This is a genomic window from Actinoplanes teichomyceticus ATCC 31121 (assembly GCF_003711105.1).
GTDB classification, from domain to species: domain Bacteria; phylum Actinomycetota; class Actinomycetes; order Mycobacteriales; family Micromonosporaceae; genus Actinoplanes; species Actinoplanes teichomyceticus.
In genome coordinates, this window is sequence record NZ_CP023865.1 from 1,555,831 (window position 1) to 1,613,501 (window position 57,671).

General features: G+C 74.6%; 47 protein-coding genes (2 of these 47 only partly in view). 27 read left to right on the forward strand and 20 right to left on the reverse strand.

Annotated features, from left to right (window positions below):
* Window positions 1-609, forward strand: partial view of a sulfite exporter TauE/SafE family protein gene (locus tag ACTEI_RS07150; protein ID WP_122976913.1) — the 3' portion only. The gene continues 156 nt to the left of window position 1, outside the view; the window shows 609 of its 765 coding nt (coding positions 157-765); its start codon lies beyond the left edge, outside the window; the stop codon is at window positions 607-609.
* Window positions 610-723: 114 nt separating this feature from the next.
* Here ACTEI_RS07150 and ACTEI_RS07155 read toward each other — a convergent pair whose 3' ends face one another.
* A complete protein-coding gene (locus ACTEI_RS07155) occupies window positions 724-1,101 on the reverse strand; it encodes a toll/interleukin-1 receptor domain-containing protein (RefSeq protein WP_164465871.1) in 378 nt (125 codons plus the stop codon).
* Window positions 1,102-1,304: 203 nt separating this feature from the next.
* Between ACTEI_RS07155 and ACTEI_RS07160 the strand changes: the two genes are divergently transcribed.
* The 3 genes from ACTEI_RS07160 to ACTEI_RS07170 are packed head-to-tail and all read left to right on the forward strand — an operon-like array spanning window position 1,305 to window position 3,970.
* Entirely contained in the window at window positions 1,305-2,363 is a 1,059-nt protein-coding gene (locus ACTEI_RS07160; protein ID WP_122976915.1) for a type I glyceraldehyde-3-phosphate dehydrogenase, read from the forward strand.
* A 32-nt stretch (window positions 2,364-2,395) separates the two neighbouring features.
* Window positions 2,396-3,292 carry a threonine/serine dehydratase gene (locus ACTEI_RS07165; RefSeq protein ID WP_122976916.1) on the forward strand — a complete coding sequence of 299 codons (897 nt, stop codon included), beginning with the start codon at window positions 2,396-2,398 and terminating at the stop codon, window positions 3,290-3,292.
* 51 nt (window positions 3,293-3,343) lie between these two features.
* On the forward strand, window positions 3,344-3,970 hold the full coding sequence (locus ACTEI_RS07170; RefSeq protein ID WP_122976917.1) for a M15 family metallopeptidase: 627 nt from the start codon (window positions 3,344-3,346) through the stop codon (window positions 3,968-3,970).
* A gap of 427 nt (window positions 3,971-4,397) precedes the next feature.
* Here ACTEI_RS07170 and ACTEI_RS07175 read toward each other — a convergent pair whose 3' ends face one another.
* On the reverse strand, window positions 4,398-5,189 hold the full coding sequence (locus ACTEI_RS07175) for a class I SAM-dependent methyltransferase (protein WP_122976918.1): 792 nt from the start codon (window positions 5,187-5,189) through the stop codon (window positions 4,398-4,400).
* 102 nt (window positions 5,190-5,291) lie between these two features.
* Here ACTEI_RS07175 and ACTEI_RS07180 point away from each other — a divergent pair, with 102 nt between their 5' ends.
* Entirely contained in the window at window positions 5,292-6,317 is a 1,026-nt protein-coding gene (locus ACTEI_RS07180) for an aspartate-semialdehyde dehydrogenase (RefSeq protein WP_122976919.1), read from the forward strand.
* A 544-nt stretch (window positions 6,318-6,861) separates the two neighbouring features.
* Window positions 6,862-7,068 (forward strand): hypothetical protein, encoded by a 207-nt coding sequence (locus ACTEI_RS07185; protein WP_122976920.1) that lies wholly within the window; start codon window positions 6,862-6,864, stop codon window positions 7,066-7,068.
* On the opposite strand, the gene ACTEI_RS07190 is transcribed toward ACTEI_RS07185, so the two are convergent.
* Window positions 7,065-7,916: a hypothetical protein gene (locus ACTEI_RS07190; RefSeq protein ID WP_122976921.1), complete on the reverse strand. Its 852-nt coding sequence runs from the start codon at window positions 7,914-7,916 to the stop codon at window positions 7,065-7,067. The genes ACTEI_RS07185 and ACTEI_RS07190 overlap by 4 nt on opposite strands.
* A gap of 175 nt (window positions 7,917-8,091) precedes the next feature.
* On the opposite strand from ACTEI_RS07190, the gene ACTEI_RS07195 reads away from it, so the two are divergent.
* The gene (locus tag ACTEI_RS07195) at window positions 8,092-11,301 is read left to right on the forward strand and encodes a hypothetical protein (RefSeq protein ID WP_145830819.1); all 3,210 of its coding nucleotides are present in this window, start codon (window positions 8,092-8,094) and stop codon (window positions 11,299-11,301) included.
* Window positions 11,302-11,396: 95 nt separating this feature from the next.
* Window positions 11,397-12,821 carry an RNB domain-containing ribonuclease gene (locus tag ACTEI_RS07200; RefSeq protein ID WP_122976923.1) on the forward strand — a complete coding sequence of 475 codons (1,425 nt, stop codon included), beginning with the start codon at window positions 11,397-11,399 and terminating at the stop codon, window positions 12,819-12,821.
* A gap of 151 nt (window positions 12,822-12,972) precedes the next feature.
* Here ACTEI_RS07200 and panB read toward each other — a convergent pair whose 3' ends face one another.
* On the reverse strand, window positions 12,973-13,803 hold the full coding sequence (panB, locus tag ACTEI_RS07205) for a 3-methyl-2-oxobutanoate hydroxymethyltransferase (RefSeq protein WP_122976924.1): 831 nt from the start codon (window positions 13,801-13,803) through the stop codon (window positions 12,973-12,975).
* Window positions 13,804-13,901: 98 nt separating this feature from the next.
* Window positions 13,902-15,695 (reverse strand): NAD+ synthase, encoded by a 1,794-nt coding sequence (locus tag ACTEI_RS07210; RefSeq protein WP_122976925.1) that lies wholly within the window; start codon window positions 15,693-15,695, stop codon window positions 13,902-13,904.
* Window positions 15,696-15,809: 114 nt separating this feature from the next.
* Here ACTEI_RS07210 and glnA (ACTEI_RS07215) point away from each other — a divergent pair, with 114 nt between their 5' ends.
* From glnA (ACTEI_RS07215) to ACTEI_RS07225, 3 genes are all read left to right on the forward strand, one after another.
* Window positions 15,810-17,162 carry a type I glutamate--ammonia ligase gene (gene glnA, locus ACTEI_RS07215; protein WP_122976926.1) on the forward strand — a complete coding sequence of 451 codons (1,353 nt, stop codon included), beginning with the start codon at window positions 15,810-15,812 and terminating at the stop codon, window positions 17,160-17,162.
* A gap of 109 nt (window positions 17,163-17,271) precedes the next feature.
* On the forward strand, window positions 17,272-17,697 hold the full coding sequence (locus tag ACTEI_RS07220) for a DUF350 domain-containing protein (RefSeq protein ID WP_122976927.1): 426 nt from the start codon (window positions 17,272-17,274) through the stop codon (window positions 17,695-17,697).
* 101 nt (window positions 17,698-17,798) lie between these two features.
* On the forward strand, window positions 17,799-18,506 hold the full coding sequence (locus tag ACTEI_RS07225; protein ID WP_203723567.1) for a helix-turn-helix transcriptional regulator: 708 nt from the start codon (window positions 17,799-17,801) through the stop codon (window positions 18,504-18,506).
* A gap of 207 nt (window positions 18,507-18,713) precedes the next feature.
* Here ACTEI_RS07225 and ACTEI_RS07230 read toward each other — a convergent pair whose 3' ends face one another.
* Entirely contained in the window at window positions 18,714-19,094 is a 381-nt protein-coding gene (locus ACTEI_RS07230) for a VOC family protein (protein ID WP_122976929.1), read from the reverse strand.
* A gap of 104 nt (window positions 19,095-19,198) precedes the next feature.
* Between ACTEI_RS07230 and ACTEI_RS07235 the strand changes: the two genes are divergently transcribed.
* On the forward strand, window positions 19,199-19,969 hold the full coding sequence (locus ACTEI_RS07235; protein ID WP_122976930.1) for a type 1 glutamine amidotransferase: 771 nt from the start codon (window positions 19,199-19,201) through the stop codon (window positions 19,967-19,969).
* Between the two features lies 1 nt (window position 19,970).
* Window positions 19,971-22,973 (forward strand): bifunctional [glutamine synthetase] adenylyltransferase/[glutamine synthetase]-adenylyl-L-tyrosine phosphorylase, encoded by a 3,003-nt coding sequence (locus tag ACTEI_RS07240; protein WP_122976931.1) that lies wholly within the window; start codon window positions 19,971-19,973, stop codon window positions 22,971-22,973.
* 111 nt (window positions 22,974-23,084) lie between these two features.
* Here ACTEI_RS07240 and ACTEI_RS07245 read toward each other — a convergent pair whose 3' ends face one another.
* The gene (locus tag ACTEI_RS07245; protein ID WP_122976932.1) at window positions 23,085-23,513 is read right to left on the reverse strand and encodes a MarR family winged helix-turn-helix transcriptional regulator; all 429 of its coding nucleotides are present in this window, start codon (window positions 23,511-23,513) and stop codon (window positions 23,085-23,087) included.
* A gap of 118 nt (window positions 23,514-23,631) precedes the next feature.
* Here ACTEI_RS07245 and ACTEI_RS07250 point away from each other — a divergent pair, with 118 nt between their 5' ends.
* Window positions 23,632-23,850 carry a hypothetical protein gene (locus ACTEI_RS07250; RefSeq protein WP_122976933.1) on the forward strand — a complete coding sequence of 73 codons (219 nt, stop codon included), beginning with the start codon at window positions 23,632-23,634 and terminating at the stop codon, window positions 23,848-23,850.
* A 108-nt stretch (window positions 23,851-23,958) separates the two neighbouring features.
* Here the strand turns inward: ACTEI_RS07250 and ACTEI_RS07255 are convergent, their stop codons facing one another.
* Complete coding sequence (locus ACTEI_RS07255; RefSeq protein WP_122976934.1) at window positions 23,959-25,650, reverse strand: hypothetical protein; 1,692 nt, start codon at window positions 25,648-25,650, stop codon at window positions 23,959-23,961.
* A 58-nt stretch (window positions 25,651-25,708) separates the two neighbouring features.
* Here ACTEI_RS07255 and mptB point away from each other — a divergent pair, with 58 nt between their 5' ends.
* From mptB to ACTEI_RS07270, 3 genes are all read left to right on the forward strand, one after another.
* Window positions 25,709-27,103 carry a polyprenol phosphomannose-dependent alpha 1,6 mannosyltransferase MptB gene (gene mptB, locus ACTEI_RS07260; RefSeq protein ID WP_122976935.1) on the forward strand — a complete coding sequence of 465 codons (1,395 nt, stop codon included), beginning with the start codon at window positions 25,709-25,711 and terminating at the stop codon, window positions 27,101-27,103.
* Complete coding sequence (locus ACTEI_RS07265; RefSeq protein WP_122976936.1) at window positions 27,030-28,184, forward strand: glycosyltransferase 87 family protein; 1,155 nt, start codon at window positions 27,030-27,032, stop codon at window positions 28,182-28,184. The genes mptB and ACTEI_RS07265 overlap by 74 nt, the downstream gene beginning before the upstream one ends.
* A 101-nt stretch (window positions 28,185-28,285) precedes the next feature.
* Complete coding sequence (locus tag ACTEI_RS07270) at window positions 28,286-28,948, forward strand: YdcF family protein (RefSeq protein WP_164465872.1); 663 nt, start codon at window positions 28,286-28,288, stop codon at window positions 28,946-28,948.
* Here the strand turns inward: ACTEI_RS07270 and ACTEI_RS07275 are convergent.
* Together ACTEI_RS07275 and glnA (ACTEI_RS07280) are read right to left on the reverse strand one after the other, a co-directional pair.
* Window positions 28,939-29,256 carry a putative quinol monooxygenase gene (locus ACTEI_RS07275; protein WP_122981970.1) on the reverse strand — a complete coding sequence of 106 codons (318 nt, stop codon included), beginning with the start codon at window positions 29,254-29,256 and terminating at the stop codon, window positions 28,939-28,941. The genes ACTEI_RS07270 and ACTEI_RS07275 overlap by 10 nt on opposite strands.
* A gap of 448 nt (window positions 29,257-29,704) precedes the next feature.
* Window positions 29,705-31,129 (reverse strand): type I glutamate--ammonia ligase, encoded by a 1,425-nt coding sequence (glnA, locus tag ACTEI_RS07280; protein WP_122976938.1) that lies wholly within the window; start codon window positions 31,127-31,129, stop codon window positions 29,705-29,707.
* Window positions 31,130-31,321: 192 nt separating this feature from the next.
* On the opposite strand from glnA (ACTEI_RS07280), the gene ACTEI_RS07285 reads away from it, so the two are divergent.
* A complete protein-coding gene (locus ACTEI_RS07285) occupies window positions 31,322-31,717 on the forward strand; it encodes an RDD family protein (protein WP_122976939.1) in 396 nt (131 codons plus the stop codon).
* Window positions 31,718-31,723: 6 nt separating this feature from the next.
* Here the strand turns inward: ACTEI_RS07285 and ACTEI_RS07290 are convergent, their stop codons facing one another.
* Together ACTEI_RS07290 and ACTEI_RS07295 are read right to left on the reverse strand one after the other, a co-directional pair.
* Complete coding sequence (locus ACTEI_RS07290; RefSeq protein WP_122976940.1) at window positions 31,724-33,853, reverse strand: hypothetical protein; 2,130 nt, start codon at window positions 33,851-33,853, stop codon at window positions 31,724-31,726.
* Window positions 33,854-33,857: 4 nt separating this feature from the next.
* Entirely contained in the window at window positions 33,858-34,454 is a 597-nt protein-coding gene (locus ACTEI_RS07295) for a hypothetical protein (RefSeq protein ID WP_122976941.1), read from the reverse strand.
* A gap of 251 nt (window positions 34,455-34,705) precedes the next feature.
* On the opposite strand from ACTEI_RS07295, the gene ACTEI_RS07300 reads away from it, so the two are divergent.
* The 4 genes from ACTEI_RS07300 (at window position 34,706) to ACTEI_RS07315 (ending at window position 36,679) form a co-directional block, all read left to right on the forward strand.
* Complete coding sequence (locus ACTEI_RS07300; protein ID WP_122976942.1) at window positions 34,706-35,041, forward strand: WXG100 family type VII secretion target; 336 nt, start codon at window positions 34,706-34,708, stop codon at window positions 35,039-35,041.
* Between the two features lie 30 nt (window positions 35,042-35,071).
* Window positions 35,072-35,356, forward strand: a complete 285-nt coding sequence (locus tag ACTEI_RS07305; protein ID WP_122976943.1) for a WXG100 family type VII secretion target — start codon at window positions 35,072-35,074, stop codon at window positions 35,354-35,356.
* 79 nt (window positions 35,357-35,435) lie between these two features.
* Complete coding sequence (locus ACTEI_RS07310) at window positions 35,436-35,765, forward strand: S8/S53 family peptidase (RefSeq protein ID WP_122976944.1); 330 nt, start codon at window positions 35,436-35,438, stop codon at window positions 35,763-35,765.
* Window positions 35,762-36,679 carry a S8 family serine peptidase gene (locus ACTEI_RS07315; protein WP_164465873.1) on the forward strand — a complete coding sequence of 306 codons (918 nt, stop codon included), beginning with the start codon at window positions 35,762-35,764 and terminating at the stop codon, window positions 36,677-36,679. Before ACTEI_RS07310 ends, ACTEI_RS07315 begins: the two co-directional genes overlap by 4 nt.
* Window positions 36,680-36,857: 178 nt before the next feature.
* Here the strand turns inward: ACTEI_RS07315 and eccB are convergent, their stop codons facing one another.
* The gene (gene eccB, locus ACTEI_RS07320; protein WP_122976946.1) at window positions 36,858-38,225 is read right to left on the reverse strand and encodes a type VII secretion protein EccB; all 1,368 of its coding nucleotides are present in this window, start codon (window positions 38,223-38,225) and stop codon (window positions 36,858-36,860) included.
* 6 nt (window positions 38,226-38,231) lie between these two features.
* Entirely contained in the window at window positions 38,232-39,635 is a 1,404-nt protein-coding gene (gene eccD, locus ACTEI_RS07325) for a type VII secretion integral membrane protein EccD (protein ID WP_122976947.1), read from the reverse strand.
* 161 nt (window positions 39,636-39,796) lie between these two features.
* Between eccD and eccCa the strand changes: the two genes are divergently transcribed.
* Together eccCa and ACTEI_RS07335 are read left to right on the forward strand one after the other, a co-directional pair.
* Window positions 39,797-43,753 (forward strand): type VII secretion protein EccCa, encoded by a 3,957-nt coding sequence (gene eccCa, locus ACTEI_RS07330; RefSeq protein ID WP_122976948.1) that lies wholly within the window; start codon window positions 39,797-39,799, stop codon window positions 43,751-43,753.
* Window positions 43,754-43,966: 213 nt separating this feature from the next.
* Entirely contained in the window at window positions 43,967-47,029 is a 3,063-nt protein-coding gene (locus tag ACTEI_RS07335; RefSeq protein ID WP_122976949.1) for a M4 family metallopeptidase, read from the forward strand.
* Between the two features lie 293 nt (window positions 47,030-47,322).
* On the opposite strand, the gene ACTEI_RS07340 is transcribed toward ACTEI_RS07335, so the two are convergent.
* From ACTEI_RS07340 to ACTEI_RS07355, 4 genes are all read right to left on the reverse strand, one after another.
* Complete coding sequence (locus tag ACTEI_RS07340; protein ID WP_187645898.1) at window positions 47,323-48,255, reverse strand: hypothetical protein; 933 nt, start codon at window positions 48,253-48,255, stop codon at window positions 47,323-47,325.
* Window positions 48,252-49,505 carry a type VII secretion protein EccE gene (locus ACTEI_RS07345; RefSeq protein WP_239082228.1) on the reverse strand — a complete coding sequence of 418 codons (1,254 nt, stop codon included), beginning with the start codon at window positions 49,503-49,505 and terminating at the stop codon, window positions 48,252-48,254. The genes ACTEI_RS07340 and ACTEI_RS07345 overlap by 4 nt, the downstream gene beginning before the upstream one ends.
* Before the next feature lie 102 nt (window positions 49,506-49,607).
* Window positions 49,608-51,266: a right-handed parallel beta-helix repeat-containing protein gene (locus ACTEI_RS07350; protein ID WP_122976950.1), complete on the reverse strand. Its 1,659-nt coding sequence runs from the start codon at window positions 51,264-51,266 to the stop codon at window positions 49,608-49,610.
* Window positions 51,267-51,773: 507 nt separating this feature from the next.
* Window positions 51,774-52,463 carry a DUF4191 domain-containing protein gene (locus ACTEI_RS07355; RefSeq protein ID WP_122976951.1) on the reverse strand — a complete coding sequence of 230 codons (690 nt, stop codon included), beginning with the start codon at window positions 52,461-52,463 and terminating at the stop codon, window positions 51,774-51,776.
* A gap of 417 nt (window positions 52,464-52,880) precedes the next feature.
* On the opposite strand from ACTEI_RS07355, the gene ACTEI_RS07360 reads away from it, so the two are divergent.
* Window positions 52,881-53,129, forward strand: a complete 249-nt coding sequence (locus ACTEI_RS07360; protein WP_122976952.1) for a hypothetical protein — start codon at window positions 52,881-52,883, stop codon at window positions 53,127-53,129.
* 461 nt (window positions 53,130-53,590) lie between these two features.
* On the opposite strand, the gene lipA is transcribed toward ACTEI_RS07360, so the two are convergent.
* On the reverse strand, window positions 53,591-54,553 hold the full coding sequence (gene lipA / locus ACTEI_RS07365) for a lipoyl synthase (RefSeq protein WP_372443224.1): 963 nt from the start codon (window positions 54,551-54,553) through the stop codon (window positions 53,591-53,593).
* 333 nt (window positions 54,554-54,886) lie between these two features.
* On the opposite strand from lipA, the gene aspS reads away from it, so the two are divergent.
* Both aspS and ACTEI_RS07375 read left to right on the forward strand, forming a co-directional pair.
* Window positions 54,887-56,143 carry an aspartate--tRNA(Asn) ligase gene (aspS, locus tag ACTEI_RS07370; protein WP_122976954.1) on the forward strand — a complete coding sequence of 419 codons (1,257 nt, stop codon included), beginning with the start codon at window positions 54,887-54,889 and terminating at the stop codon, window positions 56,141-56,143.
* 38 nt (window positions 56,144-56,181) lie between these two features.
* Entirely contained in the window at window positions 56,182-57,372 is a 1,191-nt protein-coding gene (locus tag ACTEI_RS07375) for an outer membrane protein assembly factor BamB family protein (protein ID WP_164465874.1), read from the forward strand.
* Here the strand turns inward: ACTEI_RS07375 and lipB are convergent.
* Window positions 57,356-57,671 carry the 3' portion of a lipoyl(octanoyl) transferase LipB gene (gene lipB, locus ACTEI_RS07380; protein WP_122976956.1) on the reverse strand. It continues 314 nt past the right edge of the window, so only the last 316 of its 630 coding nucleotides appear in the window; the start codon falls outside the window, past its right edge; the stop codon is at window positions 57,356-57,358. The genes ACTEI_RS07375 and lipB overlap by 17 nt on opposite strands.

Sequence of the window (57,671 nt, forward strand, 5' to 3'; positions counted from 1 at the left end):
TTCCCGGGATACGTCTCCAGCGTCGCCGGCAGCCGCACCGACCTGGCCGGGCAGGGCGCCCGCGTACGGGCGGTGCTGCCGGCCGGGGTGGCCGGATCGGTGGCCGGGTGCGCGCTGCTGCTGGCCACGCCGGGGCGGGTGTTCGAGCTGGTCGTGCCGTTCCTGGTGCTGGCGGCCGCGGCGACGCTGGCCTTCCAGGAGCGGCTGCGCGGGCTGGTCGGGCATCCCCGGTCGATGCCGCCGCGCCGGGCCGCGGTCACGCTGCAGGTCGTGGTGTTCGCCGGGTCGGTGTACGGCGGTTACTTCGGTGCGGCGCTCGGCGTGATGTACGTCGCCGCCCTCGCGCTCATCCTGGACGAGCCGCTCAAGCGGATCAACGCGTTGAAGAACGTGCTGTCGGCGACGGTGGGCCTGGTCACCGTGCTGGTCTTCGCGCTCTTCGCGGACGTGCGCTGGGGCGCGGTGGCGACGCTCGCGCCGGCCACGGTCGCCGGTGGCTACGCCGGGGCGCGGGTGGCCCGGCGGCTGCCGGCGCGGGTGCTGAAGTACCTGATCGTCACGTTCGGCACGGGGATCGGCCTGGTCCTGCTCTACCGCGCGGTCGCGTGACACCGGGCGGGCCGGGGGTACGGCGGGAAAGGCCCCGGACGGGGCGAGGGCGCGCCCGGGACAGCCGCCGGGCGGGTCCCCGGCCCGCGGGCTGGGCGGTCGGAACGGCACGTCTCACGGCGTACGCGAAGACGGGTTCTGCGGACCGCCGACCGCGGCCATCAGGACCTCCAGGGCCTCCTCCTCGTCCAGGTCGTGCAGGCTCCGGCAGGTCGCGGCGCGCAGTGCCGCGGGCGGCCGGGCGCGGTCCAGGCTGAACACCAGCAGGTCCGGTCCGGCGGGGACCCGGGCCCAGTCCGACGCGGACGCGGGGTGCTCCGCGGAGAGCAGGACGATCACCCGGTCCGGGCCGGATAGCGCGGCGGCTATCCGATGAGCGAAGTCGGCACGGGCGGCAAGCATTTCCACCGGATGACCCGCGGCCTGCAGGGACTCGCTGATCCACTGTGCCCAGCGGGCGTCGGCCGGCGCGTAGCAGAGCAGTATGGGCACATGTCCAGCATGCCGTAACCGGCTCCATAGTGGGCATGGGGCTTCGATGGCCGTCACTCGGATGGTGTGACATTGTCATCCGTTGACGTGCAAGTTGCACAACTCATAGTGTCGATGCAGTGACGCCGGGTGGACCCTGATGCAACACCGGGGTGTCCTGGCGGCGGGCAGCGCACAACAGCAACGGAGTCGAGGAGCGCCCGATGACTGTCGCGATCGGGATCAACGGACTGGGACGGATCGGTCGCAGCCTGACCCGTCTCGTGGCGTCCCTGCCGAACCCGGGCGTCTCGATCGCCGCGGTGAACGACATCGCGACCACCGAGAAACTGGCGTACGGGCTGCGCCGGGACAGCATCCGGGGCTCGTTCCCCGGCACGGTGACCGCCCGCGGCGACCACCTGGTGGTCAACGACCACACCATCCGCGCCTACCACCACGAGCGGCCGGAGCGGATCCCGTGGGCCGACCAGGGGGTGGACGTGGTGATCGAGGCGACCGGGCGGTTCCGGGCCGGCACCACGGCGCGCACCCACATCACCCACGGCGGCGCCCGCAAGGTGGTGATCAGCGCCTCGGCCGACGATCCCGACGCGTTCCTGATCTTCGGCGCCAACCATCTCAGCTACAACCCGGCCGTGCACGACGTGGTCTCGCCGGCCTCGTGCGGGGTCAACGCGCTGACCGTGATGGCCAAGGTGCTGCTGGACCGGTTCGGGCTGCACGCGGTGAACACCTCGGTGATGCTGGCCGCCCAGGGGTGGCAGCGGGTGCAGGACTCGCTGATCGGCACGTCCCGCGACGATCCGCGGCTGGGCCGGGCCACCGGGGAGAGCATCGTCCCGCACAACCACGTGGTCGGCGACCTGGTCCGGGTGGCGCTGCCGGAGATCGGCGAGATGCGCTACAGCTACTACTGCGTGCCCACCCCGGTCGGCTCGCTCGCCGAGCTCTCCGGTCAGACCGGGCGCCCGGTGTCGGTCGAGGAGGTGAACCGGGCGATGGCCGAGGCGGCCGCCGGGCCGCTGCGCGGCATCCTCGCGTACGACCCGGACCCCACCGTCTCGATCGACGTCAAGAACAACCCGGCGTCCTGCCTCTTCGACCCGTCCGGCACCCAGACCACCGCGGACGGCGGGGTGAAGGTGCGCGGCTGGTTCGACAACGAGTGGGGCTTCTCCAACCGATTACTCGATCTGGCCCGGCTGATCGGCGAGCGTTTACCCGTTCCGTCCGGCCGGGCGAGCTGGAGCGTGGCGTAGGGGCCGGGAGCGGCGGCGCTAGGTTGGATCACATGATCAACCTCGCGGATGTGGAAGCCGCCGCCCGGCGCATCGACGGCCGGATCCGGCACACCCCGACGGTCGCCGCCGGGCCGGACCGGTGGTTCAAGCTGGAGTACCTGCAGCACGCGGGCTCCTTCAAGACCCGCGGCATGATGCACAAGATCCTGTCCGGGCCGGTTCCCGCGGCCGGCGTCATCGCCGCGTCCGGGGGCAACGCCGGCCTGGCCGCCGCCTACGCGGCCGGTGAGCTGGGCGTGCCCGCGGAGGTGTACGTGCCGGTCACCGCGCCGGCGGTCAAGGTCGCGAAGCTCGGCAAACTGGGCGCCCGGGTGGTCCAGACCGGCGACGAGTACGCCGAGGCGTACGCGGCGGCCCTGATCCGCGCCGAGGAGACCGGCGCGCTGTTCTGCCACGCCTACGACGACCCGGACATGGTCGCCGGTAACGGGACGATCGGCCTGGAACTGCCCGCCGAGGTGGACACCGTGCTGGTCGCGGTCGGCGGTGGCGGCCTGATCGCCGGGGTGATCGCGGCGCTGCGCGACCGGGTCCGGATCGTCGGCGTCGAACCGGTGACCGCGTGCGCGCTGCACGCGGCGCTGGCCGCCGGCGGCCCGGTCGACGTGCCGGTCTCCGGGGTCGCGGCCGACTCGCTCGGCGCCCGGCGGGCCGGCGACATCCCCTACCGGCTCGCCGCGGACGCGCAGATCGAATCCGTGCTGGTCGAGGACGACGCGATCGTGGACGCGCGGCGCCGGCTCTGGGACGGCCACCGGATCGTGGTGGAGCACGGCACGGCCGCCGCGTACGCCGCGCTGACCTCCGGCGCCTACCGCCCCGCACCGGGCGAGCGGGTGGTCACCCTGCTCTGCGGCGCCAACACCAACCCGGCCGATTTGGCCTGAACTTTTTCGCCGAGCAACTCAGATTTCCGCGGGCGCGCCGAACCGTAAGTCGTGGGAATCGAGGGAGTGAACTCGCGTATCGCCGACATCCAGAGCCGGATCCTGGCGCTGCAGACCCGGCCGGCCACCGCGGTCGCCACGGTCACGACCGCGGCGCCCGGCGGCGCCACCATGAGTCGCAGCGGCACCGTGTTCGCCAGCCACCTGGAGGGTGCCATCGCGGCGCAGGACGCTCCCGCGACGGGGCGGCGGACGACTCACAAACTCAACAGCAAGGGTATTCCGGAAGATCTTGCCGCGTACGGAAACGGCAAGATTCCGGCGGACGCGCTGGCCCGCGTCGGCGACACCCGGCACCGGCTGTGGGCGCCGGCCGCTGAGTCGCTCACCCGCCTCGTCGCCGACGCCCGGCGCGACGGCGTGAAGATCGGCATCACCGACTCGTACCGTCCCTACGCCGAGCAGGTGGACCTGGTCCGGCGCAAGGGCCTCTACTCGCAGGGTGGTCTGGCCGCCCGGCCCGGCACCAGCGAGCACGGCTGGGGCATGGCCACCGACCTCGACCTGAACTCCGAGGCGCTGGCGTGGATGCGCAAGAACGCCGACCGCTACGGCTTCGTCGAGAACACCCGGCGGGAGCCGTGGCACTGGGCCTTCCGGCCCGACCGGATGGCCTGACCGGCCATCCCGAGCTTTACCGGGGGGAATGCGGGACCGCGACGATGCGTCGCGGTCCCGCGCCGTCTGCTTTCCGGTACGCCCTCGTGGCCTTTCCGGTACGCCCTCGTGGCCCCGTCCGCAGGCCGGCTCGGCACCAGCCGGGATCGGGAGTCGCGGGGCGGCCCGGAGTGCGGCGGACGTCGCGCGGGAGCCGCACGGGGCTCGGCTGGGAAGCCTGCGGACGGGGCGCGTAGGTCGTATCGATGGAAAGGGTTCTCGGGCCGGAGAGTCGGGAGTGGCGCCGGTGCCCGGCCCGCCCGCGGTTCGGGGTGGCGGGGAGCTGCTCTGGCACGGGCGGTGTGTGCGGCGTGCGGGCCGCCCGCGGTCGGGTGGCGGGGAGCCGCCTTGACCGCGGGCGGGTGGTGGCGGTGCCGGGCCTGTCGGGTCAGGCGCGGCAGAGGATCTCGCCGTGCGGGATGGTGAACCAGCCGTCGGGTGAGTCGGCCCAGCGGCGCCAGCCGGCGGAGAGGCGGCGCAGGTCGGCCTCGCTGGCGGCGCCGGTGCGCAGAGCGGTCGTGGCCATGTCGGATTTCAGGATGCGGTCGGCCCACATGCCGCCCCACCACTGGCGGTCGGCGTCGTCGGCGAAGCACCAGACCGACGCGGTCACGGTGACGTCGGTGAAAGCGGCGGCGCGGGCCCAGGACAGCAGGCGGCGCCCGGCGTCCGGCTCGCCGCCGTTGCCGCGCGCGACCCGCTGGTACAGGGCCATCCACTCGTCCAGCTCGGGGAGCAGCGGGAACCAGGTGAACCCGGCGTAGTCGCTGTCCCGGGCGGCGACCACGCCGCCCGGGCGGGTCACCCGGCGCATCTCGCGCAGGGCGGCCACCGGGTCGGCGACGTGTTGCAGCACCTGATGGGCGTGCACCACGTCGAAGGAGTCGTCGGGGAAGTCCAGGGCGTGCACGTCGCCGACGGCGAAGTCGACGTTGGTCAGGCCGCGGCGGGTGATCTCGGCGCGGGCCAGGTCCAGCGCGGTGTCGGTGCGTTCCAGGGCGGTGACCGATGTGACGTGCGTCGCCAGGTCGGCGGTGATGGTGCCGGGGCCGCATCCGACGTCCAGCAGCGTGAATCCGGAGGAAAGATGCGGCAGCAGGTACGCCGCCGAATTCTCTGCGGTGCGCCAGCGGTGTGAGCGCAAGACCGACTCGTGATGCCCGTGGGTGTACGTCGCCATGCCCTCGAAGCTAGACCTCCTATCCTCCAATATGAGACAGCCATCCCGCATTGTGAGCAAGGTGATTTCTTGGTTCGCAGTTCAGGCCGTATTTTGGTGCCCATGAGGATCGGCATCGTCGGCGCGACGGGACAGGTCGGTGGCGTCATGCGCCGCATCCTGGCCGAGCGCCAGTTCCCTGTAGATCAGCTCCGGCTCTTCGCCTCCGCGCGCAGCGCGGGCCGCACCCTGCCGTGGGGCACCGGCGAGGTGACCGTCGAGGACGCCGCCACGGCCGACTACCGCGGCCTCGACATCGTGCTCTTCTCCGCCGGCAAGGGCGGCTCGAAGGAGTACGCGCCGCGCGTCGCCGAGGCCGGTGCGGTGGTCGTCGACAATTCGTCCGCCTGGCGGATGGACCCGGACGTCCCGCTCGTCGTCGCCGAGGTGAACCCGGCCGCCGCCAAGGTGCGGCCGAAGGGCATCATCGCCAACCCGAACTGCACCACGATGGCCGCGATGCCGGTGCTCCGGCCGCTGCACGACGAGGCCGGGCTGGTCGCGTTCGTCGCCACCACGTACCAGGCGGTCGGCGGCGCCGGGCTGGCCGGGGTCGCCGAGCTCGACGAGCAGGTCAAGAAGGTCGCCGACCGGGCCACCGAGCTGACCCACGACGGGGGCGCCGTGGAGTTCCCGGAGGCCAAGGTCTTCCCGAAGCCGATCGCCTTCAACGTCATCCCGCAGGCCGGCTCGTTCGTCGACGACGGCAGCGGCGAGACCGACGAGGAGCAGAAGCTCCGCAACGAGAGCCGGAAGATCCTCGACCTGCCGGGCCTGCTGGTCTCCGGGACGTGCGTGCGGGTGCCGGTGTTCACCGGGCACTCGATCCAGGTCAACGCCCGCTTCGAGCGGCAGCTGTCCCCGGCGCGTGCCCGCGAGCTGCTCGCCTCGGCGCCCGGGGTGGAGCTGTCGGACGTGCCGACCCCGCTGCAGGCCGCCGGGCGTGACCCGTCGTATGTCGGCCGCTTCCGGGTGGACCCGACGGCGGACAACGGGCTGTCGTTCTTCATCTCCAACGACAACCTGCGCAAGGGCGCGGCCCTCAACGCCGTGCAGATCGCGGAGCTGGTCGCGGCCGAGCTGAGCTGACCCACGACTGATTTGTCACCGCCCCGGCCGCGTTCGCGCGACCGGGGCGGTTCTGCGTTGCGCGGGGATGTCCGTCCGAGCCGTTCCCGTGCGCCCGTCGTCCCGCTGTTCCCGTGCGCCCGTCGTCCCGCTGTTCCCGTGCGCCCGTCGTCCCGCTGTTCCCGTGCGCCCGTCGTCCCGCTGTTCCCGTGCGCCTGCCGTCCCGCCGTTTCCGTGCGCCTGCCGTCCCGCCGTTCCCGTGCGCCCGCCGTCCCGCCGTTCCCGTGCGCCCGCCGTCCCGCCGTTCCCGTGCGCCCGCCGTCCCGCCGTTTCCGTGCGCCGGCCATTCCGCCGTGCCCTGCGCCCGTCGTCCCGCGGGGCCCGGTCGGCGCGGTGCTCATCGAGGTCTCGGTGGTGTGAATGCGGTCGCGAAGCCGGCCGAACCGGGCGGGTGGCTCGTTCCGATGAGGTATGACGGCCAATCCACCCTGATCCACAATGGAAATTCTGGGGGATTTTGCCCGAATCAGTAGCGCATGGTCGTTTTTAGTAGCACAGTGATGGAATGAACGACAGTGGGCTCGGCGGGGCGGGCTACTTCTGGTGCCTCCGACACCACCGGGTCGAGATCGGCGACGACGTGTGTCCGGCGCAATACCGGCTCGGTCCGTTCGCCACCGCCGACGAAGCGACGCGGGCCCTCGAAACGGTCGAGAAGCGCAATGCCGAATGGGATTCCGAGGATGCCCGCTGGACCGGGGAGAGCAGCTAGACCGTCACCTCGCCCCCTGTTCGACCTTCCCCGGCGCAGACGTGCCCGCAGTCATTCGCAAGGAGGAACACCTCGATGCCCGCTGCCAAAAAGGCTCCGACGAGACCCGCTGCCGCCGGCGCCGGTCCGAAACCCGTTTCCGGTACGGCGAAGCGCGCCACCGCCGGGAACGACGCGGATACCGCGACCGGCCGGCGTGCGGCCGGGGTGACCGCTCGGACGGGCAGCCGGGGCCGCGCCGGTACGGCGACGATCGCGGCCACGGGTCCGGGGACCGCGGCCGTGGGCGGGGACGAGGAGGCGACCGGGCGGGCGAAGGCTCGTGAGCGGGCGGGCGCGCCGATCCCGGCAGCGACCGGACGTGCCGCCAAGGTGCGCAGTGGAGCCGTGGTGGCGGCCAAGTCCACGGCTCCGGCGGGTGTGACGGCCCGGGTCACCGGGAAAGCGGCCGGGGGAAAGCCGGTTGGCGCCGGCAAGGCGGCGCAGGCCGCAGCGGCGAGGAAGTCGGCCGCGGCGAAATCCGCGGAGCCGAAAACGGCAGGGAAACCGGTCGCGGGGAAGTCAGCGGGGCCGAGGGTGGCAGGGAAATCGGTCGCGGGGAAGTCAGCGGGGCCGAGGGTGGCAGGGAAATCGGTCGCGGGGAAGTCAGCGGGGCCGAAGGTGGCAGGGAAATCGGTCGCGGGGAAGTCAGCGGGGCCGAAGGCGGCAGGGAAACCGGTCGCGCGGAAGCCTGTGGAGTCGGCAGCGGCCGGCGTGACATCGGGGTTGCTGAAGCGGGCGGCGGTAGAAGTGGGCGCAGCTAAGGGGACGGCAACGAAGGGGACGAAGTCGAAGTCGTCCGCCGTCAAGGCGACCGGTGCGGCCGCGGCGGGCGAGTCGCGCGCCCGGGCTGGGAGTGGCGCGGGTCGGCCGGGCGGTTCCGGGCGGGCTCCCGCCGGGCGGGTCACGGTGCCGGTGGGGCGGGCTGAGGCCGTACGCAAGGGGGCTCTGCCGCAGCGCGGGGAAGCGGACCCGGGCGCCGCCGTGAACCGGAAGGCGCGGCGGGTCGCTGCCGCGAACAGCGACGTTCCGAACAAGACGCGGGTGACGGTGTCGGCGGAGGCCGACGACAGGGACCCCGGCCGGACCGACCCGGAACCCGTGTCGTCGGGGGCCGTAAGCGGCGGGCCCGGAGCATCCGAGATCTCGCCCAGCGAGCTGACCGATCGGCCATTCCTGGGCGGGTGGTTCGCGCCGCCGCGGGAAGCCGCGGGTCCCGAGCGGGAATCCGACCAGTGGGGTGCGGACCGGCCCGATCTGGAGGCGCTCGGCGCCCCGGAATCGGAGACCGCCGCGCCGACCGCGGACGTGGTCACCGCGCGGATGGAGGAGTTCGCGCGGAGCGCCCGGGAACGCGGAGAACTGTTCCTGTCGCCCGAGGAGGGCGAGACGGTGGTCGAGGACGACGGGATCGTCCGGAGCACGCCGGTGCGCAAGCGTGCCACGGCGGCCGCCGGCCGCCAACCGGAGGCGCCGGACGAGCGGTCCGAGGCGGCGGTACGGGCGGCGCAGGCCGAATTGGCCGCAACCCGGGCCGCGCAGGCCGGGGCCGCCGCGGTCGGGCAGGTCGGACCCGAGCAGCCGGAGCCGCCGGCCGCCCAGGTCGCGGTGGGCCAGGGCTCGATGCCGGGCGGACGCGGGGCGGGCCGGGGCATCGCCGCGGTTCCGGCGGGCGGTCCGGCCGCGACCCCGGTTGCCCCGGCCGAGGTCTCCGCCCGGGCGCGAGCGGTGGATGACCTGGGCGGTTCGTCGGTGGAACCGGGGGCCGCGGAGGAGGCGGCAGCCAGTGCCGAACCGGCACCGTCGCGGATGACCCGGCGCGAAGCGGCCGCCCAGCGGGCGGCGGCTCGAGCCGCGGCGCGGGCCGCCGCCGGCCGGGAGGCGGGCAGCGAGCCGGAGCCTGCGGCGGCCGAGGAGCATCCAGCCGGGTTCGACGCCGAAGCGGTGGCGGAGACGCAGCCGCCGGCCGAGACGGTGGACCGGCGCGGTCGGGCCAAGGCCGTGCCGAAGAAGGCCCGGCCCGCGCAGACGCCGGCGGCCGCGGAGGGCGCCGAGACGGCTCCGGCCAGGAAGGCGCCGGGGAAGTCCGCGGCGGCTCCCGGGCGTGCCGCGGCGCGGCCGGAACGCGGGGCGGCGGCCGGTCGGGCCACCGGCGGCAGGGGCGGCCAGGCCGCGCCGGTCAAGGCGGTCGGCACCAAGGCGACTACGGGGCGGGCTGCCGCGCCGGTCAAGGCGGTCGGGACGAAGGCGGGCGTTGCGAAGAAGGCCGCGCCGGTCAAGGCGGTCGGGACGAAGGCGGGCGTTGCGAAGAAGGCCGCGCCGGTCAAGGCGGTGGGCGGCAAGGCGACTGCGGCGAAGGCGGCCGCGGCGGCTGCCGCGCGGGCCGAGCAAGAGGCTGCGACGGCGGCTCGGGGCAGGGCGGTTGCGAAGAAGACCGGAGGGCGGGTGGCCGGGGCGGCCAAGGCTGCTCCGGTGACGACGGCCGGGAAGGCGGCGGCCGGCGGCAAGGTCGCGGGCAGAGCGACCGGTGCCAGGGCGGCCGGCGCGAAGGCGGCGACTCCCGAGGCCGCGTCTCCTGCAGCCACGGCTGCCAGGGCGAAGGCGACCAAAGCTACGGCTGCCAAGGCCACAGCCGCCAAGGCGGCGGCGAAGGCGACGGCCGGCAAGGTGGCCGGTGCGGCGGCGAAGGCGCAGGGCAGGGCGGTTGCGGGCAGAACGGCCGTAGCCAAGGCCGCCAAGGTTGCCGGAACCCGCGCGGCGGGTGGTAAAGCTGCGGGCGCCGCGAAGGCGGCCGTGCCCAAGGCGACCGGGGGCAAGGCGACGGCGACCAAGGCGACGGGGGCGAAGGCGGCCGGCGCTAAGGCGACGGCGGCCAAGACGACAGGGGCGAAGGCGACTGGCGCTAAGGCGACAGGGACCAAGTCGACCGCGGCGAAGGTTGCGGCGGGTAAGGCGACCGGGGCGAAGGCTGCGGCGGGGAGGGCGACTGCGGGTAAGGCTGCGGCGGGTAAGGCGACCGCGGCGAAGGCGACGGCCGCCAAGAGCGCTGTCACCAAGGCGACGGCCGCCAAGAGAGCCGCGGCCAAGACCGCCACTGCTGGTGGGGTTGCTGCCAAGCGGGGCGTGGCCAAGACGGCCGGGGGTGCCGCTGCGGTGAAGACCGCCCGGGCCGGAGCCGGCACTTCCACGGCGACGGGGGCCAAGGCGACCGCGGCGAAGGTTGCGGCGGGTAAGGCGACCGGGACCAAGACCGCCGCCAAGGCGACCGCCTCCCGGACCGCAACGACCAAGACCGGGGCGGCGAGAGCCGCGGCGACGAAGGCGGGGACGACGAAAGCCGTCGCGACCAAGGCCGCAGGGACGAAGGCTCCAGCGACCAAGGCGACAGCGACCAAGGCCGCGGCGACGAAGGCCGCGGCGACGAAGGCCGGGGCGACCAAGGCCGCGGCGGCGAAGGCCGGGGCCACCAAGGCCGCAGCAACGAAGGCTGGAGGGACGAAGGCTGGAGGGACGAAGGCGGCGGCCGCCAAGGTGCCGGCCGGCGCCGCGCGGGCTGCGGTGAAGGCGGCCGGGGCCACGGCGACCGCCGCGAAATCCGGTGCGGCCAAGGCCCCCGCGACGAAGGCGGCTTCGAAAGCCGGAGCGACGCCGGCGGTCACCGCCGGGAGATCCAGCACGGCCAGGGCCGGCGCCACCAAGGCGACCGGGGCGAGGGCTGCCCGGACAGGCACCGCGAAGCCGGCCGCCGCCGAGGGGACCGCTGTCGAGGGGACCGCCGCCAACCCGGCGGAGGGAGCCGGCGCCGCGACCGGTACCAGGGCGGCGCCGGCGGCCGGGAAGGCCACTCGGGCCAGGGCGGTGGCGGGGAAGGTGGCCGCGCGGAAGGCGGCGGCCGGCGAAGCGACGGCCGCGCCGGAGATCGAGTCGACCGGATCCGTGGTGGGCGAGCCGGCGAACGAGAGCCAGGGTGGAAGGGCTCCGGCGAAGAAGGCGGCCAACAGGTCGGTGGCCGCCGGCACCGGCCGGGCCACCGCGAACGCGGCCAAGGCCACGAAGGTCACGCGCGCCTCCGGCACGAACGACGGGGCTGCCGGCGGGGGCGCCCGGAGTTCCCGGAACGCCGCCAAGGCGACGTCGGTGTCCCGCAGCGCCGCCGTGCGTACGCCATCGGGCGCCGCCCGGCGCGCGCGCTGACCGCGCCGCGCCGCCGGGTTCCCGTGCCGCCCGGTGCGGGAACCCGGCGCCGCCGGTGGGTTAACCCGTTCCGGCTGAGCTGGTAGGAATGGGCGGTGCCGATCACAAGGATTTGGGCGCCGCAGATCGACTTCTCGGTGCTGCGCCGGGAGCTGAGGCTGCCGGGGGACTTCCCGGCTGAGGTGACCGCCGAGGCGGAGAGCGTGGCCGGGCAACTGCCGGCGGGCGCCGACCGGACCGACGTGCCGTTCGTGACCATTGATCCGGCCGGGTCGCAGGACCTCGATCAGGCCATGCATCTGAGCCGGCGCGACGGTGGCGGCTACCGGGTCCGGTACGCGATCGCCGACGTGGCGTCGTTCGTCCGGCCGGGCGGCGCCGTCGAGGCGGAGAGCTGGGTGCGTGGGCAGACGATCTACCTGCCGGACGGCCGGATCCCGCTGCACCCGCCGGTGCTCAGCGAGGGCGCGGTCAGCCTGTTCCCGGACGTGGACCGGGCGGCTGTGGTGTGGACCCTGGACCTGGCCGCGGACGGGACGACGACCGCGGTGAGCCTGGAGCGGGCCCGTATCCGCAGCCGTGCCAAGCTGGACTATCCGAGCGTGCAGCGGGAGCTGGACGGCGGGAACCCGTCGGAGCCGGTGGCGCTGCTCGCCGAGATCGGGGCGTTGCTGTCCGGGCGGGCAGCCGAGCGCGGCGCGGTGAACCTGCCGCTGCCGGCGCAGGAGGTGGAGCGCGACGGGAACGGATGGCGGCTGGTGCTGCGCGCGCCGCTGCCGGTGGAGGAGCACAACGCGCAGATCTCGCTGCTGACCGGGATGGCCGCGGCGCGGATCATGCTGGACGGCGGGACCGGGCTGCTGCGTACCATGCCGGGGCCGGCGCCGGAGGCGGTCGAGGGCCTGCGGGTGGCGGCCGGGTCGCTCGGCGTGAGCTGGCCGGACGGGGCGAGCGTGGGCGCGGTGGTGGCCTCGGTGGATCCCGGCACCCCACGCGGCGCGGCGTTCCTGGATCAGGCGGCGGAGCTGTTGCGCGGCGCGGCGTACACCGCTTTCGGCGGCGCCGCCGGCCCGGCGCCGCGCGATGCCGGACATGGCGGGGTGGGCGCGGCCTACGCGCACGTCACCGCCCCGCTGCGACGGCTCGCCGACCGGTACGCCACGGAGATCTGCCTGGCGCTGCACGAGAACCGTCCGGTCCCGCGCTGGGTGCTCGACGCCCTGCCGCAGCTGCCGAGGCAGATGACCGCGACCGACCGGATCGCCGGAGCGGCCGACCGGGGCGCGATCGACCTGGCCGAGGCGGTGCTGCTGCACGGCCGGGTGGGGGAGTGTTTCGACGCGGCCGTGCTGGACCGCCAGGAGGCGTCCGGGAAGCGGCCGGCCGGCGGCACGGTCGCGCTCGACGATCCGGCGGTACGGGCCCGCTGCGTGGGCGACCTGCCGCTGGGCGAGCGGATCCGGGTGCGCCTGACCGCGGCCGACCCGGCGACCCGGACGGTCCGCTTCGAACGCGCCTAGGAGCGGGCAGCGTGTGGACCGGAGCGACCGATCCGGGGATGGGCGGCGCGCCACCGTTGGGGAGTGGGCGGCGCGCCGCGCGGGACCGTCACGGGGCGTGGCCGGTAGGCCTACGGACGGGCATCCGTGGGGCGTACCGGGGAAGGTTTTTTCAGAAGGTGTGCTCGGCGGCGGGGAACTCGCCGCTGCGCACCTCCTGGGCGAACTGCCGGGTGGCCTCGGTGAGCGCGCCGGCCAGGTCGGCGTAGCGCTTGACGAAGCGCGGCGCCTTGCCGGTCCGCAGGCCGGCCATGTCCTGCCAGACCAGCACCTGCGCGTCGGTGTCCGGTCCGGCGCCGATGCCGACCGTGGGGATCGGCAGCTCCTTGGTGATCTGCTGGGCCACGTCGCCGGGCACCATCTCCAGGACGACGGCGAAGGCGCCGGCGTCGGCGACCGCGCGGGCGTCCGCGATCACCTCGGCGCCCTCGTTCTCCCGGCCCTGCACGCGGTACCCGCCGATGGCGTGCTCGCGCTGCGGGGTGAACCCGATGTGCGCCATCACCGGGATGCCGGCGCCGGTGATCGCCTCGATCTGCGGGGCCATCCGGCGGCCGCCCTCCAGTTTCACCGCGTGGCAGCCGCCCTCCTTCATGAAGCGGACGGCGGTGCGCAGCGCCTGGGCCGGGCCTTCCTCGTAGCTGCCGAACGGCAGGTCGCCGACGATCAGCGCGGTCCTGGTGGCCCGCACCACGGCGCGGACCAGCGGCAGCAGCTCCTCGGCGGTGACCGGGACGGTGGTCTCGTAGCCGAAGACGTTGTTGGCGGCCGAGTCGCCGACCAGCAGGACCGGCACGCCCGACCGGTCGAAGATCGACGCGGTGTACTGGTCGTAGGAGGTGAGCATCGGCCACCGGTCGCCGCGGGCCTTGGCGTTGAGCAGGTCGCGGGTGCGGACCCGGCGGGTGGCGGGCCCGCCGTACAAGGTCGGGATTTCCGACATCTTCCTGACTCCTCCCTCGAGGCCGCGCGGATGCGGTCCCCGGGTGCGCACATCGTCGCACCGGGGACCGCGCCGCGGTCAGCCTTCAGTGGAGGTTGTCACACCTGCCCGCCGGTCGCGCCACCCTCGCGGAACCGGTTGGTGATCGGCAGGCGGCGGTCCCGGCCGAACGCCTTGCCGGAGATCTTCGTGCCCGGCGCGGACTGGCGGCGCTTGTACTCGGCCAGGTCGACCATCCGCAGCACCCGGTCGACCAGCTCCGGATCGTTGCCGGCCGCGATCAGCTCGGCCCGGCCGAGGTCGTGGTCCACATACCCCCGGATGATCGGGTCGAGCACCTCGTAGTCGGGCAGCGAGTCGGAGTCCTTCTGGCCCGGGCGCAGCTCCGCGCTGGGCGCCTTGGTGATCGAGTTCTCCGGGATGGGCGGCGCGCCCTGGGTGTTGCGCCAACGGGCGAGCTGCCAGACCATTGTCTTCGGCACGTCCTTGAGCGGGTTGAAGCCGCCCACCGAGTCGCCGTAGAGAGTGGAGTAGCCGACCGCGAGCTCGCTCTTGTTGCCGGTGGTGAGCACCAGGTGCCCGTCCTGGTTGGAGAGCGCCATCAGGATCACGCCGCGCACCCGGGCCTGCAGGTTCTCCACCGCCAGGCCGGAGAGCGACAGGTTGGCCAGGAACGCGTCGACCATCGGCTGGATCGGCTCCACCCGGTAGTTCAGGCCGGTGCGCTTGGCCAGGTCGGCGGCGTCGTCCTTGGAGTGCTCGGAGGAGTAGCCGCTGGGCAGCGAGACGCCGGTGACCCGGTCCGCGCCGAGCGCGTCGACCGCGATGGCGGCGACCACGGCCGAGTCGATGCCGCCGGAGAGACCGAGCACGACCGAGCGGAAGCCGTTCTTGTTCACGTAGTCGCGCAGACCCAGGACCAGGGCCTGCCAGACCTCGGCCGCGTCGGCGATCCGGTCGGCGACGCCGCCGGCACGACGGTCCGGGTTCTCCGCCAGCTCGCTGTCGAGGAGCACCGGGTTGATCGGCATGTCGTCCGGGATGTGCTGCTCGACCTGCGGCTTCGCCGCGTCGGTCGAGCCCTGCGGGTTCGGCGCGGCGTCCGCGGCGGGCAGGTCCAGATCGTGTACGAGCAGCTCCTCGGTGAACTGCCCGGCCCGCGCCAGCAGCTCCCCGTCCGGCCCGACGATCATCGAGTCGCCGTCGAAGACCAGCTCGTCCTGCCCGCCGATCAGGTTGACGTAGGCGACCGTGGCCCCGGCCTCGGCGGCCCGCCGCTGCACCAGGGGCAGGCGCACGTCGTCCTTGTTCAGCTCGTACGGCGAGGCGTTGATGTTGACCACCAACCCCACGCCGGCCCGCCGCGCCGCGGTGAACGGCCCCCCGGCCTGCCAGATGTCCTCGCAGACGGTGAGCGCGACGTCCACGCCGCCGAACCGGACCACGGTCAGCGCGGAGCCGGGCTCGAAGTACCGGTCCTCGTCGAAGACGCCGTAGTTGGGCAGGTGGTGCTTGAAGTAGGTGGCGGCCACCTCGCCCCGGTACAGCAGCGCGGACGCGTCGCGCCGGCCGGTCCCGGGCGCGGCGTCGAAGCTGATCGCGGCCGGGCCGTCGGCGTCGACGTAGCCCACCACGACGGCCAGTTCGCCCAGGCCGTCGGCGGCCAGGGCGGCGGCGAGGTCGCGCAGCGCGCGTTGCGAGGCGTCGACGAAGGAGTTGCGGAAGACCAGATCCTCGATCGGATACCCGGTCAGCATCATCTCGGGGAAGGCCACCAGGTGTGCCCCGGCGTCCGCGGCGGCCCGCGACCAGCGGCGGACAGCAGCCGCGTTGCCGGGAATGTCGCCGACCGTCGAGTTCACCTGAGCGAGGGCGATGCGCAGCGTGGGCATGGCTCGTATTCTTCCCCAACGCGGTGGCTCCGGTTCCGGACCCGGGCCGACGTCACAGGTCAAGGTCAGCGTACGCTCGGACGTGTTGGATCGACACCGGGACGAGGGGTGGCAGTGGACCGACAGCAGGAGTTCGTGCTCCGGACGCTCGAGGAGCGCGACATCCGTTTCGTCCGGCTCTGGTTCACCGACGTGCTGGGCACGCTGAAGAGCGTGTCGGTGGCCCCGGCCGAGCTCGAGTCGGCGTTCGAGGAGGGCATCGGCATCGACGGCTCGGCGATCGAGGGCTTCGCCCGGGTCTACGAGTCCGACATGGTCGCCATGCCGGATCCGACCACCTTCCAGGTCTTCCCGTTCGAGGGCGGCGGCAGCGGCGAGAGCGCCCGGATGTTCTGCGACATCCTGCTGCCCGACGGCAGCGCCGCCTGGGCCGACCCGCGCCACGTGCTGCGCCGGGCGCTGGCCAAGGCCGCCGAGAAGGGCTTCACCTTCTACACCCACCCCGAGGTGGAGTTCTTCCTGGTCCAGGAGGGGGCGAACGACGGCTCGGTGCCGATCCCGGTGGACACCGGCGGCTACTTCGACCACACCACCCACGCGGTGGCCCGTGACTTCCGGCGGCAGGCCGTGCTGGCCCTGGAGCGGATCGGCATCTCGGTCGAGTTCAGCCACCACGAGGTCGCCCCGGGCCAGCAGGAGATCGACCTGCGGTACGCGGACGCGCTCACCACGGCCGACAACATCATGACGTTCCGGCACGTGGTCAAGGAGGTGGCGCTCTCGCAGGGGGTGAAGGCCACCTTCATGCCGAAGCCGTACACCGACCAGCCGGGCTCCGGGATGCACACCCACCTGTCGCTGTTCGAGGGCGAGCGCAACGCGTTCTACGACAGCGAGGACCCGCAGAAGCTGTCCAAGACGGCGCGCGCGTTCATCGCCGGCCTGCTGGTGCACGCCCGGGAGTACACCGCGGTCACCAACCAGTGGGTGAACTCGTACAAGCGGCTCTTCCCGCTGCAGCTGCCGGACCGGATCACCGAGTCGCCGGCGTTCGTCAGCTGGGGGCACCTGAACCGGTCCGCGCTGGTGCGGGTGCCGGCGTTCGGCAAGCCGAACTCGGCCCGGGTCGAGGTGCGCTCGATCGACTCGGCGGCGAACCCGTACCTGGCGTTCGCGGTCATGCTCGGCGCCGGCCTGAAGGGCATCGAGGAGGGCTACGAGCTTCCCCCGGGCGCCGAGGACGACGTCTGGTCGCTGTCGCCGGCCGAGCGCAAGGCCGCCGGTTACGAGGCGCTGCCGGAGAACCTGTCCGAGGCGATCGACGTGATGGCCGGCTCGGAGCTGGTCGCCGAGGTGCTCGGCGAGCACGTGTTCGACTTCTTCCTGCGCAACAAGCGGGCGGAGTGGGAGCAGTTCCGGCGCGAGGTGACGCCGTACGAGCGGCAGCGGTACCTCGGGGCGCTCTGAATCGCGGGCCGGCGGCGGTCCCGGACCGCCGCCGGTTCCTGCCGGGTCACGGCGCATTGTCGCAGCGCGGTACGGTGCCCTCTGACGTCACGCGACAAGGGGAGAGGCCGTGCTGCAGGATCTGCTGGAGGGCGCCGGCCGGAGCATCGTCTTCGGTGGGATCGGGATCGGCCTGATGGCCGTGGGCTACGTGTTGATCGACCTGCTCACGCCGGGCCGCCTGCGCGACCTGATCTGGACGCAGCGCAACCCGAACGCGTCGCTGCTGCTGGCCGCCAACCAGATCGGCATCGCGGCGATCGTGTTCACCGCGATCTGGACGACCTACGACTCGTTCGGCCAGGGTGTGGCGTCGACCCTGCTCTTCGGCCTGCTCGGCATCGCGATCATGGGTCTGGCCTTCCTGGTGCTGGACTGGATGACCCCGGGCAAGCTCGGCGAGGTCATCTGCACCGACGACTTCCACGGCGGCGCGCTGGTCAGCGCCGCGTCGCACTTCGGGGCCGCCCTCATCGTCTGCGCCTGCATCGCCTGACGGCGCGACCGGGGCTCCGCACGGACCGCCGGCCGGGGTCCGCGACCCCGGGGCGGCGCTTCGGCGCGGACATGTCGTACCCGAGGTCTAACGTCCGTGACGTGAACCGCACCGACCGGCTGTACGCCCTCGTCGAAGAGCTGCGGGCGGTCGCGCCCCGGCCCCGCAGCGCCCGCTGGCTGGCCGAGCGCTTCGAGGTGAGCGTGCGCACGGTGGAGCGGGACATCGCCGCCCTGCAGCAGTCCGGCACCCCGGTCTACGCCGAGCCCGGCCGGACCGGTGGGTACTGCCTGGACCGCGCGCACACCCTGCCCCCGGTGAACCTGACGCCGCAGGAGGCGGTGGCGATGGCGCTGGCCCTGCGCCGGCTAGACGGGACGCCGTTCCGGCAGGCGGCGGCCAGCGGCCTGCGCAAACTGGTGGCCGCCATGCGGGCCGACGACGCGGCCGCCGCGCAGGCCCTGGCCGAGCGGATCCACCTGGTCGGCGCGTCCGCGCCGGCCACGATGCCGCCGGTGGTCGGCGCGCTGCCGGTGGGCCGGGTGCTGCGGATCGGATATGCCGACCGGTCCGGCGCGACGACCACCCGGGACGTCGAGCCGCTCGGCTACGTCGGGGTCCGCGAGCAGTGGTATCTGATCGCCTGGTGCCGGCTGCGCGCCTCGGTGCGGATCTTCCGGATCGACCGGATCAGCACGGTCGTCCCGACCCGCCAGGCGGCCCCGCCGCGCACGTTCCCCGAGGCCGAGCTGGACATCCCGGCGGCCGGGCGGGAGGCCCTGAGCCTGTTCGCCCGGACCGCCGGGTGAGCCGGCGGCGCGCCGCCGGCTGCCGCCGCGCGGGCGTGCCGAGGCGGACGGCGGCGTGGGCTGCCCGGCCGGCGCGGTGCGCCGCCGCCCGGGCGTGCCGAGGCGGACGGCGGCGCGCCGGTCTCCCCGCGCCGGGTTCCGTGGCGCGCCGCCGCGTGCCGCCGCGCGGGTGAGGCGGACGGCGGCGCGCCGGTCCCCGGGCCCGGCTCAGGGGCGCGCCGGCGGGGTGAAGACGCCGAACAGGTTGCCGGCCGGGTCGGCGAGCCGGGCGAAGACCAGCCCGCTCGGCTCCCGCTGCGGCCCCACCAGGACCTTCCCGCCCCGCGCGGCGGCCTGCCGGCAGGCCGCCGCCACGTCGGCGACCACGACCAGGAAGATCGCCTGCTGCGGCGCCCGGCCCCCGGTGCCGTAGAAGCCGCCCAGCGGGGCGCCGCCGTCCGGCCCGGTCACGATCCGGTACGGCCGGCCGTCCGGCCCCACCGAGTCGTCGTCGTCCGCGAAGGTCCAGCCGAACAGCGCGCCGTAGAACTCCTCGGCCTCCGCCGGCCGGTCCGCGGCGACCTCGATCCAGCCGATTCCGTTGCTCATCGTGTTCTCCTGTCGACAAGGGTGTGTGCAGGAGGGACTCTTCCGCGGCGTTCCGACAACGTCCTGTCGGTGTTTGTCAGCCGGTCACCGGTTAGCCTCGACACGTGAGCACAGCGCTTGTCATCGAGAACGATCCGACCGACGATCTCCGGCGACTCGGGGAGTGGCTCACCGAGGCCGGGCTGGAGCTGACCGTCCTCCGGCCGTACTCGGGCGATGCGCTGCCGGAGACGCTGGACGGCCACGTGGCGCTGATCGTGCTCGGTGGCGACCAGAGCGCGTACCCGGACGCGGCCGGCGCCCCCGGCGCGCCGTGGTTCCCGGCGTGCGAGGCGCTGCTGCGCAAGGCGGTCCGGCACCGGGTGCCCACCCTCGGGGTCTGTCTGGGCGGCCAGCTGCTGGCCACCGCGCACGGCGGACTGGTGGAGCGCAGCCCGTCCGGTCCGGAGATCGGCCCCGGGTTGGTCGGCAAGCGCGACGCGGCGGAGACCGACCCGCTGTTCCGATGGGTGCCGCTGCTGCCCGACGTGATCCAGTGGCACCGTGACGAGATCACCGAGCTGCCGCTGAACGCGACCCTGCTGGCCGCCTCCAGCCGGTACCCGCACCAGGCGTTCCGGATCGGCGACCGGGCCTGGGGGCTGCAGTTCCACATCGAGTGCGACGCCGAGATGATGGCCGACTGGACCCGGACCGGGGCGGCCGACCTGGCCGAGCTCGGCTACGACCCGGAGGCGGTGGTGCTGGCCGTCGCCGAGGTCCTGCCGGATGTGGAGGAGGTCTGGCAGCCGTTCGCCGCCCGGTTCGCCGCGCTGGCGCTGGGCACCCTGCCGGACGCCGACGCGCCCAGGACCCTGCCGCTGCTGGGGCACTGAGATGAGCAGGCCCACCCGGCTGGCCCGGTACGGTTTCGCCGACGACGGCGCCAACGCGGCCGACCTGCTCGGCGGGACCGGCCTGCGGCTCTGGGAAGCCGGGCACGGCCCGGTCAGCCCGGATGCCGCCGAGCTGATCCAGGCGCTGTCCCGGGCCGCCGACCCGAACCTGGCGCTGCGCCAGTTCCACCGGCTGGTCGACTCGGTCTCCCGGGCCGCCGAGCGGGCCAACGGCGCCCGCCCGACCGGCCCGACCGGCGAGATCATCGCCAACGCGGCCACCCGGGAGCTGATCGACGAGCTGTACCGGGACCACGGCCTGCGCCGCCGGCTGGTCGCGGTGCTCGGCGCCTCCTCCACGCTCGGCGATCACCTGGTCGCCAACGAGCAGGAGTGGCGCACCCTGGCCACCACCAAGAACGGGCTGCCCCCGGACCCGGAGGGCCACCTGGAGCTGGACGCGCCCACGGTGCCGGCGCTGCGCCGGGCGTACCGGCTGGCGCTGCTGCGGATCGCGGCCGCGGATCTGACCGGTGGGCGTGGCCTGGAGCCGACGATGGTGGCGCTGTCCACGCTCGCCGACGAGACGCTCGCCGCGGCGTACGCGATAGCGGTGGCCGAACTGCCGGCCGGCACGCCGGAGCCGCGCCTGGCGGTGGTGGCGATGGGCAAGTGCGGTGGCAACGAGCTGAACTACCTCTCCGACGTCGATGTGATCTTCGTGGCCGCCGGGGACGACGATCTGCAGCCCGCCACCACGGTCGCGGCCCGGCTGATGGAGATCTGCGGCCAGGTGGCGTGGCCGGTGGACGCCGCGCTGCGCCCGGAGGGCAGTCGTGGTCCGCTGGTGCGTACCCTCGCCAGCCACCAGGCGTACTACCGCCGGTGGGCGCGCACCTGGGAGTTCCAGGCGCTGCTCAAGGCCCGCCCGGCGGCCGGTGACCTGGCGCTGGCCCGCGAGTGGCTGGCCGATCTGGCGCCGCTGGTCTGGCACGCCGCGGAGCGGCCGGAGGCGGTCAGCGACGTGCGCGCCATGCGCCACAAGATCATCGAGAACGTACCGGCCCGCGAGTTGGACCGGGAGATCAAGCGCGGGCCGGGCGGGCTTCGCGACATCGAGTTCGCGGTGCAGCTGCTGCAACTGGTGCACGGCCGGGTGGACGAGACGCTGCGGCTGCCGGGCACCCTCCCGGCGCTGCGCGCGCTGGTCACCGGCGGGTATGTCGGCCGGCAGGACGGCGAGACGCTGCTGCGCGGGTACCGGTTCCTGCGCACGGTCGAGCACCGGCTGCAACTGCAGCACCTGCGGCGTACGCACACCGTCCCGGACGACCCGGCCGGCCTGCGCTGGCTGGCCGCCGCTCTCGGCTACACCGCGGCGCCCGGCCAGGACGCCGTCGAGGCGTTCCGCTCGGACTGGGTCGGGCACGCCGCGAACGTCCGCCGCCTGCACGTCAAGCTGCTCTACCGGCCGCTGCTGGAGGCGGTGGCCCGGGTCCCGGCCGAGGCGCTGCGGATGACCCCGGCGTCGGCCCGCAAACGGCTGGAGATCCTCGGCTTCGCCGACCCGGCCGGCGCGCTGCGTCACCTGGAGGCGCTGACCGGCGGGGTGACCCGTACCTCGGCGATCCAGCGCACCCTGTTGCCGATGCTGCTGCAGGAGTTCGCCGACGCCCCGGAACCGGACCGTGGCCTGCTCAACTACCGGCAGGTGTCGGACAAGCTGGGCAGCACCCCGTGGTACCTGCGCCTGCTGCGCGACGGCGGCCCGGTGGCCCGCCGGCTGGCCCGGGTGATCAGCCTCTCCCGGTACGCCACCGACCTGCTCACCCGTGACCCGGAGGCGCTGCGGCTGCTGGCCGACGACGCGGAGTTGCAGCCGCGCTCCCGGGACAGCCTGCTGGACGGGTTCGCCGCGGCCGCCGAGCGGCACGCCGACGATCCGGGCAAGGCCATCGCCGCGGTCCGGGCACTGCGCCGGCGGGAGCTGTTCCGGCTGGCCTGCGCGGACATCCTGAGCCACGGCGGCGAGCTGGCCCCGGCCCAGCCGGTCGACGTGCACGTGCTCGGGGCGGCGCTCTCCGACGTCACCGACGCCACCCTGAACGCCGCGCTGCGGGTCGCCCGGCAGGCCCGGCCCGGGCCGGCCGGGCTGCGCTTCGCGATCATCGGGATGGGCCGGCTCGGCGGGTACGAGATGAGCTACCCCTCCGACGCCGACGTGCTCTTCGTCCACGAGCCGCCGCCCGGCTGCCCGGAGAGCGAGGCCAGCGCGGCCGCGCGCGCGATCGCCGAGGAGATGCGCCGGCTGCTCAACGCGCCCGCGCCGGACCCGGCGCTGGGCATCGACGCCGACCTGCGCCCGGAGGGCCGGCAGGGCCCGCTGGTCCGCAGCCTGCAGGCCTACCAGCAGTACTACGACCGCTGGTCGAGGGTGTGGGAGGCGCAGGCGCTGCTGCGGGCCCGCTTCGTCTGCGGCGACGAGGCGCTGGGCCGCGACTTCGAGGCGCTGGCCGACGCGAAGCGCTACCCGGCGGGCGGGCTGACCCGCGAGCAGGTGGTGGAGATCCGGCGGATCAAGGCCCGGGTGGAGACCGAGCGGCTGCCCCGCGGCGCGGACCCGAACACGCACACCAAGCTGGGCCGCGGCGGTCTGGCCGACGTCGAGTGGGCGGTGCAGCTGCTGCAGTTGCGGCACGCGCACGAGCTGCCCGACCTGCGCCGTACCCGCACCCTGGAGGCGCTGACCGCGGAGCGCGAGGGCGGCCTGATCGAGCCGGCCGACGCGGAGGCGATGGCGGCCGGCTGGACCCTGGCGGCGCAGGTGCGCAACGCGCTCACCCTGGTCCGCGGCCGGCCCACCGATCAGCTGCCGCAGCACGGCGTGGAGCTGGCCGGCACGGTGCTGCTGCTCGGCGGCGGTGACCCGGGCGAGTTCGTGGACCGGTACCTGCGGATCACCCGCCGGTCGCGGGCGGCCATGCAGCGGGTGATGGAGGGGTAGCGCGGCTGTTCCGGCCGGCCGCGGCGGCTGCCACCCGGCGCTGCGGCGGCGACTCCACCGGCCGGCTTCGCGCGCCGCCGCGGTGGTTCTCCGCCCCCGCCGGCTGCCTGTTCAGCCGGCGGCGGCGATCACCCGGGTCAGTGAGCTGTGCAGACCCTGCAGGTCCTCGATCGGCATGCCGAGCCGGGCGACCACGGCCGGCGGGATCTTCTCCGCCTCGGCGCGCAGCGCCCGGCCGGCGTCGGTCAGGGTGATCGCCAGGCTGCGCTCGTCGGCCGGGTCCCGCTCGCGGCGCAGGTAGCCGATCGCCTCCAGCCGCTTGAGCAGCGGCGACAGCGTGCCCGGGTCGAGCTGCAGCAGCTCACTGAGCCGGCGCACGGACAGCGGCGAGTCGCCCCAGAGAGCGAGCATCACGAGGTACTGCGGGTGGGTCAGGCCCATCGGCTCGAGCAGTGGACGGTAGATCGCCACCACGCTGCGGGCGGCGACGGACAGGGCGAAGCAGACCTGCCGCTCCAGCGCCAGCGGATCATCACTCACTTGCGGTTCTCCTCAAGTCCCGGGTTACTCTACCAATAGTTGGGGCACCAACTGTTGGTGTACAAATAGGCATGGTGCACCGATAGGCTGATCAGCCCGTCGAACGGAGGAGAGCGTCGTGTCGGAGAGTCAGGGTCGGTTCTCACGCTGGTTCCACGAGACCTTCGACGACATGTGGTTCCGCTCGATGATCGGGCCGGCGCAGACCAGGGGAGCCGTGCAGGGCTGCGACGAGTACGCCCGCGAGCAGTGGAAACGCGACCTGGAGCGGCGTAAGCAGTTCACCCGCGAGCAGCGCGAGCGCAAGCGCGCCGAGCGGGCCGGGCGCAAGGCCTAGCCCGGTTCGGCGAACCGGCCGGGCGCCGGGTGCTCCCGGCTGCCGGGTGTGGGCTTCTCCCGGACCCTGCCCGCAGCGCCGCAGCCGGGGCCGGCTGACGAGACCGGCCTAGCTCGACAGCGTGTAACGGCCCGGCCGTGGGGCCCGGAGGATCGTCCAGTCGCCGTCGCGGACGACACGCGCGCCGCCGGAGGCGGTCAGCCAGCGGTACCAGCGGACCCTCAGCCGCACGTCACCGGCCGCCGGGGTGTCCAGGGTGATCGCCGCGGCGGTCTGCCGGACCAGCGTCGCCGGGGCGGCGACGATCGGGTGCGGGTCGGCGACGGCGTACAGCCGCCAGTGCGCGCCGGACCAGACCAGCCTCAGGTACGGCAGCCCGGCCGTGACCAGCCGCGCCTCGCTGCGCCCCGGCCAGGACAGCTCGACGTCCGGGACGGCGACGAACTGCACCGCCTGCTCGGCCAGCCAGGCCCGGTAACTCTCCGCGGTGAGGGGCACGCCGGTGCCGGCCGCGCCCGGGACGGTGGTGAAGAACAACGGGTTGCGGTCGATGTCGGCCTGCCGCAGCCAGCCGCGCGCCAGCGGGACGTCACCGAGCCGCGCCGCCTCCCAGTAGTCGCGGGTCGGCGGGATCTCCACCCGCCCGGTCAGCGTCTCGCGGGCCAGCCGCTCGGCCAGCGGCCGGAAATACTCCGGCTCGGCGGCCGGGTTGCCGATGTCCCGCAGGTCGCCGGAGGCCACCGGCGGCTGCCACCAGGCCACCAGGGCCAGCACCGCGACGGTCGCGGCCGCCGGGACGCCGCCGGGCGCCCGGGTGAGCAGGCGCGGCCTCAGGTACGCCGCCAGCACCGGCAGCGCGAACATCACCGCCAGCCGGGTGGCGTTCAGCCCGACCGGGGTGTGCACCACAGCCGCCGCCAGGACTCCGGCGGACGACAGCAGGGCGCCGACGCGTACCGGCGGCACGGGCACGAGCGCGGCCACGACCAGGCCGGTCACCACCGCGTGCAGGGTGTCCGCGCGGCTGATGTTCATCCACCCGCCGTCGCCGAAGAGCAGCGCGTTCAGTCCGATCAGCACCGCTGCCGGCACCGCGATCAGCAGCCCCCGCACGGCACCCCCCGGCTGGCGTTGCTCCGGCTGGCGCCGATGCGTGGTGCCGGCCCCGCTGCCGGTGGTGAGGCGGTCGTCGGTGCCGGCGCGATGGGTGGTGTGGGCCCCGCTGTCGGTGCTGGCGCGGCCCCCGATGCCGGTGCGGCCGGCGGTGAGGAGCAGGGCGGTGCCGGCCAGGCCGAGGAACAGGCCGGCGACCGGACTCGTCGCGGCGGCCAGGGCGGACAGCAGCGCGGCGGCGACCGCCGCCGCGCGCCGGGGGAGGTAGGTCAGCGCGAGCAGGGCGGCGAGCCCGAAGGCGACCCCGAGACCGTACGTCACCCGTCCGCTCACCACGTTCCCGGCGAGTCCCGCCACGCCGAGCAGCGCCGCCGCCCACGGCCGCACCGCACCGGTGCGCCGGAACAGGGCGGCCAGCAGCACCGATCCGGCGACCATCGCGGCCACCCCGGTGACCCGCACCCCGAGCAGCGCCATCACCGGCTGCGACACCAGGCTGTACCCGAGCTGGTCGACCCCCGCGTACCACCTCAGGTCGATCGGGGTCCACCCGTGCGCGGCGAAGAAGCCCGCCCGGCCCTCCTGGGCGGCCAGGTCGGAGCCCATCCGGGGCGCCGCCAGGTACGCCCCGCCGAGGATCGCCGCCACCAGCGCGACGGCCCCTTCCCGCCGGTGCCGAGCCCACATCCCGCCGACAGTACCGGGTGCCCCGTACGTTGCAGCGCGTCACGGTAGGGTCGTCGCCATGCCCCGTCCGCTCCTCGTCCGCTGCACGGGGCTCGCAGGTAGCGCCCTGTTGGCGGGCGCCGCCTTCCTGGGTGGCGCCCGCCGGCCGTGGGAACCGACTGTGACTCCGCGCACCATCTTCGCCGGCCAGAACGGGCTGCTGCTGCCGCTGCTGTGGCTGTCCGGCACCGCGCTGCTGATCGGCGCCTGGTGGGCCGGGCGGCGGGTGGTCCCGTCGGCGCGGTGGGCTTGCGCGACCGCCGCGCTGTGGGCGGTGCCGCTGCTCGCGTTCCTGCCGCTGGGCAGCTACGACGTCTACTCGTACGCATGTCAGGGCTGGCAGCAGGCGGCCGGGCTGGATCCGTACGCCGGCGGGGTGGATCGTCTGGGGTGTCCGTGGGCCGACGCGGTCGCGCCCACCTGGCGCTCGGCTCCCGCGCCGTACGGTCCGGTGTTCCTGGTCCTCGCCGCGGCGGCGGCGAAACTGGGCGGATCGCTCACCGCGACCGTCGCCCTGCTGCGCCTGATCGCGGTGCTCGGCGTGGCCGCGATCGGCGCCTGCCTGCCGCCGCTGGCCCGCCGGGCCGGGGTGCCGGTGGAACGCGCGCTGTGGCTGGTCCTGGCCTGCCCGCTGGTGCTGATCCACCTGGTCTCCGGCGCGCACAACGACGCGGTGATGGTGGCGCTGCTGGCTGGCGGCCTGGCGGTGGCCGCGACCGGGCGCGGCTGGCCGGCCGGCGTGCTGTTCGGGCTGGCGATCGGGGTGAAGGCGACCGCGGTCGTCGTGCTGCCGTTCGCTATCCTCCTGATCCCGCGGCCGTGGTGGCGGGCCGCGCTGGAGCTGGCCGCCGCGGCGGTGGGCGCGCTGGCCGTGGTGTCGGCCGGGTCCGGGCTGGGCCTGGGCTGGGTGACCGGGCTGGCCGGCAGCGGCGTCTCGGTGCAGTGGACCGCGCCGCCGACCGCGGTCGGGATGGCCCTCGAACTGGTCGGCGTGCCGCACGCCGTCGCGGTGACCCGGGTGCTCGGCATGATCGCCCTGGCCGGGGTGCTGCTGTGGCTGCTGCGCCGCGCCTGGCGCGGCGGTGACGCGGTGCTGCACGCCGGGCTGGCGCTGGCCGCGACCGTGCTGCTGGCCCCGGTGTTCCACCCCTGGTACGCGATCTGGCCGCTCGCCGTCCTGGCCGCCACCCTGCGCCCGGACACCCGCTGGCTGGCCGCCCCGTGCGCGGTGGCGGCCGCCCTCTGCCTTCCCGACGGATACAACCTGGCCCTCGCCACCAAGGCGCAGGGCGCCGTCGGCATGACCGTGCTCGCCGGTTTTCTAGCGTGGAAAGTGCTGCATGAAGCGAATCGTGACCCTGATCATCTCGGCGCTGGCGGCAGCGGGGCTGGTCCTCGTCGCCGAGTCCCGTAACGAGTTCTTCGACTCGAAGGTCTACTACGGGGCGGTGCAGTACTGGTTCCGCGACGGCGGGATGGTCTACGACTGGCTGCGGGTGGACACCCCGTACGGCTTCACCTACCCGCCGTTCGCCGGCCTGGTGATGTCGCCGATGGCGGTCCTGCCGTTCCCGATGGTGGTGGTGCTCGCCTCGATCGGCACCGTGGTCACCGCCGGGCTGCTGGTCTGGTGGCTGGCCGGGCCGCTGCTGCGCCGGTCCGGCCAGCCGCTGTGGTTCGCCTTCGGGATCGCCCTGTGCGTCGTGATGAGCTTCGAGCCGGTCCGCGAGACGTTCAGCTTCGGCCAGGTCAACATGCTGTTGCTGACCGTGGTGGCCGCGGACATGCTGTTCGGCGTGGCCCGCGGCAGGTGGTGGGCCGGCGCGGGGATCGGCCTGGCCACCGCGGTCAAGCTGACCCCGGGCGTGTTCATCCTGTACCTGCTGGTCACCCGGCGCTGGCGGGAGGCCGGCACCGCGATCGGCGCGGCCACCGGGGCGACCGTGCTGGCCGGGGCGCTGTTCCCGGACGAGTCCCGGGAGTTCTGGACCTCGGCGCTGTGGGACACCAACCGGGTCGGATCGCTGTCGTTCCTGTCCAACCAGTCCGAGCGGGGGATGCTCGCCCGCCTGCCGCTGGACGCGGTCGAGTCCAAGGTGTGGGCGGTGTGTGTGCTGCTCACGCTGGCCGGTTGGGCGTGGCGGCTGTGGCGGGCGCCGGACGACGTGGTCGGCGGCCTGGCGCTGACCGGCGTGCTGGGCTGCCTGATCAGCCCGGTCACCTGGATCCATCACTGCGTCTGGCTGATCCCGGCGCTGATCCGCTGCCTGGCGACACTGTGGACGGCGGCCGACCGGCGCCCGGCCTACCTGGCGATCGCCGCGTACCTGCTGATGACCTCGCACCTGACCTGGGTCTGGGAGAACCGCCCGCGGCCGCCGCTGGAGCTGCTGGGCAGCAACATCTATGTCTGGTTCAGCCTGGCCCTGCTGATCTGGACACCGGTCGGCGCGCGGCGCCCGGCCGCCGTCCAACCGGAGCGGATCCTGGCGTAGCCCGGTCGCCGGCCCGCGGCCGGGCACCGCGGCTCATCGGCCCGGCCCGGCAGGTTTCCGGTCCGAGCCGGGGCGCGGGGCACGCTGGCACACTTGGCCGGGTGGAGTTCGAGGTGCTGCCCGGAACCCGCGGCCTGACCCTGGACCAGGTCGCGCACGTGCTGGTGCCCGGCCGCGGCCGGGACGCCACCGGCCTCGGCCTCACCCCGGCGGCGGCGGCCCGCGTGGCGGTCGCCGCCTCGCTGTACCGGCGGATCGGCGCCCGCGGCGGCCGCATCGTCTGCTCCGGTTACAAGTCCCCGGCCGACGGCAAGGGCCCGCCGTGGACCACGCCGGAGGCGGTCGGCGAGGTCTTCCGCGGCCGGCCGGAAGCCGACGCGATGCGGTCCGAGCTGGTCGCGCTCGGCATCGACCCCGATCGCGTACGACCGGAGCGCCGCTCCATCGACACCGTGACGAACCTGATCCGCTCCGAGCACGAGGGCCACTTCGGCGACCCGCGCCCGGTGGCGATCGTCTCCCAGCGCGCCCACCTGCACCGCATCCTGGCGGTGATCGCACCCCGGGCGTTGCGCCGCCCGTACCTCGGCGTGGTGGTCCCGGAGCCGGTCGAGGTCGGTGAGCACCCGCTCACCGCCGCGTTCAGCCTGCTGATCGCGTCCGCCCTGCCCCGTGACCCGGCCCGGGCGATCAGCACCGCCCACCGTCGCGCCAGTCACCTCTGGCAGACCGCGCACCTGCTCGGCAAACGCACCTACCACTGACCGCGCTTGCCACCCAGGACGTCGAGGAAGGTCACCTCGGTCGCGGCGAGATACCGCTCCCGCTCGGCGAGGAAACGGCGGGTGTGCGGCTGCCGCTCGTGCGCCTCGAACGCGGCGCGGTCCGCGTACAGCTCGTAGAAGACCCGGACGAGCGGCTCACCCGGAACGCCGTGCACGACGTACGCCAGCGTCTGCGGCTCGCTCTCCCGGATCCCGGCGGCGGTCCGCGCGACCAGCTCGTCGAACCCCTGAGCGGCTTGCTCGTCACGCAGCACGAACCGCACGACCAGCCCGAAACCCTCGCTCATCGCCATCCCTCCAGCCGGCCGTCGTTCCCCGGATCATAGGCACGCGGCGGCACGCTCACGTGCATCAGCCGTGTCCCGCCGCGTTGAGGCGATGGCTGTCCAGGTGATGCCGTGCTCGGCGGGGATCGGCACGGCTTCGAGGTGATCAATCGACGCGTCGATGTCGGCTTCCGCCGACATACGTGCTGTCGGGATCCGGGCCCGTGGCGACACCCCACGCCTGATCCGCCGGCCACCACAGGCTCGCGGATCCGGCGCGCTCCGGATCGGGCGGGACCGTGGCCGCCGCTATCGGGCCGGAGAGCAGCGCCATCTCGCGGTCCCGGAGTAGGCGGCCAGAACGCGGCGAGCCATCGACCGCGCCCGGGTGGGGTGGTCGATGGCTCGCCGGTGGTTCCGATCCGGCCCGGGGATCCGCCGCAGCGGGTCCGGGCTGGAGGGCGGTGTGTCAGACGTTGTAGTACATCTCGAACTCGTGCGGCGTCGGGCGCAGGCGGACCGGGTCGATCTCGTTGGTGCGCTTGTAGTCGATCCAGGTGGAGATCAGGTCGTCGGTGAAGACGCCACCGGCGGTGAGGAAGTCGTGGTCGGCCTCGAGGGAGTTGAGCACGGCGTCCAGCGAGCCGGGCACCTGCTTGACGCTGCCCCACTCCTCCGGCGGCAGGTCGTACAGGTCCTTGTCGATCGGCGCCGGCGGCTCGATCTTGTTCTTGATGCCGTCCAGGCCGGCCATCATCTGGGCGGAGAAGGCCAGGTACGGGTTGGACGACGGGTCCGGCACGCGGAACTCGACGCGCTTGGCCTTCGGGTTGCTGCCGGTCACCGGGATACGGGTGCAGGCGGAGCGGTTGCGCTGCGAGTAGACCAGGTTGACCGGGGCCTCGTAGCCGGGCACCAGGCGCCGGTACGAGTTGACGGTCGGGTTGGTGAACGCCAGCAGCGACGGCGCGTGGTGCAGCAGGCCACCGATGTACCAGCGGGCGGTGTCGGACAGGCCGGCGTAACCGGTCTCGTCGTAGAACAGCGGCTCGCCGCCGAGCCAGAGGCTCTGGTGGGTGTGCATGCCCGAGCCGTTGTCGCCGAACAGCGGCTTCGGCATGAACGTCACGGTCTTGCCGTGCTCCCAGGCGGTGTTCTTGATGATGTACTTGAACAGCTGCATCTGGTCGCCGGCGTGCAGCAGCGTCGAGAACTTGTAGTTGATCTCGGCCTGGCCGGCGGTGCCGACCTCGTGGTGCGAGCGCTCGACGGTGAAACCGCTCTCGATCAGCCGGCGGCACATGGCGTCGCGCAGGTCGGAGTAGTGGTCGACCGGGGAGACCGGGAAGTAGCCGCCCTTGAACGCGGTCTTGTAACCGCGGTTGCCGCCGGCCTCCTCACGGCCCGAGTTCCACGCGCCCTCGATCGAGTCGATGTAGTAGAACGCCTGGTGCGCGGAGGTCTCGTGGCGGATCGAGTCGAAGATGTAGAACTCCGCCTCGGCGCCGAAGTAGGCGGTGTCGGCGATGCCGCTGGACGCCAGGTACGCCTCGGCCTTCTTGGCCACGTTCCGCGGGTCACGCGAGTACGCCTCGCGGGTGAACGGGTCGTGGATGAAGAAGTTCAGCGCCAGGGTCTTCTGCGCGCGGAACGGGTCGACGAAGGCGGTGGCGACGTCCGGCAGCAGCATCATGTCGGACTCGTGGATGGCCTGGAAGCCGCGGATCGAGGACCCGTCGAACGCGAGACCGTCGGTGACCACGCTGTCGTCGAACGACTCCACCGGGATGTTGAAGTGCTGCATCACGCCGGGGAGGTCACAGAAACGTACGTCGACGAACTTGACGTCCTCGTCTTTGAGGTATCGCAGGAGTTCCTCGGGATTGGCGAACACACGTCCTCCTGGCACAGTTTTCCGATACCGGGCGGCATGGGCCGCCACCTGGCAAGGCTGGTCGCGACGTTATGGGTACGGAGTTGCCCCGGCGTATCCCTATTGTTTCCGCCGTGTTACGCAACCGGTTGATCAGGCACGCCCCGAGCGTGAGGCCGACCTGAAGGACCCTATCGCGTAGGCTCGGCGGTCGTGGCAGCTTCCGCGAACGACGCACCCGTGGCCCCGGCCGGCCGGGAACCGGCCGGTGGCGGGCAACGGCTGGTCGCGTTGCTCATCGACTGGGTTCTCTGCCTGCTGCTGGCCAGCCTGTACGCCAGCCCGTACCGGGCGCAGTGGCCGCCGGTCGTGCTGCTGGTCCTGCTGAACACCGTCTTCATCGGGCTGTTCGGCGAGACGCCGGGGATGCGCCTGGCCCGGGTCCGCTGCGTGTCGTACGCCGACGGCGGGGCGATCGGCCTGCTCCGCGGCCTTGGCCGCGCGGTCCTGCTGGCCCTGCTGATCCCCGCGCTGATCGCCGACGCACAGGGCCGGGGAGTGCACGACCGGGTGGCCGGCTCGATCGTGGTCCGGTCCGGCCGGCGCTGACCGGCCTCACCGCTCCGGCCCGAGGATCCGGCCGATCTCCGGCTCCGGCGCCGGTCGCTCGCGCCGGCCGGTCACCACGCCGCCGCCCGGAGTCCACACCTCGAACGCCTGCCGGTCGGTGACCACACCCGGAGCCTCCGGGTCCGCGCCGCGGACCGGCGCCGCCTCGCCGGTGATCCGGGGCCGGCCGGGCTCCGGCGGCCCGGTTCCCGGTCCCGCGGCGCGGCTGCGCAGTCCGTCCGGCACCTCCTCCAACCGGGACACCCGCGACCCGCCGGGCGGCGGGAGCGGCGCGTTCAGCGTGCCGGGACTCGCGCCGGACCGGGCCTGCACGGCCCCGAACGGGTCACCCCAGGCGGCGCCGGACCGGGCCGGCGCGGCCCCGGAAACGTCCCCCCGAGCGGTGCCGACCCGGGCCGGGGCGGCCCCGGACAGGTCATCCCGGACGGTGTCGTCCGGCCGCCGCGCCGGCGGCCGGGCCACAGCCGGATCACCGGGCGGTCCCGGGCGGCTCAGCACCGCAGGCGTGGCGCCGTCCGGTGGGGCGCCGCCGGACGGGACGGAGCGATGCAGCTCCTCGGCGCTGCCGGGGCGACGCCGGCGGTCACCGGCCGGGTTGATCAGCACCGGCGGCGGCGTGCCGCCCGGCGGGCGGCCAGAAGTCGCCGCCGGAGCGCCCGCCGTCCGCGCGTCGCGCTCCGGCTCGCCCCGCCCGCGTCCGCCGGCCCGGCCCGGCGGCAGGCCCGGATCCGCCCCACCCGGATCGCTTCGGCGGCCCGGCGGCGGACCGGGGACGGTCGTGCCTGGATCGCTTCGGCGGCCCGGCGGCGGACCCGGGACGACCGGGCCGGGACCGCCCCGGAGACCCGGCGGCGGACCCGGGACGACCGGGCCGGGACCGCCCCGGAGACCCGGCGACACGCCCGGCTCGGCCGGGCCCGGACCGCCCCGGCGCAGGGTACGGCCGGGTGGCTGGCCGAGGCCCGGTGGTGGCGCCGGCCGCCCGAACGCGGTGCGGGTCAGCTGTCCCGGGTTCGGCAGCAGGGTGCCCGGCGGGACGGACGGCGGTTGCCGGCCGAGGCTGGGCGGGACGACGTCCCGGTCGGCCGGCCCACCCGGCGCCGGGAACAGCGGCGACGGCCCGGGAACCGGGAACAGCGGCGCCGGCCCCGGCGCCGCTGGGAACCGACCCGGCGGCGGACCGGGAACGACGCCCGGGGGCGAAGCCGGCAACCGGCCGGGAAGCTGCCCCGGGAACTGCCCCGGCAGCCGGCCGGGCGGCTCCAGCGGCCGCGTGCCGCCCGGCGCGGCGGGCGCGGACGGCGGGACGACGGGCGGCAGCGCGCCGATCGGCAGCGCGGGCAGCGTGACCGCACCCACGCCCGGCCGGCCGGCCGGGCCGGTGACCGGGGCGTGGCCGGGCTGGTTGAGCACCACGTTCATCGGCTGGAACGGCGGCCCGGCCCCGGCGGTCAGCTCCCGGCTGTACTCCGAGTACTGGTTGGCGTACTTCTGGGCGAGCTCCTGCGCCTGCCGGGTGAACTCCCGCTCGGCCTCGCGCACCTGCTGCTGGATCTGGAACTTCTCGGCGTCGTCCCAGGTGGTGTTCAGCAGGCGGCCGGGGTCGAGCCACTCGCTCAACCGGCCGGCGAGGTCCACCCGCTGCGCGTCCCGCAGCGCCTGCCGGTAGCGGCTCATCAGGTCGTCCATCTCGGCCCGCGACTCCGTCGCGACGTCGGTCAGGTGGCGCAGCGCGGTCAGGTTCCGCTGCGCCGCCTCGATCCAGACGTCCAGGTAGGCCAGCGCCTCGCCCGGGCCCCGCTTCAGGAACATGTCCCGGGCCTGCGGCGACGCCCAGTCCCGCTGCTGCAGCACCCGGCTGTGGTCGAGCAGGTGGCCGCGGTACCGGGTGAGCACCGTGACGGCGTTCTGCCAGTGATCGCCGAGCACCGAGATCCGCTCCGGGTGCGCGTTTGCGATCATCCACGCGATCATCTCGATGGTGAGCGGGTTGTGCTCACCGGGCGCCGGGGTGTAGTCGGACTCGTAGGTCAGTTCCCGGTAGTGCCTCGTCCCGGCGTACGGGCTCACCCCGTAGGCCGGGTCGGCGGTCGCGCCGAAGTACGAGCCGTCCATCGGATCAGCCCTGTCCCTTCCCGGCGAACGGGTCGTACGCCGAGGCCACCGTGCCGGTCGGCGCCGGTGCGCCCTCGGGGGCCGGCCGGTCCTGCCCGGGGGTCAGCGTGCCGGGCGGCCCGTCGCCGTCCGGCACGGCCGGTGCCTCCTGGTAGGTGCGGCCGATCGTCGCGGGCAGGCCGTCCGGGCGGGCCACGGATCTGTCGCCGAAGGCGAACCGCACGTCGTCGAGTGAGGCGGCGGACGTGGCGTCGCCGTCCCGGTAGATGTCGGCGATGGTCTGCGCCGCGGCGCCGATGTTGTGCAACGTCCGGCCCAGCGCGCCGAGGTAGGCGAACAGCTCGGACGCGTTGTTCAGCAGCTGTTGCCGGACCGCGGCGGCCTCGCCGAGCACCCGGCCCTGCCACGCCCGGTGCGGGGCGTCCGTCAGGGGGGTCAGGTGCGGGAGGTCCTCGGCCAGCTCGACCCCGCGGGCGGCGATCAGCCGCGCGTACTCCCGCAGGCCGTCGAGGTCGACGTCGACCGGGGCGGCGTCGCCGGGCCACGGCTGGTCGGTGCTGCGGTACGTCGTCCGGTCGTACGCGTCGGTCCGGTCGCCCATCTGGCGCCTCCTGGTCACCTCATGTGCCGTACCGGCCACCGGGGCGGCCCGGCACGACAGCGGGAACGCGGTGGAGTACAGCCGCGCCGCGGCTCCGGTTCGACGGGGTCCGTGGTGAACCGGACCGGGCCACCGGCGGTACACCGGGGCAGCCCTGCGTCGCGGGGCTCGCATCGACGTTCCGCCGGCTGCTCGCCGAGCGCGCCGGCGCCTGAGGATCGGGGTGAACCACCTTGGCAGGAACTTCCGGCATGGGCCAGGTCCATGCCACGCAGGAACAGCTCAACGCGATGGCGCAGCGCTGCGAGGACACCGGTCAGCACATCTCCCGCGGCATGGCGCAGGTGCTGGACCGGATCCAGGCGCTCGGCGGCGGCGGCTTCCAGGGCGCGGCCAACAACGCGCTGCAGGACGTCTCCCTCCAGCTGAACGACGGCCTGTCGAAGATCATGAACGCGCTGGCGGAGCTGGGCGGCAAGATGACCGGCGCCGCCACCCGGTACGGCACCCAGGACGAGGACGCCGCCCAGTCCATCCGGACCGCGGCCACCGGTGACAGCTCCGTCGTCAGCATCCTGCGCGGCTGAGCGCCCCGAACCAGATCGGAGAGGCCCGACATGAGCATCACCTACAACTTCGGACAGATCAACGACGTGGCCGTGGCCATCGGCACCTTCGAGGGGCAGATGGACCAGCAGCTCAACGACCTGTACACGGCGTTCACCCAGCTGTTCGCCGCGGACTGGACCGGCGCCGCGGGCGAGGCCTGCGACCAGGCCCGGCAGAAGTGGAACCAGGGCGCCACCGAGATCAAGACAGCGCTGGCCAGCGTCGGGATGAGGCTCGGCGCGTCCGCGGAGCGGATGCAGCAGATCGACCAGCAGATCGCCGCCGGGATGTGAGCGGCCGGCCGCCGGCGCCCGGACCGCCGGCATCCCCGCCCGGCTGACGCCGGGCGGGCCGACCTCGGAGGGGTCCCCCGTGCTCACCGCACGCGCAACCGCTGTCCTGCTGGCCGCGGCGCTGCTCACGGTCGCCGCGCCGGTCCGGCAGCCGGCGGCGTACGCCGCCGGCTGCGCCACCGCCGGTCCGGTCGCATCGACCACGGCGTGGCCCCGGTCGATGCTCGCGATCGACGCGGTCGCCGCGTTCACCCGGGGCGGCGGTGTCACGGTCGCGGTCCTGGCCACCGGGGTCCGGGCCGACCACCGGCAGTTCGGCGGCCGGGTGCTGCCCGGCGGTGACGTCACCGGCGGGGCGGGCGCGGCGAACACCGACTGCGCCGGCCTCGGGACCGGAGTGGCCGGGTGATCGCCGCAGGCCCGCCGGACACCGGCCCGGTCACCGGGCTGGCCCCGCGGGCCACCATCCTGCCGGTGCGGGTGGTGGGAGAAAACGCGGCGTCACGGGACCCCGCCGACCCCGCCGACCTGGCCCGTGGGGTGGATCTCGCGCTGCGCGGCGGCGCCGAGGTGATCGTCGTCGCCGCGGCCTCCTACCGCGACAGTCCGTCGCTGCGCGCGGCGGTCGCGGCGGCGGTCGCCCGGGACGTGCCGGTGATCGCCGCGGCCGGGGAGCTCGGCGCGGACCGGGACGGCAACCCGACGCCGTACCCGGCGGCCCACCCGGACGTGATCGGCGTCGGCGCGATCGACCGGGACGGGCGGATCGCCCCCGGGTCGCCGCACGGCGACTACGTCGACCTGGTCGCCCCGGGCGTCGCGGTGCCCACCCTGCAGGGCGGCGACGGCCCGGCGGACGCTCTGGCCGAGGCGGACGGCACGGCGCTGGCCGCGGGTTACGTGGGCGCGACGGCGGCGCTGATCCGCAACCGGCACGGGCGCATGCCGGTCGCCCGGCTGACCCGGCTGCTGACCGCGTCGGCCAGCCCGGCGGCCGGCGGGGACGCGTTCGGCGCCGGGGTGGTCAACCCGTACGCCGCGGTCACCGGGCGGCTCGCCGAGCAGCCGGCGCGGGCCCTGCCGGCGCTGCCCGCGCCGCCCGCGGACCGCACCGGGGCGCAGCACCGGCGGCGGGTGGCCGCCTGCGCCGCGACCGCGGTGGCGGCTGTCGCGGTGGGCGCGGTGCTGCTGGCGGCCGCGGCGCTGCGGCGCAGCCGGCGGCAGGGCTGGCGGCCGGTCCTGGCGGCGCGGCTGCCCACCGACGAGCCGGTCGAGCCGGGGCCGCCGGTCATGCTGCTGGAGCAGCTGGACCGCTTCGGTTGACCGGCCCCGCTGGAGCAGCTGGACCGCTTCGGTTGACCGGCCCCGCTGGAGTAGCCGGACCGCTTCGGTTGACCGGCTCCGCTGGAGCAGCTGGACCGCTCCGGCTGACCGGCCCCGGCTGCGCCGCGGTATCGGACCGGCCGGCCACATCGGCGCCCACCGGCCTGGACCGCGCCGGTCAGCCGGTCGTGACCGCCGGCCGGGACGCCACCGCCGGGTCCAGCGTCACGCCCTGCGGGATCGTGCCGACCAGCGCGGTGGGCACCTCGGTGGCCGCGCCGGCGGGGTACCCGAGCCGGCCCAGCGCGTCCGCGTCCGGGACCGGATGTCGTACCCCGAGGTCGGTCACCAGCTGGAAGCCGCCCGAGCCGGGAACGCGGACCAGGGCGAAACGGCCTCCCGGGACGCCGACCGCGTCGGCCAGCGCCCGCCCACCGGCGGTGCTGCCGGTGGTCGGCACCGCCACCCGGAGAGCTCCGGCCGCGCCACCCACGATGATCGCCGGCGGTTCGGCCGCCGTCCGGGTGACCGCGCAGGCGGTCGTGCCGGCAGCGAGCGCGGCGAGTTGCGGGGCCACCTCCGGCGGCGCTGCCACGGCGTTCCCGGCGGGCGGCTTGACCTGCGGGTTGCCGCTGATCACGGCGACCGGGACGGGGGTGGGCCGGGCCGGGAAGGCGGCGTTCAGCACGGTCTGCTGCAGCGCGGTGACGGCCCGCAGGCCGTCGTCCAGCACCAGATAGAACTGGGTGCGGCCGGCGCCGACCTGGACGGCCAGCACGTCGCCGTTGTCGAAGCCGTCCACCCGCCGCGACGGATCGCCGCGGTTCGGCACCGGCACGGCGGCGATGTCCGCGCCGGCCGGCAGCGCGTTCGACCAGGCCACACCGACCGGGGTGGCCTCGGCCGCGCCGAACAGCGCCGGCAGGGTGACCGCCGGGTCCCGGATCCGGTGCCGGAAGCCGTGCCAGACGAGCTGGATGTCGTCGCCGCGCGGGTCGCTCACCAGCAGGCCGCGCTCGCCGAGGGCGGCGCCGGCCGGGCCCGGCGAGCCGACCAGCAGCGCCGACGCCGGGTCACCGCCCGGCGCCGCGCACATCGCCCAGGGCAGGCCGACCCGCTGACCGGCGGCGGGCAGCGACGCCGGCGCGTTCGGGATGCCGATGGTCACCCCGCGCGGCACCCCGGCCAGCGCCTTGGCGGCGATCCGGTGAACCGCGGGATTCTGCCGGCCGGCGGCGAGCTTGGCCGAGGTGAGGTTCAGCGCCGGGTTGAGCCGGCCGCCCAGGTAGACGAAGCTGGCGCCGGACTCCCGCTCGACGACCACCGAGCCGTCGCTCCTCCACCGGTTGTCGCCGACCCTGGTCAGCAGGCCGTAGACGCCGAACCCGGCGGCGATCAGGACCGCCACCATCAGCCCGGCGAACAGCGCGCCGGCGCCGCGGCGCAGCGGGGACTGCGCCGGGTCGGTCTCGCGCATCACGAAGGCGGAGACCACCCGCTGGTTCCGGAACTGGTACGACTGCAACTGGTCACGACGCGAGGCCATGCCGCCTCACCCGCCGATCGAGGAGAACAGCCCGCGGATGTCGTCGAAGACACCCGTCACCGCGCAGGCCAGCGGGATCAGCGCCAGGACGGCGAGCACGTCCAGCAGGTCGGCGGCCCGGCCCAGGTAGGGCGAGGGCGGCCGGCGGCTGTAGACGACCGCGGCGCTCAGCGCGACCGCGCCGGCCAGCACCGCGCCGGCCAGCACCAGCAGGCCCGGGACGGCGCCGGCCAGGACCGCCCCGACGCCCAGCACGGCCGACCCGGCGACCCCGGCGACCAGCAGCGGGCCGCGCTGCCGCGGCGTGGCCAGCAGCCGGGCCCGCAGCAGCAGCGCGGTCACCGCCGCCGCGATCAGCAGCGTCGCGGACGTGTCCGGGCCGGTCCAGCCGAGGTGCAGGATCGCCACGACGCTGCTGAACGCGGCGGCCAGCAGCAGGCCGGTGAGCACCTCGTCGGCGCGCACCACGGCGGCGAAGACGTCCGCGCGGCGCGGCATCGGCTCGTCCTTGAGGATCTCCTCGGCGCGGCCGGGCAGCTGCGGGAACGGCAGCCGGCCGAGCCAGGCGGCCAGCACCGGGTAACCGGGGAGCAGGCCGATCGCCGCGGTCAGGGCGGCCCCGGCCGCGCCGTCCGGGGACACCCCGGCCAGCGCGAGCAGGGCGGCCAGCAGCCCGGTCACGGCGGTCGCGGCGCCGGCCACGAAGAGCCGGGGCAGCGCGGCCACCCCGGCGTGCCCGAGCACGCTGAGCACCAGCAGCGCCGCAGAGCCGAGCAGCAGGGCCGGGGCGCCGATGCCGAGCCGCCCGGCGCCGGACGTGCCCAACAGCCAGGCGCCGCCGAAGAACGCGTACGGCAGGCCGGTGGCGGCGACCACCGCGCCGGCGCCCGCGTCGGCGAACGCCCGGGACAGCAGGATGCCGGCCACCGCCAGGGCGAGGGCCACGGCCAGCGCGACGGCCGCCGCGACGCCCCGGGCCGGGCCGCCGAGCACCAGTCCGGACAGGCCGGTCAGCAGCGCGGTGGCGAAGACGGCCAGGCCGCCGCGGCGGGTCGCGGCCGGGCCCCAGGACCGCCCGGCGCGCCGGGCGCCGCTGGCGATCACCTCGACCACGTCGTCGTACGCCGGCTCGGGCCAGTCCTCCCGGGCCGGTTTCAGGTGCAGCAGTTCCCCGTCCCGCACGCCCTGGGCGGCCAGGTTCCGATGCGGCTCCAGCGCGGCCCCGGTGGCCCGGCGCAGCACCCAGCCGCCCTGGTGCCCGGCCGGCTCGCCGAGCGCCCCCTCGGCGTGCCGCAGCAGGTGCGGCAGCAGCTCGCCGACCAGCATGTTGTCCGGCAGGGCCAGGTCCAGCCGGCGGGTCGGGGCGGCGATGGTCACGCGGGCCAGGCTGGAGCCACCCGGTGTGGTCACGTGATCACCTCCAGTGGTGGGCGCTGCGCCACACAACCTAGCAGGCTCCGCCGTACCGGATCGGCCTTTGTCGATCGCGGGGTTGCCGGGCCGGGCCGTGCCCTGCTTCGCTTGCGGGAGGAGCCTTGCGCCTGAGCGCCGATCCTGGGGGAGAGCCCAGCGTGACCGTGACCATCGTCAAGCGGCCTCCGCGCCGGCCCGCGCCCGCGATGCCCTCCGGTGAGGTGCTGCTCGACCCGCCGCCGGAGATCCCGCCGCCGGCCGGCAAGGGCTGGACCCGGATGCTCATGGCGTTGCCGATGGGCGCCGGCGCGGCGGCGATGGGCCTGATGATGGGCGTGCAGCGGGGCGGCCCGCTGACCTATGTGGCCGGAGCGATGTACGGCGTCTCCGTCCTCGGCATGATCGCGATGATGGCGACCAGCACCTCCGGGCCGGGCCGGCGCGAGATGATCGAGTCCCGCCGGCGGTACCTGCGGCACCTCGCCCAGCTGCGCGCCCAGTTGCGGGACACCATCCGGCAGCAGCGCGAGGCGCTGTACTACCGCAACCCCGACCCGGGCACCCTGTGGACGTTCGCCGACAGCGGCCGGCTGTGGGAGCGACGCCGCCACGACGCCGACTTCACCGTGGTCCGCATCGCGGTCGGGGGCCAGGAGGTGGCGACCCGGCTGATCCCGCCGCAGACCCGCCCGGTCGACGAACTGGAGCCGCTGTGCGCGATGGCGCTGCGCAGGTTCGTCAGCACCTACTCGGTGGTGCCGGACCTGCCGGTCTCCGTCGCGCTGCGCGACTTCTCGCGCGTCTACCTGCGCGGCGCCGACGCCGCGCGGCACGACCTCTGCCGGGCGCTGGTCGCCCAACTCGTCACCTTCCACGCCCCCGACGACCTGCGGCTGGGCATCTGCGTGCCGGATCATCTGCGGGCCGGCTGGGAGTGGGCCAAGTGGCTGCCGCACGCCCAGCACCCGGACAAGACCGACGCGGTCGGCCCGGTGCGGCTGGTCGCGCCGAGCGTGCCCGCACTCGAGGCGATGCTCGACGACGTGCTGGTCAACCGTCCGCGGTTCGACCCGGCCGGCCCGGCGCCGGGCGGCCCGCACCTGGTCGTGATCATCGACGGCGGCGCGACGGCCGGCTCCGACCACCTGATGACCGAGGGTGGGGTCGCCGGCGTCACCGTCCTGGACCTGTCCGCCCCGCCGCCCCGGCTGCTCGACGACAGCTCGGTGGTCCTTGAGATCGCCGCCGACGGCACGGTCACCGGCGCCACCATGGACGGCGCCACCCCGGTGGGCCGGGCCGACGCGCTCGGCGCGGCACAGATCGAGGTGCTGGCCCGGGAGCTGGCGCCGCTGCGGCTGTCCGCCGCGACGTACGGCGAGCAGCCCGCCATCGCGGCGGACATGGGACTGACCGAGCTGCTCGCGCAGGACGATCCGTACCGGGTGGACCTGGCGACGCTGTGGGCCGGCCGGCCCAACCGGGACCGGCTGCGGGTGCCGATCGGCATCGGGGCCGACGGCCGGCCGGTCGAGCTGGACCTCAAGGAGTCGGCGCAGGACGGCATGGGCCCGCACGGGCTGCTGATCGGCGCCACCGGCTCCGGCAAGTCGGAGCTGCTGCGCACCCTGGTGGTGGCGCTGGCGCTGACCCACCACCCGGAGATCCTCAACTTCGTGCTGGTCGACTACAAGGGCGGCGCCACGTTCGCCTCGCTGGACCGGCTGCCGCACACCGCCGCGATGATCACCAACCTGCAGGACGAGCAGCCGCTGGTCGACCGGATGCTCGGCGCCATCCAGGGCGAGCTGACCCGGCGGCAGGAGCTGCTGCGCAAGGCCGGCAACTACGCCTCGCAGCGCGACTACGAGCGGGCCCGGGCCGCCGGGGTGCCGCTGGCCCCGCTGCCCAGCCTGGTCCTGATCGTCGACGAGTTCTCCGAGCTGCTCGCCGACCGGCCGGACTTCATCGACATGTTCGTCCAGATCGGACGCGTCGGCCGGTCGCTCGGCATCCACCTGCTGCTCGCCTCGCAGAAGCTGGAGGAGGGGCGGCTGCGCGGGCTGGAGTCGCACCTGTCGTACCGGATCGGCCTGCGCACCTTCTCCTCGATGGAGAGCCGGGCGGTGCTCGGCGTGCCGGACGCGTACGAGCTGCCGCACCACCCGGGGCACGGCTACCTGCGGGCCGGCACCGACGGGCTGGTCCGGTTCAAGGCCGCCTACGTGTCCGGGGCGGTGCGCCGCGAGGGCGCCGTCGCGGCCGGCGGCACCGCGGCGGGCAGCCCGATCCACGACTTCAGCACGTACTGGGCGGCGCCCGCGCCGGACGAGCGGCCGGAGCCGGTGGAGACCGGCCGGGACGCCGCGGAGCCGGTCCGGGGCGACACCCTGATGGACGTCCTGGCCCGGCAGATGGAGGGCCGCGGCGCCCCGGCGCACGAGGTCTGGCTGCCGCCGCTGGACCGGGCGCCCACCCTCGGCCAGATGCTGCCACCGGTGATCTCGATGCCGGACCGCGGCCTGACGGTCGACGCGGTCGAGCGGTTCGGCGCCCTGCACGCCCTGGCCGGGATCGTCGACAAGCCGTTCGACCAGCGCCGCGATCCGCTGTGGCTGGACCTCTCCGGGGCGGCCGGCAACCTGCTCGTGGTCGGCGGCGCCCAGTCCGGCAAGTCGAACCTGCTGCGCACCCTGATCGCCGGCCTCGCGCTCACCCACACCCCGCGCGAGGCGCAGTTCTACGTCCTCGACTTCGGTGGCGGCCCGCTCGGCGCGCTCACCGACCTGCCGCACGTCGGCGGCGTGGCGACCCGGCGGGACACCGACCGGGTCCGGCGCACCATCGCCGAGGTGCACGGAGTGATGCGCGGGCGGGAGGATCTGTTCGCCCGGCGCAACGTGGAGGGCATGGCGGCGTACCGGCGCTCGCGGGCGCAGGGCGGGTGGGCCGAGGACCCGTTCGGCGACGTGTTCCTGGTCATCGACGGCTGGTCGACGCTGCGGTCCGACTTCGAGGACCTCGAGCCGACCGTGCACGAGCTGGCCAACCGGGGACTGGGCTTCGGCGTCCACGTGATCGCCGCCGCGAGCCGCTGGATGGACGTGCGGCCGCAGATCCGCGACGTCTTCGGCACCCGGGTCGAGCTGCGCCTCGGCGAACCCGCCGACTCGCTGATCAACCGGCGGGAGGCGGTGAACGTACCGGAGCGGTCGCCCGGCCGCGGCCTCACCCCGGACGGGCACCACTTCCTCGCCGCGCTGCCCCGCATCGACCGGGAGCAGCGCACCGACGACCTCGCCGAGGCGGTCGCCGAGCTGGTCAAGCAGGCCACCGAGCAGTGGGGCGGGCCGAGCGCGCCCCGGGTCCGGCTGCTGCCGCCGGAGCTGCCGTTCGAGGCGCTGCCGCCGGCCCGCGGGGCCCTGGTCCCGATCGGCATCGCCGAGGCCGACCTGCAGCCGGTCTGGCTGGACTTCGACGCCGAGCCGCACGCCCTGCTCCTCGGCGACATCGAGAGTGGCAAGAGCTCGTTCCTGCGCGGCCTGGCCAGGTCGATCGTGGCCGGCAACACCCCGGCCCAGGCCCGGGTCCTCCTCGTCGACCTGCGCCGCAGCCTGCTCGGGTGCGTCCCGGCCGGGAACACCATCGGCTACGGTACGTCGCACCAGGTCACCGCGGAGCTGATCGGCCAGGTGGCGGTGGCCATGCGGGAGCGGCTGCCCGGCCCGGACGTCACCCCGGAGATGCTCGACAACCGCAGCTGGTGGACCGGCCCGCACCTGTACGTCCTGGTCGACGACTACGACCTGGTCGCCGCCGCGGCGCAGAACCCGCTGCTGCCGCTGCTGGAGTTCCTGCCGCAGGCCCGCGACATCGGCCTGCACCTGGTGCTCACCCGCCGGATCGGGGGCGCGGCGCGGGCCATGTTCGACCCGCTCATCGGCCGGATCCGGGAGCTCGCCGCACCGGGCATCATGATGTCCGGCCCGCGCGAGGAGGGTCCGTTGTTCGGCACGATCAAGCCGCAGACGCTGCCACCCGGCCGCGCCTGGATGATCACCCGCCGGCAGGGCGCGCGGCTGGTGCAGCTGGCCTGGACCCCACCGGCCCGCTGACGGCGAGCCACGTCGCTCGGCGTGGCCGTGCCGCCCGGCCGCCGCCCACGGTCCGAAGCGGACGGTGACAGGCAGTGCTCATCGGTCGCGTATCGGACCGAAGTGGACAGCCGCGAATCGTGTGCGGCGCCGACCCGATGGAGACGCACCCGCGTCGATGGCGTCGATCCTGTATCGTTCCGCCGTCATCGATCCAATCGGGGGAGTTCGAGCATGACGACGCGGCAACGCCGTGCCCTGATCGCGCTCGCCGCCGCGCTGGCCCTGGCCGGTGGCGGCGTCGCGATCGCGAAAGCCGACGGGAGCGCCACCGGGCAGCTGCCCCAGGCGCAGCCGGCCGTGACCGGCTCGCTGCCCGGGACCCGGCCGACATCGCCGGCGGCGGCGCGGACGGCCGTGCCGAAACCGTCGGTCACCCGGTCCCAGGCGATCGCCGGCGCACGAGCCGAGGCGCGCCGCAACGCCACCGCGATCAAATCCGCGTCGACCGAGAAGTACCAGGCGGTGGACACCGTGGTGGACCCGGGCGGGGAGCGGCACGTCCGGTTCCATCGCACCCACCGCGGGCTGCCCGTGCTCGGCGGCGACTTCGTGGTGCACACCGACGCGTCCGGCCGGTTCAGCGGCGCGACCCTGACCCAGCAGCGGGTGATCGACGTACCGAGGACCGCGAAGGTCAGCCGGGAGCGGGCGATCGAGGCGGCCGGGCTGCGGGGCCGGGCACAGACGCGGCGGATCGTCGACGCCCTCGACGGCGAGCCCGCGCTCGCCTGGGAGGTCACCGGCGGCACGAAGGTGGTGATCGTCGACGCGATGACCGGGAGGATCCGCCTGTCCTACGACACCGTCCACACCGGCGAGCAGGGCACCGGACACGGGCTCCACGTCGGCGACGTCGAGCTGAGCACCACCCGGCGGCAGGACGGCAGCTACACGCTGGTCGACCCGGAGCACGGCGGCAACACCGTCAGCGATGCCCTGAACACGTACCACGGTTCCGCGCTCTGGCGATCCGCCGAGTTCTCCGACGCGGACAACGTGTGGGGTGACGGCACCCGCGCCGATCGGGCCACGGTCGCCGTCGACGTGCTCTACGGCATGGCCCGGACGTGGGACTACCTGCGGGACACCTTCGGCCGTACGGGCCTGTTCGGCGACCGCGCCGGCGTGACCGCCTACGTGCACCACGACGTGGACGAGAACAACGCGTCGTGGAGCAGCACCTGCAAGTGCATGACGTTCGGCGACGGTGGCGGGGACAACCGTGCGCCGTACACGACGCTCGACGTGGTCGGCCACGAGATGGCCCACGGCCTCACCGACGCCACCGCCGACCTGATCTACCGGGGGGAGTCCGGCGGCCTGAACGAGGCCAGCAGCGACATCTTCGGGACGCTGGTCGAGTTCCACGTCGACAGCCCGGTCGACACGCCGGACTACACGGTCAGCGAGAAGACCCGGCTCGACGGTACGCCGTCGCGGTGGATGGACGAGCCGAGCAAGGACGGCAAGTCGCTGTCCTGCTGGACCCCGACGGCCAAGGACCTGGACGTGCACCACTCGTCCGGCATCGGCAACAAGTTCTTCTACAACCTGGCCGTGGGCAGCGGCGCCTCCCGCTGGGGCGACAGCAGACCGTGCGGTGACGCCCCGCCGGTGACCGGCCTCGGCAACGACCGGGCGGCGCAGATCTGGTACCGCGCGCTCAGCCTCTACATGGTGTCGAACACCAACTACGCCGGGGCCCGGGAGGCGACCCTGCGGGCCGCCGCCGACCTCTACGGCGCCGGCAGCACCGAGCAGCGCACCGTGGACGCCGCCTGGCTGGCCGCCGGGGTGAGCTCGGCACAGGTTCCGAACGGCGCGCCGGTGATGGCCCCTCTCCCGGACCGCGTCGTCGTCCCGAAGGTCGGCGAGCCGGTGCGCCTGCAGGTCAGTGCCCGCGACCCGCAGCAACAGGAGCTCACCTTCAGCGCCACCGGCCTGCCGCCGGGCGTGTCGATCGACGCGCACGGCCTGATCACCGGGGCGCCCACCACCAGGGCCTACTACACCAGCACCATCACCGCCACCGACCCGGACGGCAACAGCGACAGCAAGGAGACGAGGTGGGTGGTCAAGGGCCCGGTGACCCTGCGCTCGGCCACCCCACAACTGACCGAGACGCTCGGCCCGGTGGCCAGGCTGACCTTCCAGGCCACCTTCGCCGACACGCCGGATCACTGGGCGGACAAGTTCCAGCCGCTCAACGTGACCACCGCCGGCGTGCCCGACGGCATGCTGCTGACGGTGGAGATGGCGGACCTGGGCGTCTACCGCGTACACCTCTCCGGGAGAGTCACCGCCGTCGGGTCGGGAACCGCGGTGCTGACCGCCACCGACCCGGACGGGAACCAGGCGACGGCCTCGATCCCGTGGCGGGTCCTCCCGGCGGAGAAGCCGGACGCGGTGTACAACGTGACCGTCACCGGCCGTGCCGACGGCACCGCGCTGCTGACCTGGGAGCGGCCCAACTGGGACCCGTACAAGTACTTCACTGACGGCTTCGTCGTCCGGGTCTCGCCCGGCACCGAGACGAAGGTCCACTTCAACGACCGGTCGCGGACCCTGACCGGCCTGGACCCCCGGAAGGCCTACACCATCGGGGTCCGCCCGACCAGCGAAGCCGGCGACGGCCCGGAGACCACGGTCCAGCTGCGTCCGGCCGGTCTCCCGATCACCCGGTCACCGGCCGCGGTCACGCACGGGCAGCCGGTCGCGCTCAGCGGCCGGGTCGTCGGCGGCCGGGCCCCGGCCACCGGCTTCGCGGTCACGCTGGAACGGCGGGCCGCCGGCACCGGCGCGTGGACCCGGGTCGCCACGTTGCGGACCGACTCGCTCGGATCCTGGCGGACGACGGTCCGGCCCACGGCCACCAGCGCCTACCGGGTCCGGCTCGCCGACGCCATGGGCCTGTGGCCGGCCACCTCGGCGGCGCCGTGGGCCACGGTCCGCTATGCCGTCTCGGCCAAAGCCAGCAGCGCCAAGCCCAAGGCCGGCAAGAAGATCACGATCAGCGGCTCGGTCCGACCGGCCCGGGCCGGCGCGAAGGTCACCCTCCAGCGCGCCGTCGGCGGCCGCTGGGTCACCCTGAACAACACCACGACCTCCGCCGGCGGCGGGTACTCGGTCAAACGCGCCTTCAGCCGCGGCACCTGGAAACTGCGGGTGGTCGTCGCCGGCGGCACCGCCAACGCCACCGGCACCAGCTCCACCCTCACCGTGAAGGTCTCCTGACCCGGCGGGGTGCGGGGCGTCCGGCCGCCCGGATCGTCTCGCACCCCCGACCGCGAGGCGGGCCGCCGTGACCGGTCAGCCGATGGCGGTCCCTCGTGCCGGTGCCGTGTCGGCTGTGCCGGTGCCGTGTCGGCTGTGCCGGTGCCGTGTCGGCTGTGCCGGTGCCGTGTCGGCTGTGCCGGTGCCGTGTCGGCTGTGCCGGTACCGCGCGGCTCTGCCGGTACCGCGCGGCTCTGCCGGTACCGCGCGGCTCTGCCGGTACCGCGTCGGCGCGGATCCGGAGAGGACCGGTATCAGCGCCGGGGGAGGCCGATGGAATGCCGTTCGGTCGCTGTCTGCGCGAGGGAGACGTACCGGTCGGCGCCCGCGCCGATCACCGCCAGAACGTCGTCCGCCATGGACTGCAGGAGCTGGCCGCTGTGCGGGGGCAGCCGCAGCGCCGACGTGGCCAGCGCCGCCTCGTCCCCGCCGAGCCGTTGCAGCACGGCCAGCTGGGCGTCGCACAGCGCGGCCACCCCCGGCCGGTCCAGTCGGCGCAGAATGGTGAGCTGGGCAGCCCACGGGCCCGGCGGTGGGGTGGTGGCCGGGCCGGTCATGCCCAGGTCGTACACGGTCAGGGCGGGCGTCTGCGGGGACCCGGCCGGCGCCGCGCCCGGATCGCCGCGGTGCACGGTGAGCCGGTTGTACTGGCCGGTGGCGTGTTCGCCGAAACCGGCCCAGGCCCGCGGCTCGGTGGTCACCACGACCACCCGGGTGCCCAGCGCGAACGCCCGGAAGATCAGCAGTTGAGCCGCCCACACGCCGCCGACCAGGGCGATCCGTACCGGCTCCGGCGCGAACAGCCGCAGCGGCACCGGGACGTGTTCCCGGTCGCGGCCCAGCACCAGTCCGGCCCCGGCGGGCGGGGCCACGGTCACCCGGCGCAGCGCCCGCCGCGCGACCGTGTGCCAGCCGATGTGCAGCGGCGAGGTCCGCCCGGACGGCCCGGTGCGCGCCAGGTCGTCGCCGGGCGGCTCGCCCGGCGTGACCGGCGCCCGGCCGTGCGGTGCGGTCGGTGGCGCCGGTGGAGATGGTGGCTGCTCGGGGAACAGGTCCTGCTCGGCCGGTGGGAATCCGGTCGGGGCGGCGGGCCGGAACCCCGAGTCCCGCGTCGGTGCGGGCTGCGCCTGCGCGGCGTTCCCCGCACCCTGTCGCGGCGGGTGCGGCCGCCGGCCCGGATCGCTCATCCCGCTCCACCTCCCGTCGGCGCCGTGGCGTAGGCGGCCGGCCCGTGCTCCCCGTCCAGCGGCCGCAGCTCGGCGCCGACCCGGCGGGCCCCTTCCACCAGCGCCCGATCCAGCGCGCCGAGGTCCGCGTCCGGCCGGGCGGCCAGCCGGATGAAGGCGCGCACCGCCACCTCCTCGTCACCGTCCCCGGCGTCCAGCACGAGCGCCACGTCGGTCTGCGCGGCCGGGGCGGTGGCCGCCCAGGCGAACAGCGGACCGATCTCCGCGGCCGAGGCGGGCCAGGTCCGTAGCCAGTACGTCCGGTGCACCAGCCGGGCCGACCGCCAGTGCGTCCACTCCTCGCCCGTCTGAACGCCCCCGGCCGGCGGGCCGGCCTCGACGTCGCAGGAGCGGGCCAGCACGGCCAGAAGCTCACCGGCGTCCAGCACCCGGCACTCGACGCCGATCCGGCGCAGCCCGGTCACCACCCTGCGGCCCAGCCCGGCGACCAGGGCGGCGGCGGCCTCCAGGTCGACGGTGTGGTCGTGCAGCGCCTCGGCGAGGGCCCGGGCGTCCACCCGGACGCTGATCGTGGACTCCCGGTACGCCGGGATCGCCGCCGGACCGATCGCCTCGACCAGCCGGCGGTACGACGATCCGGCCGGGGACGACGCGTGCACGTCCGGGCTCGGCGCCGGCACGGTGTGTGTGACCAGCCCCAGCACCACACCCGGCTGCTCGGTCGCGGCCACTGCGTCGACCAGCGCGTCCAGCGGGACCGGCGCGGCGTCGTGGCCCGTCGGGGCGGTGGGGCGGAGCGCGACCACACTGAACCAGCCGCCCTCGTCGCGGGCCACCCCGGCGCGCGTGCCGTCCGGCGCGGTCAGGTCCCGGACGGCCAGTCCGGGGGCGATGGTGCGGAGCGCGGCCAGCATCGGCCCGGGGCCGGTCTGCGCGACGGCCGCCCGCCGCCGCGCGTACCGGCGGGCGATCCCGCGATGCTCCCACCACCAGCGGCCCCGCTGCCGCGCGAGGAGGACGCCGGTCAGGGCCAGCCCGAGAGCGCCGGTGAGCACGGCCGGCACCGGCCCCCGCAAGGCCGCCGCGACCGTGGCCAGCACGGCCAGCTCGGCGACCGCGAGCTGGGTCAGGCTCACCGGGCCGACCCGGCCGCGGCGCGGGACCGGCCGCACCTCGGCGGCGGCCCCGGCCGGACGCAGGGGTGGCGCCTGCGGCTGCCGCGGGGGCGGCCCGGCGGGCGGGGGTGGCACGGCGACGCCGTGGGCCCGCCCCGGGTGACCCCCGCCTGGCTCCACCACTCCGCCTCCCCACCGGCCGGTAGCGATCCCATTCTATGTCCGGTGGGGGTCCGTTCAGCGGAGCGCGGCGAGCAGATCCTCGCGGACCAGGGTGGCCAGCTCCTCCCGGCCGGGCATCCGGCCCAGCGCCCGCAGCCGTCCGGACTGCGCCTTGCGCATCCCCTCCAGCAGCTTGCGGGCCTCGCGCGCGTTGCCGAAGTTACGGTCGCGTTCGATCCGGGAGAAGTGCTCGTGCAGCGCCTCGGCGAGGCCGGGCGCGAACACGTAGTCGTCGTTGCGGGCGATCCGGGTGGCGATCAGCACCAGCTCGTCCGGCCCGTAGTCCTCGAATTCCATGGTCTTGGCGAACCGGGAGGCCAGACCGGAGTTGGCGTCCAGGAAGTCGAGCATCTCCCGGGTGTAGCCGGCGACGATCACGGCGACCCGGTCGCGGTGGTCCTCCATCAGCTTGACCAGGGTGTCGATCGCCTCCTGGCCGAAGTCGGCGCCGGTTGCGGCCGCGCGGGACAGGGTGTACGCCTCGTCGATGAACAGCACCCCGCCCATCGCCTCCTCGAACACCGAGGTGGTCTTCTCCGCGGTGTGCCCGATGTACTGGCCGACCAGGTCACGGCGGGACACCTCGCGGAACCGGCCGTCCGGCAGCACGCCGAGCGCCTTGAGCAGCCGGCCGTAGACGCGGGCCACGGTGGTCTTGCCGGTGCCCGGGGCCCCGGTGAAGATCAGGTGGTGGCTGGCCGTGCCGACCGCGAGCCCGGCGCCGCGCCGCCACTCGTTCACCTGGATCTCGTCGATCAGGGCACGGACCTCGTTCTTCACCCCGGCCAGCCCGATCATCGAGTCGAGTTCGGTGAGCAGCCGGTCCACCTCGGCGGCATCCTGCCCGGCGCCGGCCTCGGCGATGCCGGTCCGCGGCGCCGGGCCGCTCCCGGTGAGCGTCACGGTGGCCCGGGCCCGCGGGTCCACCACGACCCCCGGCTCGGCGGTGCCCTCCACCCGGCACCGCTCGACGACCGCGGTGCAGCCCGGCCCGACCACGATGCCCGAGCCGGCGGTCTGGTGCACCCAGGTCCCGGCGATGCGCGGGGCGCCGCCCCCGGCGACGACGATGCCGGCGTCGCCGGCGCCGGAGACGTCGCAGCGCTCGATCAGCGGGCGGCCGGACTGGTAGACGTAGATCCCGCGGAAACCGCACCCGGCGACGACGGTGTCCCGGATCGCCGGGTCCGCGCCGAGCCGGACGATCACGCCGTCGTCGTGCACGTCGCGGATCTCGCAGCCCTCCACGGTGCCGCCGGCGTCGGAGAACACCAGACCGTGCCGCCCGCCCAGGACCCGCACCTCGGCGGCCTCCACGGTGGACATGTCGGTGACCTGCAGACCGGCGGCGGCGCCGGCGGACACCCGGCATTTGCGTACGGTCAGCCGGGCGCCGCTGACCGCGATCGCGGGATGCTCCCCGGACGTCAGCGCCAGCCCCTCGACGGTCACCGCGCCACCGAGCACGGCCAGCGCCGGGCCGTCGAGCCCGGCCGCGTCCACGGCGGCGGCGCCCGGCTCGCCGGTGCCGCGCAGGGTCAGGCGCCGGCCGCGCAGCTCGATCCGTTCCCGGTAGGTCCCGGCGGCGATGGCGACCACCGCACCGTCCGGGGCGACCTCGAGCGCGTCACGAATGGTGGGGTAGGTGCCGGGGACCGCCAGGGTGCTGGACACGGGCCACTCCTCATTGCGAGTACGTGCGGTCGCGGATGCCCTCAGCCACTCTCGACATCGTCGGCGCGGCCATCCGGACGACCACCTCCCGGTCCAGGATGCCCTCCCGGACGGTGCGCCAGAACCCCACGCGGACGTACGTGCCGGACAGCCTGGTCGTCTCCGCCCGCGCTCGCGACGACGTGCCGCGTGCCCACCGTGGACCCGGGACCTCGCGGAGACCGGCTGCACCGGGAGCGGCCGTGCGGGAACCGGCTGCGCCGCCGCCGGGCGCGTGCCGGACCGGCGCGGGTGCGTGCCGCATCGGCGGGGTGCGCTGGCGGGGGTGCGTGCCGCATCGGCGGGAGCAGCCGCGCCGGCGGCGGCGTGCGCGCCATCGGGCCGCACTCCGGGACAGGCCGCCAGGGCCGCGCGGCGGTGCGGCCGGGAAGGACCGGCGGTGGAAGTCTCGGCCCCGGCGCGGCGTTCGCGGCCCGGTGGCGCGGGATCACCGGGCGGTCAGCGGCGTCAGCGTGGGCGCTGCTGCCGGAAGGCCCCCTTGCTGGGCCGCATGTTCTTCGGGATGGCGCCCTTCGGCATCTGCGGCCGAGCCATCAGCGCGCTCAGGCGCTTGTCCAGCGCGTTGACGTCCTTGCCGGTCAGGTTGCGGGGCAACCGCAGCATCGTGGTGCGCAGCTTGCGGACCGGGAGCTGACCCTCCTCGGTGCCGATCACGTAGTCGTAGATCGGCGCGTTGCCGATCACCTTCGACAGGCGCTTCTTCTCCTGGCCGAGCAGGGCCTTGACCCGCTGCGGGTTGCCCTCGGCGAGCAGGATGACGCCGGGCCGGCCGATCACCACGTGCACCATGTCGAACTGGGTGGTCGAGCTGGCCGCCGGGCGGACCCGCCAGTCGCCGCGCATGTTCTCCATCAGCGACGCGGCGGCGCCGGGCTGGCCCTCGGCCACGTTCATCATCGCCGCGTTGGAGCGCAGGTTCAGCACGATCAGCACGGCCAGCAGCGTGATCAGGATGCCGACCGGGATCCAGAGCAGACCCCAGTTGAGCGTGGCGACCACGGTCAGCGCGACCGGGATCAGCACCGCCGCGATGACCAGCGGAACGAACCACTTGTCCTGTTTCGCGGTGAACGAGAACACCTGGCCGATCTGCTTCAGGCGCTCGCCGAACGACACCTTCTCCTGGGGTTTTGCCATAGCCGCAAAGTGTAGTGGGACTCAGGTACCTCGCGGCGGCCCGGGCACCCGGGCGCGCCCATGAGCGGGCGGATCCGGGCCGGGCCGCCGGGGCCGCCCGGCGGCCCGGCCTTTCTCGTACGCGGGCTCGGCCCTTCTCGTCCCCGCGGTCGGGGCCGGCGGCCCGGTCTCCTTCGCACGCGTAACGGGCGCTGCGGTCGCGCCGGGCGGGGTGGTGCAGGAGGCGGCCGGTGCCCGGTTGCCGGCCGGGTGCGCGACGTTGCGGGACGGTGGCAATTTCCCGGGTCGAGCCTTCCCGCGCGGAACGGGAGCGGGCGAGGCTAATCCGGCCGGGCGCCGGTCCGATAGTTGGGGCCGACCGACAGCTTAGGGAGTCGTCATGCGCGACGGGTTCCATTCGTACCTTGGAGGCTGGTGATGGACGACGGCGTCGACATGCCTTATCGGGTGGTCGGAGCGCTGTTCGGCCCCGAGTCCGGGATTCCCTGGTGGGCCTGGCTGGCGCCGCTCATCCTGATCTTCGCCAAGCTGCTCTACCCGGTGATGTTCCCGCTGGCCGCGGCGGCTGAGGCGGAGACCGACCGCCGGCTCGCCGAGTTCCGCCGGGAACGCAACGGCAAGAACCGCGACAATGCGGCGGGGAAGGGGAAGAAGGGCAAGAAGTGATCCCGCCCGCTCGCGCGGGCGACGGCCCGCACCCGCGCCCGGCGGCGGATGACCTGGAGCGATTGCGGGGCTTCGTGGTCATCGCCCACAGCGAGCCGGCCGATCGGCGGGAAGCGCGGCGGTGGGAAGTCGCGGGTCCGGCTGCACGGCCGGTCGGCGGGAAGCGCGGCGGCGGCAAGCGCGGGTCCGGGGGTGCGGCCGTTCGGCGGGAAGCGCGGCGGTGGGAAGTCGCGGGTCCGGCTGCACGGCCGGTCGGCGGGAAGCGCGGCGGCGGCAAGCGCGGGTCCGGGGGTGCGGCCGTTCGGCGGGAAGCGCGGCGGTGGGAAGTCGCGGGTCCGGCTGCGCGGCCGGTCGGCGCCGAAAACGGCGCGGTCGAGCGCGGGCTCGGCTGTGGTGGCCGACCGGGCCGGCGGAGCAGCCGGCCCCGGCACGAGCCGGGGCCGGAGCGAGACGGTCCGAGGTCAGCCGCGAGCGGCGAGGGCCTGCCGGTACAGCCGGCCGGCTCGGTACGACGAGCGCACCAGCGGCCCGCTCATCACCCCGGCGAAGCCGATCTGCTCGGCCTCCTCGCGGAGCTCGACGAACTCCTCCGGCTTGACCCAGCGCTCGACCGGGTGGTGCCGCGGCGTCGGGCGCAGGTACTGGGTGATGGTGATCAGCTCACACCCGGCGGCGTGCAGGTCGCGCAGGGCGGCGGAGATCTCCGCGCGCTCCTCGCCCATGCCCAGGATCAGGTTGCTCTTGGTGACCAGGCCGGCCGCGCGGGCCTGGGTGATCACGTCGAGGGAGCGCTCGTAGCGGAAACCGGGACGGATCCGCTTGAAGATCCGCGGGACCGTCTCGACGTTGTGCGCGAGCACCTCGGGCGTGGCGCCGAAGACCTCGGCGAGCTGGGCGGGCTCGGCGTTGAAGTCCGGGATCAGCAGCTCGACACCGCAGTCGGGCTGCAGCTTGTGGATCTGCCGGACGGTCTCGGCGTAGAGCCAGGCGCCGCCGTCGGGGAGGTCGTCGCGGGCGACGCCGGTGACCGTGGCGTACTTGAGGCCCATGGTGGCGACGGACTCACCGACCCGGCGCGGCTCGTCGGCGTCGAACTCGGCCGGCTTGCCGGTGTCGATCTGGCAGAAGTCGCAGCGGCGGGTGCACTGGTCGCCACCGATCAGGAAGGTGGCCTCGCGGTCTTCCCAGCACTCGTAGATGTTGGGGCAGCCGGCTTCCTGGCAGACGGTGTGCAGGCCCTCCTTCTGGACCAGCCCGCGCATCTGGGTGTACTCAGGACCCATCTTCGCCTTGACCTTGATCCACGGCGGCTTCCGCTCGATGGGAGTCTCGGCGTTGCGCGCCTCGATGCGCAGCATGCGGCGGCCCTCGGGAGCAATAGTCACCACCCGAAGATACGCCCGTTCCGAGCGGCCGCGCCGGATGGGCGACGAGGCTCACGTGACCTTATCTGTGACCGCGGTCACCGGCTGGTGAATGCCGCGCGGAAATGCGCTGGAACGGCCGGGAAGCCCGCGGTTAACGTCTGCCGCACGGCAGTGACGGGACCGAGTAACGCTCCGATACGCCGGCCGAGAGAGCCACCGGCAGCTGTGAAGGTGGCCCGTGCGCCGGAGCGCGAAGACACCCCCGAGCCGAGCAGTGCAAGAGGCGCTCCGGGCCGACCCCGGGCGCAAAGGTGCGGTGGCACCGCGAGGTTCCCGCTCGCCCGCACCCCTCTGGGGCCGCGTTGCAGACGCCCGAGGAGGTAACCCGCCGTGCAACGCATCCTCGCCACCGAACTGGCCGCTCATCCGTACGAACAAGTGCAGGTCGCCGGCTGGGTCCATCGCGTCCGCCGGCTCAAGTCGGTGACCTTCCTGATCGTCCGGGACGCCGCCGGCCTCGCCCAGGTGGTGATCACCGACCGGGCGGTCGCCGCGCCGCTCACCGAGGAGAGCGTGGTGACCGTCACCGGCACGGTCACCCCGAACGAGCAGGCTCCCGGTGGGATCGAGCTGACCGGTCCGGAGATCCACACCCAGTCCGCCGTGGACGTGCCGCTGCCGTTCGAGCTGCATCGGCCCACACTGACCGCCGGATTGCCGGTCCAGCTGGACCACGCCGCGCTGGCGCTGCGGCACCCGGTCCGGCGGGCCGCGCTGCGGATCGCCGCGGCCGCCACCGCCGGGTTCCGCGCCGCGCTGGAGGCGCAGCGCTTCGTCGAGGTGCACACCCCGAAGATCGTCGAGTCGGCGACCGAGTCCGGCGCCGACGTCTTCCGGCTGGACTACTTCGGCCGGGCCGCCTATCTGGCGCAGTCGCCGCAGTTCTACAAGCAGATGATGGTCGGGGTCCTGGAACGGGTCTACGAGGTCGGCCCGGTGTTCCGCGCCGAGAACAGCGACACTGCGCGACACCTGACCCAGTACACCTCACTGGACGCCGAGATGGGTTTCATCGCCGACCACCGGACCGTGATGGCGGTGCTGACCGGCACCGTCGCCGGGATGTTCGGCGAGATCACCGCGCGGACCGGGGTGCCGACGCCACGGGTGCCGGCGGAGATCCCGGCGGTGCACTTCACCGAGGCGCTGCGGATCGCCGGCGCCCCGGCGGACGAGCCGGACCTGGCGCCGGCGCACGAGCGGGCGCTGGGCGCGTGGGCGCGGCGCGAGCACGGTTCCGAGCTCGTCTTCGTGACCGGCTACCCGATGCGCAAACGGCCCTTCTACACCCATCCGGACCCCGCCGACCCGGCGTACTCGAACGGTTTCGACCTGATCTTCCGGGGCTTGGAGATCGTCACCGGCGGGCAGCGGTTGCACCGGCACGCCGACTACGTCGCCGCGCTGCGCGCGGCCGGCGAGCCACTTGCCGCCCATCGCGGCTACCTGGACGCCTTCCGGTACGGCATGCCCCCGCACGGCGGCTGGGCCATCGGCCTGGAACGCCTGGTGGCGAAGCTGACCGGCGCGGCGAACGTCCGCGAGGTGACGGCCTTCCCGCGTGACCCGCACCGGATCGCGCCGTAAGGTTCGCACGGTGACATGCGACGGGATCGACGGTGCCGGTGCTGATCGACCTTGACGCGGCGCCGCCGCCGGCTCCGGCGCGGTCCCGGCGGCTCCCGTGGCGCCGTCTGCGGATCGCCGCCGCGGCGGCCGCCGTGCTGCTCCTGCTCGGCGCCGCGGCCGCGCCACCGGTGGCGGTCGTGTTCCCGCGGGTGGCCGACACGGGCGGGCGGTCGGCCGTGGCCGTCCTGCTCACCCCGCAGGCGCTCGTCACCGCGCACCCGGCCTCGGGCGGCGACGAGATCGACGTGGTGGCCCGGCCGCTGGCGCCGGGCGGCCCGTCGTGGCGCTCCCGGCTGTCGCTGCCGGCGAGGGATTCGCTGCGGTTGTCACGTTCCGGTTCGGTGCTGGTCGTCGACGACGAGCTCACCGTGCGGATCCTCGACGCCGCCACCGGCCGTGAGCGCTGGGCCGTCGGTCCTGACGACAGCGCGCTGGTCACCGGCGACCGCGTGCTGCTCACCCGGTACGACGCCGCGGGCGCTTCCGAGCTGCGGCTGGCGGAGCTGGAGACCGGCCGGGTCCGGTGGTCGCGGCCGGGTGAGGCGTTCGCCGCGGTGCTCGGCGACGCCGGGCGCTACCTGTTCACGCTGGCCGCGGACGGGCGCGCCGAGGTGCGCTCGGCGGTGGACGGGCGGCTGCTCGGCAGCCGGCCGCTGAACGAGTCGGTGGACCCGGACGACCCGGACGTCGCGGTCGTCGGTGAGCGGGTGTACGTCCTCGGCCCGGCCTCGGTCACCGCGCTGCGGCTGGCCGATCTGACCCCGGCCTGGCGGTCCCCGGCCCGGGTGCCGATGCCGACCGGCGCGACCCGCTGCGGCGACCTGGTGTGCTTCCCCGGCGAGCGGGGGCTCACCGCGGTGGACGCGGGCACCGGGGCGACACGCTGGTCCGCGCCGGAGTGGGTGGCGTACTCCGGCGGTGTGGCGTCCGCCCGGGACCGCCGCACCGTGCTGCTCGACCCGGCGACCGGGCGGGTCATCCGCCGGCTGGGCCGGGGCCGGGCGACCGGCGGCCTGATGCTGCGTGTGGACGGCGACCACACCCGGGTCAGCGACCTGCGCACCGGCCGGGCGTACGGGACGCTGCCCGGTGTGCTCCCGTACGGCTGCACCGCCGCCGGGGACCTGCTGGCCTGCCCCCAGGCGGGCGGCACGACGGTGTGGCGGGTGCTCAGAACAGCGTCGTGAGGTGCCGCTCGACGACCGGCATGACCTCGGCGACCGGCACCGGGCGGCCGAGTTCGGCGCTGAGCGAGGTGACCCCGGCATCGCGGATCCCGCACGGCACGAACCGGTCGAAGTTGGCCAGGTCGCAGTCGCAGTTGAGGGCGAAGCCGTGCAGCGTCACGCCGCGCGCCACCCGGATCCCGATCTGGGCGATCTTGCGGTCCGGGCCGCCGTCGGTGGCCCGGACCCAGGCGCCGCTGCGCCCCTCGACCCGCTCGGTGATCACGCCGAACTCCGCGCAGACGTCGATCAGCAGCTGC

Coding starts and splice junctions, on each gene's coding strand:
- ACTEI_RS07335 (WP_122976949.1), top strand. CDS start 43,967: ATGACGACGCGGCAACGCCGTGCCCTGATCGCGCTCGCCGCCGCGCTG.
- ACTEI_RS07185 (WP_122976920.1), top strand. CDS start 6,862: ATGAACGACAGTGGGCTCGGCGGGGCGGGCTACTTCTGGTGCCTCCGA.
- ACTEI_RS07305 (WP_122976943.1), top strand. CDS start 35,072: ATGAGCATCACCTACAACTTCGGACAGATCAACGACGTGGCCGTGGCC.
- ACTEI_RS07255 (WP_122976934.1), bottom strand. CDS start 25,650: ATGTGGGCTCGGCACCGGCGGGAAGGGGCCGTCGCGCTGGTGGCGGCG.
- ACTEI_RS07275 (WP_122981970.1), bottom strand. CDS start 29,256: ATGAGCGAGGGTTTCGGGCTGGTCGTGCGGTTCGTGCTGCGTGACGAG.
- ACTEI_RS07175 (WP_122976918.1), bottom strand. CDS start 5,189: ATGGCGACGTACACCCACGGGCATCACGAGTCGGTCTTGCGCTCACAC.
- ACTEI_RS07300 (WP_122976942.1), top strand. CDS start 34,706: ATGGGCCAGGTCCATGCCACGCAGGAACAGCTCAACGCGATGGCGCAG.
- ACTEI_RS07340 (WP_187645898.1), bottom strand. CDS start 48,255: ATGAGCGATCCGGGCCGGCGGCCGCACCCGCCGCGACAGGGTGCGGGG.
- ACTEI_RS07290 (WP_122976940.1), bottom strand. CDS start 33,853: ATGGACGGCTCGTACTTCGGCGCGACCGCCGACCCGGCCTACGGGGTG.
- eccB (WP_122976946.1), bottom strand. CDS start 38,225: ATGGCCTCGCGTCGTGACCAGTTGCAGTCGTACCAGTTCCGGAACCAG.
- ACTEI_RS07160 (WP_122976915.1), top strand. CDS start 1,305: ATGACTGTCGCGATCGGGATCAACGGACTGGGACGGATCGGTCGCAGC.
- ACTEI_RS07240 (WP_122976931.1), top strand. CDS start 19,971: ATGAGCAGGCCCACCCGGCTGGCCCGGTACGGTTTCGCCGACGACGGC.
- ACTEI_RS07360 (WP_122976952.1), top strand. CDS start 52,881: ATGGACGACGGCGTCGACATGCCTTATCGGGTGGTCGGAGCGCTGTTC.
- ACTEI_RS07265 (WP_122976936.1), top strand. CDS start 27,030: ATGAAGCGAATCGTGACCCTGATCATCTCGGCGCTGGCGGCAGCGGGG.
- ACTEI_RS07295 (WP_122976941.1), bottom strand. CDS start 34,454: ATGGGCGACCGGACCGACGCGTACGACCGGACGACGTACCGCAGCACC.
- ACTEI_RS07230 (WP_122976929.1), bottom strand. CDS start 19,094: ATGAGCAACGGAATCGGCTGGATCGAGGTCGCCGCGGACCGGCCGGCG.
- ACTEI_RS07165 (WP_122976916.1), top strand. CDS start 2,396: ATGATCAACCTCGCGGATGTGGAAGCCGCCGCCCGGCGCATCGACGGC.
- mptB (WP_122976935.1), top strand. CDS start 25,709: ATGCCCCGTCCGCTCCTCGTCCGCTGCACGGGGCTCGCAGGTAGCGCC.
- ACTEI_RS07355 (WP_122976951.1), bottom strand. CDS start 52,463: ATGGCAAAACCCCAGGAGAAGGTGTCGTTCGGCGAGCGCCTGAAGCAG.
- panB (WP_122976924.1), bottom strand. CDS start 13,803: ATGTCGGAAATCCCGACCTTGTACGGCGGGCCCGCCACCCGCCGGGTC.
- ACTEI_RS07180 (WP_122976919.1), top strand. CDS start 5,292: ATGAGGATCGGCATCGTCGGCGCGACGGGACAGGTCGGTGGCGTCATG.
- ACTEI_RS07210 (WP_122976925.1), bottom strand. CDS start 15,695: ATGCCCACGCTGCGCATCGCCCTCGCTCAGGTGAACTCGACGGTCGGC.